At 37.9% G+C, this 41,774-nt stretch carries 29 protein-coding genes, 2 tRNA genes and 4 pseudogenes; 11 read left to right on the forward strand and 24 right to left on the reverse strand.

Annotated features, from left to right (window positions below; translation table 11 throughout):
• Positions 1-95: 95 nt before the first annotated feature.
• Positions 96-2,663, forward strand: coding sequence for a glycoside hydrolase family 2 (locus tag XM47_RS11525; protein WP_077066549.1), 2,568 nt, complete (start codon positions 96-98; stop codon positions 2,661-2,663).
• A 105-nt stretch (positions 2,664-2,768) separates the two neighbouring features.
• Here the strand turns inward: XM47_RS11525 and XM47_RS11530 are convergent, their stop codons facing one another.
• Entirely contained in the window at positions 2,769-3,188 is a 420-nt protein-coding gene (locus XM47_RS11530) for a thioredoxin domain-containing protein (RefSeq protein WP_048692644.1), read from the reverse strand.
• 311 nt (positions 3,189-3,499) lie between these two features.
• On the opposite strand from XM47_RS11530, the gene XM47_RS11535 reads away from it, so the two are divergent.
• Positions 3,500-5,959 carry an alpha-amylase family protein gene (locus XM47_RS11535; protein ID WP_053084553.1) on the forward strand — a complete coding sequence of 820 codons (2,460 nt, stop codon included), beginning with the start codon at positions 3,500-3,502 and terminating at the stop codon, positions 5,957-5,959.
• A gap of 290 nt (positions 5,960-6,249) precedes the next feature.
• On the opposite strand, the gene XM47_RS11540 is transcribed toward XM47_RS11535, so the two are convergent.
• The gene (locus tag XM47_RS11540; protein ID WP_048692646.1) at positions 6,250-6,924 is read right to left on the reverse strand and encodes a type 1 glutamine amidotransferase domain-containing protein; all 675 of its coding nucleotides are present in this window, start codon (positions 6,922-6,924) and stop codon (positions 6,250-6,252) included.
• 127 nt (positions 6,925-7,051) lie between these two features.
• Between XM47_RS11540 and XM47_RS11545 the strand changes: the two genes are divergently transcribed.
• A complete protein-coding gene (locus XM47_RS11545) occupies positions 7,052-7,939 on the forward strand; it encodes a LysR family transcriptional regulator (RefSeq protein WP_048692647.1) in 888 nt (295 codons plus the stop codon).
• A 286-nt stretch (positions 7,940-8,225) separates the two neighbouring features.
• On the opposite strand, the pseudogene XM47_RS11550 reads toward XM47_RS11545, so the two are convergent.
• From XM47_RS11550 to XM47_RS11615, 16 genes and pseudogenes are all read right to left on the reverse strand, one after another.
• Positions 8,226-8,604: pseudogene (locus XM47_RS11550) on the reverse strand (transposase); the annotation flags it as partial.
• A gap of 865 nt (positions 8,605-9,469) precedes the next feature.
• Positions 9,470-9,595: pseudogene (locus tag XM47_RS18875) on the reverse strand (endonuclease III); the annotation flags it as partial.
• Positions 9,592-9,708, reverse strand: a pseudogene (locus tag XM47_RS19370) (transposase); the annotation flags it as partial. The pseudogenes XM47_RS18875 and XM47_RS19370, both read right to left, overlap by 4 nt.
• A gap of 191 nt (positions 9,709-9,899) precedes the next feature.
• Positions 9,900-10,250 (reverse strand): hypothetical protein, encoded by a 351-nt coding sequence (locus XM47_RS11560; protein WP_048692653.1) that lies wholly within the window; start codon positions 10,248-10,250, stop codon positions 9,900-9,902.
• A complete protein-coding gene (locus XM47_RS18730; protein WP_053084554.1) occupies positions 10,250-10,819 on the reverse strand; it encodes a Panacea domain-containing protein in 570 nt (189 codons plus the stop codon). Before XM47_RS18730 ends, XM47_RS11560 begins: the two co-directional genes overlap by 1 nt.
• Positions 10,820-11,092: 273 nt before the next feature.
• Positions 11,093-11,337 (reverse strand): annotated as a pseudogene (locus XM47_RS18880) (transposase); the annotation flags it as partial.
• A gap of 872 nt (positions 11,338-12,209) precedes the next feature.
• A complete protein-coding gene (nth, locus tag XM47_RS11570) occupies positions 12,210-12,842 on the reverse strand; it encodes an endonuclease III (RefSeq protein WP_048692654.1) in 633 nt (210 codons plus the stop codon).
• Positions 12,843-12,862: 20 nt separating this feature from the next.
• Positions 12,863-13,570 carry an electron transport complex subunit E gene (locus XM47_RS11575; RefSeq protein WP_048692655.1) on the reverse strand — a complete coding sequence of 236 codons (708 nt, stop codon included), beginning with the start codon at positions 13,568-13,570 and terminating at the stop codon, positions 12,863-12,865.
• Entirely contained in the window at positions 13,557-14,186 is a 630-nt protein-coding gene (rsxG, locus tag XM47_RS11580; protein WP_048692656.1) for an electron transport complex subunit RsxG, read from the reverse strand. The genes XM47_RS11575 and rsxG overlap by 14 nt, the downstream gene beginning before the upstream one ends.
• Before the next feature lie 3 nt (positions 14,187-14,189).
• On the reverse strand, positions 14,190-15,242 hold the full coding sequence (rsxD, locus tag XM47_RS11585; protein WP_048692658.1) for an electron transport complex subunit RsxD: 1,053 nt from the start codon (positions 15,240-15,242) through the stop codon (positions 14,190-14,192).
• Positions 15,243-17,660, reverse strand: a complete 2,418-nt coding sequence (gene rsxC, locus XM47_RS11590; protein WP_077066550.1) for an electron transport complex subunit RsxC — start codon at positions 17,658-17,660, stop codon at positions 15,243-15,245. It abuts the gene before it with no gap.
• A gap of 21 nt (positions 17,661-17,681) precedes the next feature.
• Positions 17,682-18,242 (reverse strand): electron transport complex subunit RsxB, encoded by a 561-nt coding sequence (gene rsxB / locus XM47_RS11595; protein WP_048692659.1) that lies wholly within the window; start codon positions 18,240-18,242, stop codon positions 17,682-17,684.
• Positions 18,239-18,823, reverse strand: a complete 585-nt coding sequence (gene rsxA / locus XM47_RS11600; RefSeq protein ID WP_048692660.1) for an electron transport complex subunit RsxA — start codon at positions 18,821-18,823, stop codon at positions 18,239-18,241. Before rsxA ends, rsxB begins: the two co-directional genes overlap by 4 nt.
• Positions 18,824-18,939: 116 nt before the next feature.
• Entirely contained in the window at positions 18,940-20,865 is a 1,926-nt protein-coding gene (locus XM47_RS11605; protein ID WP_048692662.1) for an EAL domain-containing protein, read from the reverse strand.
• Positions 20,866-21,021: 156 nt separating this feature from the next.
• A tRNA-Asn gene (locus XM47_RS11610) sits at positions 21,022-21,098 on the reverse strand.
• A 28-nt stretch (positions 21,099-21,126) separates the two neighbouring features.
• Positions 21,127-21,203: transfer RNA gene (locus XM47_RS11615), tRNA-Asn, on the reverse strand.
• Between the two features lie 933 nt (positions 21,204-22,136).
• Here XM47_RS11615 and XM47_RS11620 point away from each other — a divergent pair.
• From XM47_RS11620 to XM47_RS11630, 3 genes are read left to right on the forward strand one after another with little or no spacing between them, the layout of a single operon-like run.
• Positions 22,137-23,429: an MATE family efflux transporter gene (locus XM47_RS11620; RefSeq protein WP_245623465.1), complete on the forward strand. Its 1,293-nt coding sequence runs from the start codon at positions 22,137-22,139 to the stop codon at positions 23,427-23,429.
• A gap of 5 nt (positions 23,430-23,434) precedes the next feature.
• On the forward strand, positions 23,435-25,453 hold the full coding sequence (gene uvrB / locus XM47_RS11625) for an excinuclease ABC subunit UvrB (protein WP_048692666.1): 2,019 nt from the start codon (positions 23,435-23,437) through the stop codon (positions 25,451-25,453).
• Between the two features lie 31 nt (positions 25,454-25,484).
• Positions 25,485-26,558 (forward strand): AI-2E family transporter, encoded by a 1,074-nt coding sequence (locus XM47_RS11630; protein ID WP_048692668.1) that lies wholly within the window; start codon positions 25,485-25,487, stop codon positions 26,556-26,558.
• A gap of 131 nt (positions 26,559-26,689) precedes the next feature.
• Here the strand turns inward: XM47_RS11630 and XM47_RS11635 are convergent, their stop codons facing one another.
• The 5 genes from XM47_RS11635 to pheA form a co-directional block, all read right to left on the reverse strand.
• Positions 26,690-27,382 carry a hypothetical protein gene (locus XM47_RS11635; RefSeq protein ID WP_048692670.1) on the reverse strand — a complete coding sequence of 231 codons (693 nt, stop codon included), beginning with the start codon at positions 27,380-27,382 and terminating at the stop codon, positions 26,690-26,692.
• The gene (locus tag XM47_RS11640; RefSeq protein ID WP_048692672.1) at positions 27,379-27,969 is read right to left on the reverse strand and encodes an RNA polymerase sigma factor; all 591 of its coding nucleotides are present in this window, start codon (positions 27,967-27,969) and stop codon (positions 27,379-27,381) included. The genes XM47_RS11635 and XM47_RS11640 overlap by 4 nt, the downstream gene beginning before the upstream one ends.
• Before the next feature lie 58 nt (positions 27,970-28,027).
• On the reverse strand, positions 28,028-28,711 hold the full coding sequence (locus tag XM47_RS18735) for an energy transducer TonB (RefSeq protein WP_053084555.1): 684 nt from the start codon (positions 28,709-28,711) through the stop codon (positions 28,028-28,030).
• 95 nt (positions 28,712-28,806) lie between these two features.
• Positions 28,807-29,889: an HDOD domain-containing protein gene (locus tag XM47_RS11650; RefSeq protein WP_048692674.1), complete on the reverse strand. Its 1,083-nt coding sequence runs from the start codon at positions 29,887-29,889 to the stop codon at positions 28,807-28,809.
• A gap of 504 nt (positions 29,890-30,393) precedes the next feature.
• Positions 30,394-31,572, reverse strand: a complete 1,179-nt coding sequence (gene pheA / locus XM47_RS11655; RefSeq protein WP_048692677.1) for a prephenate dehydratase — start codon at positions 31,570-31,572, stop codon at positions 30,394-30,396.
• 466 nt (positions 31,573-32,038) lie between these two features.
• Between pheA and XM47_RS11660 the strand changes: the two genes are divergently transcribed.
• Positions 32,039-34,621 (forward strand): EAL domain-containing protein, encoded by a 2,583-nt coding sequence (locus XM47_RS11660; RefSeq protein WP_048692679.1) that lies wholly within the window; start codon positions 32,039-32,041, stop codon positions 34,619-34,621.
• 23 nt (positions 34,622-34,644) lie between these two features.
• On the opposite strand, the gene XM47_RS11665 is transcribed toward XM47_RS11660, so the two are convergent.
• Positions 34,645-36,267: a GGDEF domain-containing protein gene (locus XM47_RS11665; protein ID WP_048692681.1), complete on the reverse strand. Its 1,623-nt coding sequence runs from the start codon at positions 36,265-36,267 to the stop codon at positions 34,645-34,647.
• 218 nt (positions 36,268-36,485) lie between these two features.
• On the opposite strand from XM47_RS11665, the gene XM47_RS11670 reads away from it, so the two are divergent.
• The 4 genes from XM47_RS11670 to XM47_RS11685 are packed head-to-tail and all read left to right on the forward strand — an operon-like array spanning position 36,486 to position 41,550.
• On the forward strand, positions 36,486-38,162 hold the full coding sequence (locus tag XM47_RS11670) for an alanine/glycine:cation symporter family protein (protein ID WP_048692683.1): 1,677 nt from the start codon (positions 36,486-36,488) through the stop codon (positions 38,160-38,162).
• Positions 38,163-38,164: 2 nt separating this feature from the next.
• A complete protein-coding gene (locus tag XM47_RS11675; protein WP_048692684.1) occupies positions 38,165-38,488 on the forward strand; it encodes a hypothetical protein in 324 nt (107 codons plus the stop codon).
• A 1-nt stretch (position 38,489) separates the two neighbouring features.
• Positions 38,490-38,768 carry a YeaC family protein gene (locus XM47_RS11680; RefSeq protein WP_048692686.1) on the forward strand — a complete coding sequence of 93 codons (279 nt, stop codon included), beginning with the start codon at positions 38,490-38,492 and terminating at the stop codon, positions 38,766-38,768.
• On the forward strand, positions 38,758-41,550 hold the full coding sequence (locus XM47_RS11685; protein WP_048692687.1) for a DUF349 domain-containing protein: 2,793 nt from the start codon (positions 38,758-38,760) through the stop codon (positions 41,548-41,550). The genes XM47_RS11680 and XM47_RS11685 overlap by 11 nt, the downstream gene beginning before the upstream one ends.
• Positions 41,551-41,774 lie beyond the last annotated feature (224 nt).

The raw sequence follows: 41,774 nt of genomic DNA on the forward strand, positions 1-41,774 counted from the left end.
TTTAGCTCTACATTGATTGTTAGGTTGTTTATAAGTATTGCACACACCAAACAATAAATAAGACAAAGTAAAAGATGAAATAATAGGGTAGCAGAATGAAAAAACAGTTATATGCATGTTTAATGATTTGCATTAGTTTTATGTTAATGGCTTGCGAACAATCTAATATTGGAATAGATAAACTTAAAACGAGCGTTAAAGCCAAACCTAGGGTGTCTGCAAATTTTAACCATAACTGGTTATTCCAGTTAAAAGATGACACAAATTACAAAGCGGTTGATTTTGATGACAGTACCTGGCGCGAGTTGAGTGTGCCACATGACTGGAGCGTTGAGTTTGCATTTACCCAAGAAAATACAGATGGTGCGACAGGATATTTACCTGCAGGCATTGGCTGGTACCGCAAACATTTTCAAACGCCGAATAATCAATTAAATAATCACTTTATGTTATTTGATGGAATATATAATCACGCCACTATTTGGTTAAATGGTACTGAACTACATAAGCAATATTATGGTTATTCACCATTTTATTTGGATATTACAAAGCACTTAAACCCTGTTGGGCAAGATAATGTGATTGCGATTCGAGTTGATCGTTCCAGATATATCGACAGTCGTTGGTATACGGGCTCGGGTATATATCGAGACGTTAATCTCATTTCAACTAATCAACTTCATATTCCTATATGGGGAAGTTATGTAACTACGCCGAAAATCACACAAGAAAGTGCCGATGTTGAAATCGAAATAACTGTCTCGAATCAGCACGACACATCGCAGACATTTGATATTAAAAATGAAATTTTTGATGCTCAAGGCAAAATGGTGAGCCAACACACAGCGACCCATATTATTGCATCAGCAAAAAACACCAAAATAACTCACAACTTAGCAGTTAAAAAGCCAAAATTGTGGGATTTAGATTCGGCAGTGCTTTATCAGGTTAAAACGAGCATTAGCCAAGCAGGCACTGTACTTGACGAATACCACACGCCTTTTGGTTTTCGCACAATACGTTTTGATAAAGATAAAGGCTTCTTCTTAAATGGTCGAAATATCAAAATTAAAGGGGTTAATTTACATCACGATGCTGGCTTAGTTGGGGCAGCAGTACCTGATGATGTTTGGAAGCGTCGCTTAATAAAATTAAAACAAGCAGGAGTAAATGCAGTAAGAACTGCTCATAATCCAGCTTCTGATCGTTTTATGGCTTTATGTGATGAGTTAGGCTTGTTAGTTCAAGCTGAGATCTTTGACGAATATGATAACCCGAAAGATAAGCGTCTAAACCAACAAGAACGCCACTCTGATTATATTAGCCGAGGCTATACAGAATACTTCCAAGCGCATGGCGAAAGAGACTTAAAAAATGCTGTGCTGAGAGATCGCAACCATCCATCTGTTATTATGTGGAGTATCGGTAATGAAATAGAGTGGACTTACCCAAGATACGCCAAAGCGACTGGCTATTTTGATATGAATGCCAATGGTAATTATTTCTTCAATCCACCTTTTATTTCACCGGAAGAAATTAAAATGCGCTTTCACACGAGTAAAGAAGAGGGTTACGTTTTAGCCAAAACAGCTAAAAAATTGTCTGCTTGGGTCAAAGAGCTTGATACTAGCCGTCCTGTTACTGCTAATTTGATCTTACCTTCGGTGAGCCATATTTCTGGTTACACAGATGCACTCGATGTTATTGGTTACAGCTATCGACGTGTTATTTACGATTATGGCCATGAATTATTCCCTGACAAGATGATAATGGGAACAGAAAACGTAGCCCAGTGGCATGAATGGAAAGCGATTGAAGAAAGAGATTTTATTGCAGGCACATTCTTATGGACAGGCATTGATTACATGGGCGAAACACACAACAAATGGCCAACTAAATCGCTGGCAAGTGGCTTAATGGATCTTGCTGGGTTTGAAAAACCTTCTTTCCATATGATGAAAACCTTATGGGATGAGACACCTCATGTTTATTTAGCGACTCAAACTTTAGAAAAATCACTTTACACTCTAGATGACCAGCAACAAGTCGTTGAGAAAAAGCCAGGCGCTTGGCAACAATATGTTTGGATATGGCACGATGTAAATCGATATTGGCAATATCAAGATAAGCAGTTAGTCGCCATTGAGGCTTATACTAACTGTGATGCGGTTGAGTTATTCTTAAATGATAAATCTCAAGGTGTGCAAAAGTTAGCAGATGCACCGGATCATATTTTGAAATGGGCGGTGCCATATCAAGCAGGTCAATTAACCGCAAAAGGCTTAGGTAATTGTGATGCCATAGATGAAATTAAAACCGCGGGTGGGTTTAGCCAAATCTTAGTCAACACGGATAAAGCGGAATTAAAATTGGATCAAAACAGTGTTGCCCACATCGAAGTTCAACTAGCAGATCAAAATGGTAATCCAATTTCGTTTGAAGAACAGAGTATTGTTTTTTCTGTCACAGGACCGGCTAAAATATTAGGCGTGGATAACGGCGCACCGGATAGCGTGCAAACTTTTCAGTCAAATAAGATAACCACTGATAAAGGTAAAGCTTTATTGATTATCCAAGCAACAGGGACTGGCGAGATTAAAGTAGAGGCCAAAGCTGGGGAAGTGAGCAGCAGTTTATTAAAGTTATCGGCTGCTGATAGTTAACACTACTTTTGATATGTTACTGAACTAAACCATATATATATATGGTTTAGTTCATATGCTTTGATGGTAAATTGATTATTTTGTCTTTAACCTTTCTCTTTTACCTTAACCTTTCGCTTGAATTAAAGCTTGATTAATTGCTTTTGAAATATCAGCAGTATCCAAATTTTTAGTTAAGCGAGCGATAACCTGCTTTGAATCTGCATCGAGTAAAAGCATAAAACCCGTTTTACCACCGTATTTAGCGTAAGACGACTCAAGTGAAAGTGAGTTAACCAGTAATTCAGATTGATACCTAGTTTGTTCATTTGTTAGATCTAATTGAACAAATAAAATTGGAGCATGAGTTGCGGCTAACCCTTTTTTAGCTTGCTCTATCTTGGGATCTAACACTTTACAACTGCCACACCAGTCAGCGTAATACAACACCCCAATCACTTCTGTTTTAGGTACATCTTCAGCATAAACAGAAGACGTGTAAAGAGCGGCACAGATATAAAAAGCTTTAAATAAATGTTTAAACATTTTGATTCCATAATTTAATTTTGACTGCTAATGAGACCAATTGTTTAGGTGTTTTATTTCAGCTAGTTTGAGTTTTGACTTGGGATTGTCGACATAGATCTGATTTTAAAGGTAAAAAATTCCAGCTTAAGGCGTTTTATAATATAAATCGCAGTGTTTCCAATTTAATATGCTCAAATGTTTTAATAAATATAAACATCATATCTATATATTGGTGGTATTTTGAATTTTATTGTTAGATAATCTAGAAATATGTATACGTAAACTGATTTCAGTTGTTAACTTATTGTTTGATTATAAAGAGTAAAGCTATGTCGAAAATACAGACCACTAACTCATACAAGTCAATTGTTTTACCTTGTGTGTTAAGTTTAGCTGCAGCATTGTCTGGCTGTGGTGATAGAACTGCTACTTCTCAAAGTGTTAGTAAACCAGAAACGCAAAGTGCAACTATGGCTGTCAGTGAGCTAGAAAAAACAGCGCTTGGAAAAATAAAGCAGCTTGAATCTTTAATGGCTGACGCACAAGCTAAGTCTTTAGACGTTACTCGTGAAGAGACTGTCATTTGGTTTGCTAAAGAGTTTTTAAAATATGCAAATTGGGACGAGCAAAATCGCGATGCAGTTGCTTATATGTTTGAAGCGTATGGTCCTTACAGAAATCAAAAAGATGAATTAGCAGATCAAATCCCTGATTTTCAACGAACTAAAGTCATTGAAATTTTGGATGCAGGTATTGAAGAGCTATCACAAGTGATTAGCGGTGAAATTACGCGTCGGCCAGTTCGCAAAGTGGATTGGCAAAATACCGTCGCTGGCGACAATATGTTTGTCAGTGAAGGTAAACCTATTTTCCTGTATGACTATTTCTCTAAATCTGTTGGTCGTCCATTATCTGACGAGCGTGTCTATAATGATCACTTAGGGGCGATTTACCACGGTGGTGAAAACCTATATCCCGTAGACCATGACAGAGCGATTAACTCATTCCTACTAAATGAAGATGGCAGTTGGAACGAAGAGTTAATGAAAGAAGTTACGGGTATTTCAGATGAAAATATTGGTTTCTTAATTTATTGGAATATGGGTTTACCAGAGTGGATTGAACAACAAGAGCCAGAAGCGCGCAAAGGTCGTTCACTATTTACTGGTTACGACATAGATAACCCGCTGGTACGTGAAACTTGGGGTAAAATCGCCAAGAAAACAGGTGAATTAACCAAAGATAAAAAAGTCTCTCGTATGGGGTACATTTTATCTAACGAACCACATTGGTACTCTGAAAAAAATCATTGGAGCCACCAATTTAAAGAAATGAATTCAATTTCTTCATACACTTTAAATAAATTCCGCACTTGGCTAAACAAAAAGTACGCAGGTGAAATTAGCCAATTAAACGATAACTGGGGCAGTAATTTTGCTGATTTCGACTCTGTTGAAATAGAGATCCCAATTGACCGTGCTACACGTGGTACACCAATTTGGTACGATTGGAATCGTTACCATATGGATCGTAGTATTGACTGGTTTACCTACTTACAAGGTGAATTACGCAAAGGTAATCCAGAAGCTCACACGTCATTAAAAATTATGCCAAACATGTTTAGCGAAAATACGCGCTCGCATGGTATAGATGTTGAAGCATTAACCGAATTAACTTCTATGATAGGTGATGATGCGCAGACACGTGAGAAACGTAAACTTAACTTCAAAAAAGACGAAGAGTGGCAGTCACACTATGGCTGGTATTGGGAAGAGTTAGCAACTTCATACGACTTTATGGAGTCGGTTTCACCAAATAAAATCCACTTTAACTCTGAATCTCATTTCTTATCTGCTTCTTGGTGGCGTGAACTAGATACATCGGTTGACTATGTAAACAGTGTATATTGGTTAGCGACTATGCAAGGTATGGATGCGAACTTAGCTTGGTTCTGGGCACGTGATCCAGATGGTTCTCCAGAAGATAGACTAGAAGGGACAATGGACTTTTTTGATCCAGCTTTAGCAGGATCATTTGCGGGTTCAAATAATCAACAGCCTCATATTGCGAATGCTTATACCCAGGTAATGTATGACCTCAATAGCTTCTCAGAAGAAATTGTCGCAATGCGTGAGCAACGTCGTCCAATTCGTTTATTCCATTCTGAGACTTCGGCGATTAACAAACCTAACCATATGACTCAGCAGTTTAAACTGTACGAAAAAATCTTCTTTGATGGTTTCCCTGTTGGTTACGCAACAGAAAAAATCATCAAAAAACAAGACAACAGTTTATGGGATAGCATCTTAGTTTATAAAACTGAGTTTGTGACTAAAGCTGAATTAGCGGCATTACAAGCTTACCTAAACCAAGGTGGTACTGTAATTCTGGATTCGTCTGAAAGCTTGAGCAAAGATGAATATGGCCAAAAGCACAAACAAGGCTTAACTAAAGGTAAAGGCAAGCTAATTAACTTAAATGGTAAAGCTGACTTAGACGAAATTCGTCAGTTAGCGCTAAAAGAGTCAGCAGCTGGTTTACCTGAATTATCGTTAACTGAAGAAAATGGCACTGCCCATAAAGGTTGTAACTGGCGTGTTGTGAAGCAAGCTGATGGCAGTTATTTAGTTAATATTAATAACTTGGGTAAACATGCCGCTAAGTTAAACTTAGGATTAAAAGCGGGTGGTAAAGTTTCAGCCACTGACTTAATGACAGGCCGCACGCTAGGTGATAGCTTCGAGTTAAAATCTAAAGGTGTATTACTGTTAAAAGTGAACGCAATTTAATCTTGTTTTAAGCCAAGTCGCTTAATCATATTGATACCGGTCTTTAAAGCTAAGCTTAGTTGACAGCTTGGTTTTGATGGCCGGTATTTTACTTTCTGATTCCTTCATTACCCATTTATCTATTAGGTATATCTATTAAGCGCTAAAGCATATTTGACCAAATGAGTTTATTAACAGATCCTCGTTGTTCGATCCGAGTTCTAAGTTAAAGAAATGAAAATCATAAAATTTGGCTGGATATTGTGATTAAACAGCGCTCTATACAACTACATATAGAGCGTGAATTTATGCTAGCGGTTAAGATGGCGAACTAAGGCTTCGCCAACGGCATGAGCACTCGCAGGATTTTGACCTGTGATGACGCCTTCATCTTCAATGATGAATGATTGCCAAGGTTGAACTTTACTGAACTGTGCAGCTTTTCGAGTTAGTGCTTCTTCTAATAAAAATGGCACGTCTTTAATTGTTCCATAATCAATTTCTTCTTCGCGAGTAAACCCAGTAACAGATTTTGTCGCGAGTAAAGCCTCGCCATTATTTAATTGAATGGGTAATAATGCTGCAGGGCCATGGCATACAGCGGCAATGATCCCACCTTGCTGATAGTGCTCGGCACTGAGTTTTGCAAAGTCTTCGTTTTCAGCTAGATCAGATAATAAGCCGAAGCCGCCTGGATAAAATACGGCATCATAGTCGGCCACTTTTAATTGGCTAACTGCTTTGGTGTTGTTAATGCGACGCTGGAAATCTTCATTTGCCAACACTTCGGTATTTATCTCATCGCCTTCGATATCCGTACCATAAATAGGTGCTTTCCCACCTTTGATGGATGCAATTTCATAATCCAAACCAGCGGCTGTAATAACATGTACAACATGTGTTAGTTCTGGAGAGTAGGTGCCATTTACTTGATCAGTTTCACCAAGTGTCGCGTGATTGGTAACAGGGATAAGTACTTTTTTCATCATTTGTCTCTTTTTGCTGTTGGCCTAAGGGATTTGAAAAGCGAATCGCTACTTTAAATTATTACTGTTGTGATGATAATATCTGTTTTTGGTAAACACTGTTGCTATATGGGGATAATAAAAGCGTATGGATAGCTTTGATGGCATTATTGAATTTGTCGCAGTGGCCGAAACTCAAAGTTTCTCTGCAGCAGCTAAACAACTCGGTTGTAGCACTAGCCATGTAAGCCGACAAATTGTTCGACTTGAGGAAAGGTTAGGCTGCGTATTGCTTGCGAGAACTACCCGAGTTGTTACCTTGACTAAATCTGGCACTAGCTATTACAAACAAGCTAAAGATCTCGTGGTGGGTTTACAACAAGCTAACGAGCAAGTTAACCAGCAGCAACTGCGTTTATGTGGTACGTTAAAAGTGAGTGCAGCAGGTGGTTTCGCAGAGCATTATGTAGCACCTGCGTTAATGGATTTTCTGGCGCAACATCCAGATTTAAGCATTGAACTGGATCTAAACAGTCGTTTGGTGAACTTGTTGGAGGAAGGATTCGATTTTTCTATCCGCTACGGTAAGCTTGACGATTCAAGTTTAATTGCTCGAAAATTAGCGAGTCGCCCTATGATGGCTGTCGCACACCCTGACTATCTAAACCAGCGAGGTATCCCTAAACACCCGAATCAGCTGAAAGATCACAGCTGTATCGTGGCGAATAATGATAATTGGGAATTTAATATTGATGGGCAAAAGCAAATAGTGAAAGTAAAGGGCGCTTGGCGTAGCAATAATGCTAATCTGGTATTAGATGCCTGCACCAAAGCTTTAGGGATAGCTTACATGCCAAAAAGTACATTTAAAGATGCAATATCAAATCAAATATTAGTGCCTGTGCTTGAGCCGTTTTGGGGAGAAGGGACAAGTAGCTGGATTGTTTACCCAAATAAACGCTTTATGCCACAAAGAGTGAGATTAGCGATAGATTTTTTAATAGAGCACTTTTCGCAATGGGATGAAGCGGGCTAATTTAGATATGCTAAACACGCCCTAGCTTGAATCTTAACATTTGCTTCTCATCTACATACGCGTGAGCAAGCTTCACGCCTACAAAAAGGCGGTATTGACGATTGGCTTGGTTTCTAGCCTAAAATTGTTGTTGCACTTTAGTTAATTTAAGCTTAAGTTTATGAAATTATTAATTTAAAACTTATTGGAATGGCGTTGTTAGACTCAATATTGAAAAGTTCTATACGCACTTCTAATGATTACAAAACTATCTAAAACTATCTGGACAGGCACTTATAGAAAGCACACAAATCATTAAGACCTGAGTAAATAAAGGCTCAATGTAATCACTCATATTGGCGACAAAGCTGGCAATAGAAGTGAAGTTGTGCGTCACCAGATAAAGCCATAAAAGTGATATTGATTTGACAGGCTTGTTCAATCCGGCGGCTTGAAATGTAACCGCGAGAATAGGCGAACAATATTATTTTGAGCATGACGACAGGCGAGTATGCAGCCGCACCGCCTTTATCATTTTTATAGATGTTATCAAACGCGGTTAAATCTAAGTGATTATCGACAATGTGGCTTAATGCGAACTCGAATGTACCGGGAAGGATTTGCGCTGAAAAATCAACGGCAATAAATTGATTCTGGTGTGAGTAATCAGGCTTGTAATTGGCCATAATAAGCAGTGTAGGTGAATAATAGTTATTAGATCATATGAAATCTGGCAACTCAATGTTTCTTTTCAATAAGTTACAGATTAAACTGAATTTATTTATAAAGGCGAGATGAGAGTTTTTCTACAGTCTCGTTAGGTGTATTAAGGATGAACACTTCGAGACTTTTGAAAACTATTTTTAGTTTGGGTTGTGTTACCACTCTATTGGCTTTGGTGTTTACTCCAAAATCTGAAGGCTACGGTGAGTTTATAGCGACAGTTTTTTTCGTTTTCTTATGCTCTTTTTTGCTCGTTTATTGTCTACACGCTTTAAAAAATGGCGAAATAGAAGTGAAATCAATTACGGTCAAACGCACAGAGTCACCTGTTGTTTTTTGGTTTTGGGTTGTCATTTATGCAATCTTTTCAATTTTCACGTTGTGCACGCTAATATTGCAAGCATACACCTAACAAACGAATTAACGAGAACTATCTGGACAGGCACATATAGAAAACATTAACATTTGCTTCTCATCTACATACGCGTGAGCAAGCTTCACGCCTACAAAAAGGCGGTATAGTGAAAACAAGAAGATCAGATTTCAATGCAGGTAGCAGCCCAAAAGCTAGCGATTGACTAGACACTTACCCAGCTCAAATTCCTCATATCTGGTAGGTTGTGATAAGCGAAGCGCTCCCAGTGTTTAAAATGTTAAATCATAGGTTGAGGTTTACCAATTTAGATGGTTGAAGGAATTCTTAAGAGGTAGCGCTCTTGAGCGCTTATCGGAAGATAAACCCAAGTTTTATTTTGGGCTTGATTTCCTTCTTATCAAAAATTTGTTCAGAACATTTTATTCGTTAAGAGCTGTAATAATGACCGTTATTTAATCGGTTTTATCCTTGAACTCACACAAGTCTTCAATAATGCAAGAGCCGCATTTTGGCTTGCGTGCAATACATGTATATCTGCCATGTAGAATTAACCAGTGGTGAAGGTCTACTTTAAACTCTTTTTAGTGGTTTTATCATAGCCACACAAATAACTACGCCTGACACAACGTGCAATGCAATGATAATAAGGGGTATCAGATAATGATATTAAACTGCTTCTGGGTTTGGCCATAAGTTAACTGTATTTATAGTCATATGTGGTTATTTATACAGTTAAGTTTGGAGTGAATTGCTGATTTGTCAAATCAACAATTAAAAATAAATAGACATGAGTTGTAAGTAATTGTAATTTATTGTTTTTAACAATGCCTGTCATTCAGGTTTCTATTCACATTCGAGCTATAGGGCTAGTCACTCTGAAATCTAATCTTTACTACCGAATAATCCTTTCAGTATCCACACCATTAAACCTGTAATGGTTGCACCTAATGTTATTGTGGCGATTATTACTGACTCAGGTACGTGATCCTCTAATAAATGGTAATGATATATGTAATAATTTACTGTTGATTTCATAAAACAAAACCACATAAGTATCAGTACGGATACAAATACAGATAACCCTGCTTTTAACCAAATGACAACTTGTTTACCGTCATTATCTAATTTGACACCTCTTTTTAGTTCATCTGAATCAAGATTTTTATTTATACCTTCTATAGATTCATCTTCACTAACCTTAGAAATATCCTTCTTCTTTTGAGGGAAAGACATTATAAGCCACCAACACTTTCTGGGTCATTCATCACGCGCAAATAATGCTTTCTTATATAATCATTATCCATCTTGGCAAATAGTTTGTTTTTACCATTTTTCCTCTCCCAAGTATCGTACCAAGGTGAGTCTGCTTGGTGAGTAATAGCTATTAAAGATTCAGGTCTGTCCTTTCCATACATTTCCAAAATACCTTCAATACATTCCAAGGCATCTTTGTCTTCGTCCTCTAAATCCTCTAGCTTCAAATCTTCAATTGATTCTGTTGGTATTTTTGATGAACCATATGTCTTAAATGTCTGGTATATGCTACTAATTACTGGGCCATATTTCCAAGCTTCTACATCATCGGCTATTAGCGGTTTATCTTTCCATGCTAAAAAATAACCATGTGCAATATAAACAAGTTTTTGTAGTTGTAAGTTACTCAATTGAATACCTTTATCCTTTGCAACTTTCAACATTACCCAAGCAATTTCTACTGCATCATACATTCTAAAACCTTGCCCATAACAAACCCATAAATTACCTTCATTATCATACTTTACTGTTTTAATGTCCAGTGACATAATCCACCCAACTAATTAACTTTAACCTATTAACAAAATCCCTCAACCTCTAACGTAGAGGTATTGAACCACCTACGTAGGGTCGGGGTAACAATCGTATTAGCTGGACGTATTTACGGTGGCCGTTAGATCACATGGTTTCGTTGTCTTGTGCCAACTCACCTTCAGCCTACGCCTCATATGATGTTCTTGTTCATCAGCTCGCAGATTTGCTAGCGGCTTCCTCCCCACAAAACCTCACGAACTATCTGGACAGGCACTTATAGAAAGCACAATCCGGCGGCTTGAAATGTAACCGCGAGAATAGGCGAACAATATTATTTTGAGCATGACGACAGGCGAGTATGCAGCCGCCCCCCTTTATCATTTTTATAGAGGTTATCAAACGCGGTTAAATCTAAGTGATTATCGACAATGTGGCTTAATGCGAACTCGAATGTACCGGGAAGGATTTGCGCTGAAAAATCAACGGCAATAAATTGATTCTGGTTTGAGTAATCAGGCTTGTAATTTGCCATAATAAGCAGTGTAGGTGAATAATAGTTATTAGATCATATGAAATCTGGCAACTCAATGTTTCTTTTCAATAAGTTACAGATTAAACTGAATTTATTTATAAAGGCGAGATGAGAGTTTTTCTACAGTCTCGTTATGTTCACAGGTGAAATCAGTTGAAATGCCCTAAATGCAATTCAGATGTTGTTCCTAGAGAAGAGCGAGTTACACCTCAATATACAAAAAGACTCTGCCCAGTTTGTGGCTACGAGTTTTTCTTTAGGTTTAATAAATTGCAACTGATCTTGGTTTACTCTGTGGTAGCTTTAGTGCTAATTGGTTTTTTCTTTGGTTAAGTTTAAAAAATTTATAATTTTGAAAAATGCCTAAACAAATGCTTACTTTATAAGTTAAAAGTGAACATAACAAAGTCGTAAACGCGGACAAATAACAGTTGGCTTTGTTCGTGCCTCACAAATTTTAGCCAACTATTATTTGCCGGTTACAACGGCGTTGGTATGACTCCCCACGTCAAGTAGGCAGCCCGCGTAGGTTGGGTCGAGCGAAGCGAACCCCAACAAAATCGCCTAACAGATTAAAATTTATCTGCATCCCCAAGCATCTTTGAACCAGCCAAATTAACAGTGAAAAAGTAACAGCCGCCTTTGATAAAAGGCCTTCGATAATGTACCTTAAAATTCTCTTTTAACTAATCAGTGAAAGTCGTTAACAAATAAATATTGGCTCGTGCAATATTAAATTCGATTGTTGGGATTCGCTTCGCTCGACCCAACCTACAGTGATTGAAAAATAATGACGTTTAGACGGCTTAAACTCGTAAGCAGAGGCCGAATTGAAACATATTTAAGATCCGTTTTTCGCTCTAAGCTGTCGTTTATTCGGTTTTATCCTTGAACTCACACAAGTCTTCAATAATGCAAGAGCCGCATTTTGGCTTGCGCGCAACACATGTATATCTGCCATGTAGAATTAACCAGTGGTGAACGTCTACTTTAAACTCTTTCGGCACTACTTTAAGCAGCTTTTCTTCAACTTCTTTAACGTTTTTACCGGGCGCAAATTTAGTGCGGTTTGAAACTCTATCTATATGAGTATCTACCGCAATCGTCGGCCAGCCGAATGCTGTGTTTAAAACGACATTGGCGGTTTTTCTGCCAACCCCGGGTAGGGCTTCTAGTGCTGCTCTGTCTTCTGGGACTTCGCCATTATGTTTATCGACTAACATTTGGCATGTTTTGATTGTGTTGACTGCTTTGGTATTAAATAAGCCAATAGTCTTAATATAGTCTTTTAACTTATCTAGCCCTAAATCTAGGATTGCTTGTGGTGTATTGGCAACAGGGTAGAGTTTAGCTGTCGCTTTATTAACACTTACATCGGTTGCCTGCGCCGACAGTAAAACCGCAATGAGTAATTCAAATGGTGTCGAAAACTCTAACTCTGTGGTTGGATTTGGGTTGTTATCTCTTAACCGAGTTAATATTTGTAGTCGTTTTTCTTTATTCATAATGGGTTTATTTTATTGGTTTAGGCTTCGCTACTTTCACCAGTCACTCTGGCGCGAGAAATAGTAACTTTTTCATTATTACCTATGACTAAATTTTCTATTTTTTGGTTGTAATGATTTTTCGCCGCTATGATGAGTCCCATAATAATAAAGGCGCCAGGCGGTAAAATAGCAACAAGGAAGTTCTGTTCAAATTCAAAAGCTTGAATTGTTAAATCGCTCGCCCAATCACCAAATAATAATTCAGCACCGCTTAATAAGGTACCGTTACCAACTAGCTCTCTAATTGCGCCTAACAAAACGAGCACAACTAAAAAACCTAATCCCATCATTAAGCCATCGAGTGCCGATAAAGTCAGGTTGTTTTTAGATGCAAAGGCTTCTGCACGGCCAATAATAGCGCAGTTGGTTACGATCAGAGGAATGAAAATACCGAGTGTTTGATAGAGCTCGTAAGTATAAGCATTCATCAGCAATTGAACTATGGTGACGAGTGAGGCGATTATCATGACAAAGACAGGAATGCGAATTTCATTAGGGATCCAGTTTCTGACAATAGAGACTGTCATATTTGAGCCCATTAAGACGAATAAGGTTGCTATGCCTAAACCTAGGCCATTAATAACAGTATTTGTCACCGCAAGGAGTGGACACAAACCTAACATTTGGACAATGGCTGGGTTATTTTTCCAAATCCCTTGCCAGATAATATCTTTAGTTGGACTCATTTAGTTCTCCACACTGATTTTCAGCACTGAAAAGCTCAGTCTGACTTTGCTGCCAAGCTAGGGTGTTTTTAATACTTTTAACGACAGCTCTTGGGGTAATAGTGGCCCCAGTAAATTGATCAAAAGTACCGCCATCTTTACGTACCGCCCAATTTTTTTGATTGTCTTGGGTTAAGCTTAACCCTGAAAAATGGGTGATCCAACTGGAGCGTTTAATTTCAATTTTATCCCCTAAACCTGGCGTTTCATTGTGTGCTACGGTTCTGACACCTAATATTTTTCCTTCTGTATCAATCGCGGCAAGTAAGTCTATTCTGCCGTTGTAACCATCTGGCGCAATGCTTTCAACCACAATGGCGCTTGGCTGACCATTTAACCGTGCTCGAAAAAGTCGTATTGGTTTTTGATTTTGATCGAGCAAATTTAAGCAATCTTTGGTTATATCATTGTCGTACAAAGCTTTAGGCAAAATTTGGTTTATGCTTTTGAGCGTTGCATTCTCTCTTTCGATCGCTATTTGATCCTTGGTCAGGATATGGGTTAGGGTGACTAATCCGGTTGTGACAATTGCAAATGCAGTCAAGATTAAACTGGTTTTAGATATACTGTTCAGCATGATTTATCCCACGTGACCATAGGTTCTAGGTTTAGTGTAATAGTCGATTAAAGGCACGCACATATTCGCCAGTAAAACAGCAAAGGCGACTGCTTCTGGGTAACCACCAAAATTGCGGATTACAAAAACTAATAGAGCGATGAGTAACCCATAAATGACTCGGCCTTTATTTGTAGTGGAAGCTGAAACTGGATCAGTCAAAATAAAGAAAGCAGCGAACATGGTCGCACCCGAAAATAACGCCATGCTGGGTGTTATTGCGCTATCAGGTGAGGCTAAAAAGTAAATTAAACTTAAGCCGCCTAAGCCGAAAATAAAGCTGAGCGGGATATGCCAATTTATAATTTTTCTTTGTAGAAGCCAGATGCCACCCATTAAATAAGCTAGGTTAACTTGCATCCAACCCTGGCCTGTTGCACCACTAAAGATGGATAAATTAAGTAATTCAGAATAAGTTTGTTGATTACTTAGGCCTGTTTTTATCGTATCTAACGGCGTAGCCATGGTAAAACCATCTAGGTCAGTTCTAAATTGAGTAAGAGAGTAGCCTTGTTCACTATAGCCGGTAAATATCACCATAAAACAATCAATTAGGCTAATGTCATAACTGAGTATAGAGAGTGGCGGTAACCAGAGTGTCATAGAAACAGGGAAGGATATAAGCAACACAACATAGCCAGCCATAGCTGGATTAAATACATTTTGGCCTAAACCGCCATAAAGTTGCTTTACGATGACAATAGCAAAAATACTGCCTATGACTGCAATCCACCACGGGGCGAGTGGCGGTATGCTGATACCGAGTAGTAAACCAGTCAACAGTGCACTGTAATCTTTAATGACAGGTGTAACCGCTCTGTTACGTTTTCGAACACAGAGCGCTTCAGCGGCTAAACAGGTTAATACTGCAATTAAAATTTGAATTAATACGCCAAAGCCAAAATACCAAACTTGCGCCAAAATACCGGGTATACAGGCAAGCGCAACGGCTTGCATGACATTTGCGGTTTTTCGCTGAACTCGGTTATGTGGAGAACTGGATACTCGAAAACTCATTTATGGGTTCTCCATTTGTTTACGCTTGGCTTTTGCTTTAGCAATCGTTGCTTTGATTTTTGCATCTCTTTCTGCTTTTGCTTTTTGTTCTGGGGTCAGATTATCTGGGTTCTGCGGTTCTGAATTTTGCTCTGTTGCAGTCGCCACTGCAGGATCAGTGTCTGACTTGTCTTCAGAATTTACTTCTTCCGATTGTGCTTGCTGTTGGTTTTGCTCTGCAGCTAATTTCTTCGCTTTAGCGCGCGCCACAGCAGCCATAGCTTTCGCTTTGGCTGGGCTAATATCTGCTTCTTGATTTTGAGTTGGAGTATCTGGGTTTTCTGATAGCTCTTTGTTCTCTGTTTTTGCTTGTTCAGCGGCCAACTTTTTGGCTTTTGCACGCGCTACTGCAGCCATGGCTTTCGCTTTAGCTGGGCTGCTAGTGTTAGCAGTCGTGTTAGCTTCTTCCACACTTGGCGTTTGAGCTGATTCAGAAACCGTTTCCGCTGCGCTCGTTTCTGAATTTTCTTCCGCTTTGGCTTGCTCAGCGGCTAGCTTTTTGGCTTTTGCTCTCGCAATTGCAGCCATAGCCTTTGCTTTAGCTGGGCTAATTTCAGCTGCTTGGTCTTGAACCTGAACTTCTGACGCTTCCGGTCGTTCGTTGTTTTCTGTTTTTGCTTGTTCAGTCGCTAGTTTTTTCGCTTTAGCACGCGCAATTGCAGCTTGCGCTTTTGATTTGGCATCGTTTACTGGAGCCGCAGTTTCATTTGCAATTATCTCATTTACACTTGTTTCTGCGCCTTGTTGCTGCGCTTTTTTCGCCTTAGCTCTTTCTATCGCGGCTTGCGCTTTAGATTTTGTGGTGTCGGCTGTTTGAACAGGGCTGTTATTTTCTGTGGATTGCTTGGCTTTTAAAGCTTGAACTCTAGCAAGCGCTGCGGCAACTTTGTCTTTGTCGCCAGTGTTCTTTTCCATTGCTTGTCGGCGTTGTTCTGCCGCTTCTTTGTGTTTGTCTAATCTCGCTTGTTTTTCTTGTTCTAGTCTTAGATTTCGAGCATCAAACCTTTCTTTGGCTTTCTCTGCTTTTTTGTGCTCTGCTATTTCAGCTTTAATATCTGATTTTGCGACTCTATAGTATTGAACTAAAGGAATTTCGCTAGGGCAAACATACGCACAAGCGCCACATTCTATACAATCAAATAGGCTATAGCTTTGTGCTTTGTCGTATTCTTTCGCTTTTGAATGCCAATATAATTGCTGTGGTAGTAATGAAGCAGGGCAGGCATCTGCACACGCGCTACATCGAATACAAGCTTGTTCATTGTTATATTCAGGCAGTGCTTCATCGCTTGGGGCCAAAATACAGTTACTTATTTTGGTAATTGGTACTTCATCGCTCGCTAAGGTAAAGCCCATCATAGGACCACCCATAATGACTCTAGGTTTTGCTAGGGCTTGATAACCTTGCTGCGCAAGTAAATGGCTAACTGGTGTACCAATTTTGACCCATAAATTGGTTGGGCTTGTTACTTGCTCGCCGGTAATGGTTACTACTCTTTCAATAAGTGGCTGACCTAAGGTCACTGCTTTATAAGCCGCATGTGCGGTTGCAACATTTTGACAAATAACACCAATATCAGCCGTAATGCCACCACTTGGAACTTCTTTGCCTGTGATCACTTGAATTAATTGCTTTTCACCACCGGCAGGGTATTTGGTTGGAATCGCTCTAACTAGGTAATTTTTTAAACCTGAAATAGCTTGTTCCATTATCTCAATTGCTTCAGGTTTATTTTTCTCGATGGCGATGACAACTAACTCAGGTTTTAAAAGGTGTTCGAATATTTGAATACCTTTGACGATTTCTTCTGAGTGCTCACGCATAAGTGAATCATCAGCTGTAATATAAGGCTCGCACTCAACCGCGTTTATAATTAATACATCAATTGGCTGAGAATTAGCTTGTTTTACATATGTCGGAAATGCAGCGCCACCGAGTCCAGCTATACCTGCTTGTTGCAATTTATCCAATAGCTCAGGCTTAGTGAGTTGGCTGTAATCATCACACGGACTTAAATTAATACTAGCGTCTAAGCCATCAGGTTTGATGATAATGCAGAGCTCGGATAACCCAGAAGGGTGCGCGACTGTATGAGGCTCAATCGCTTCTACCGTGCCAGATGTTGGTGAGTGAACTGGCAAAGTCATATGGTTTAGACTTTGGCTTAATGCTTGACCCTTTAATACGGTATCACCAGGTTTGACTAAAATTTTGTCTGTTTTGCCAATGTGCTGTTTAATCGGGATATAAAAAAGATCAGGCAAGGTACTCACTTGAATACCCGTTTGTAAAGACATTGACTTGCGCTCAGGTGGGAATACGCCACCTGGGAAATCCCATAAATAACCTGATTTTATTTTATCTATCAGAGAATCCACTTCGACTCCAAAAATGTTCAGTTACTGAACTTGTTTAACAGGGATTGAATTAAGCTGCCAGCGCCATGTATCGGGTTTTTCCGCGACAGGGAGCATGTCGATACAATCGACAGGACAAGGTTCAACACAAAGGTCACAACCTGTACATTCATCTTCTATTACTGTGTGCATGTGTTTGGCTGCGCCTAAAATCGCATCAACAGGACATGCCTGAATGCATTTAGTGCAGCCAATACATTCATCTTCGCGTATATAAGCTATTTTTTTGACTGGTTCAGATGCTTCGCCTTCAGTGCCTGCGAGTGGTTTTACTTCTAAACCGGTCAAGTCGGCTAGTTTTTTTATTGTGGCGTCACCACCTGGTGGGCACTTATTGATGTCATCGCCATTGACTATGGCTTCAGCATAAGGTTTACAGCCCGGGTAACCACATTGGCCGCATTGAGTTTGCGGTAAAACTTCGTCTATTTGATCAACTAAAGGATCGCTTTCAACTTTGAATTTTATTTGGGCATAACCTAAAACAGCGCCAAAAATGAGCGCGATTATGCCAAGTGCAAGTAATGAGTAAAATAAAATCATGATAATTTAATTAACCCTGTAAATCCTAAGAAGGCTAATGACATTAATCCGGCTGTTACCATAGCGATGGCTGAGCCTTTAAACGGTTTTGGTATGTCGGCAGCTGCTAAGCGTTCTCGCATCGCAGAAAATAACACCAACACTAATGAAAACCCTATCGCCGCAGAAAAACCGTATACAGCAGATTCAAGTAAGTTATGTGATTCGTTTATGTTTAATAACGCGACACCTAAAACGGCACAGTTAGTGGTAATAAGGGGTAAGAAAATACCGAGCAAGCGATATAAGCTTGGGCTGGTTTTATGCACGACCATTTCTGTAAATTGAACCACAACAGCGATAACTAGAATAAAGGCTAGGGTACGCAGAAACTCGATATCGAGTGGTAAGAGTATATATTGATTAATTAGGTAACTGGCTACAGAGGCTAAAGTTAAAACAAATGTCGTCGCAAGTGACATACCAATTGCGGTTTCAACTTTGCCTGATACCCCCATAAATGGGCATAATCCAAGAAATTTTACTAATACAAAGTTGTTTACTAGCACAGTTGCAATAAACAGTAGTAGGTAATCTGTCATATTCGTTTCGCAATTAATTAGCAGAGCAGGGCGTTATGAGCCGGATAATCGCCAATCTGTATCAGATCAGCTTAAAATGGAGGGCTATTATCCAGTTTTACGGGCCAATTAACAACTTAAGAAACACAAGGTTTTAGACTATTTTCGATAGATTTCGGTTTTGCGATTAAATAACCTTGGCAGCCATCAATAAACATTTGTTGTAATACTTGCTTTTCATCTAAGGTTTCAACACTTTCTGCTAACACACTGACACCTAATCTATGTGCGATATCAATTAGAATGCGTACATAGTATTGATTATTTAAGTCTTCATTTATATGTCGACATAAACTGGCATCTAGTTTGATATAGTCTGGTTTAAATGACTGGAAAAATTTTAAAGACATAAAGCTCACACCGAAATGTTCCACGGTTAATTTAGCACCGCATCTGTGGAGCATATTGATTAAGCGTTGTGCCTTATCCAAATTTTTACTGATAGTGCCTTCAGAAACTTCAAAAATGAAACTGGTACTTAGGTTTTCTGATCTGAGTAGTCTGCGTTCTAGCCAGATAAAAAAAGCTTCGTCTTGAATCGCTGAAGAGCTGAGGTTAATGGCTATTTTGCTCTCTGAATTAGCCGTGATAAATTCGATTGCTTGTTCGATAATTAGTTTATCAATTTCGATTATTTTTCCCATTCGAGTCGCCATAGAAACAAAGGTTTCAGTCGGCAATATATGCCCAGTATGACTCGTGAATCTCGCGAGTAGCTCGTTATAAATAAGACTCGATTTATTGGTAGGCTCTATCACTTGGTTATAAAGCTGAATTCGTTGATTGTCGATCACATCGGCGATAACGGCTTTCCAATTTTGATTGCCATATTTAGCACTAATATTATCTAAAACAGATTTATCTTTTTGGATATGCCAAGCGCTTTCTTGCTTGGTTTGGGCAATACTAATTCCAGTATCAGCGAGTGCCATTAACTCACCCATAGAGTTACCCGATTGGTAAAGCACCATACCTACATATACATAGATTTCTTCACTGTTTTGATTAATCGATTTTAGCTGGGAAGATAATTTTTCGCCAAACTTGACCGCATCGCTATGGGATAAATTCGGCAGCAGCAAACCAAAATCTGTGCCGTTTAAGCGAAAGCATTTTCCATTCGTGTAGTTTTTTGTTTGCTGATTGAGTACTTGTGCGGTTTGAATTAAATAGTCATTGCCGTCTAAGAAACCCAAATTTTGATTTATTTCGGCTAAATTTGTCACCCGAGCTATGGCGAGTAAACCAAAGTTATTTTCTTCTTTTACGGTAAGTTGCTGCTCAAAGTGTTTTACAAACTCAATTCGGTTACTTAATCCTGTGAGGTCGTCGGTTAAAATTGCCTGCTGGTAGGTTTTTGCCGAATCTTTCCAACGTTTAATTTGGACTAATAAATTTTCATGACTTATTTTTAGCGTTTTGGCTAAGCTGAGTACTGATTTGGGGAGTTGATTAAAGTGGGCTTCATTCGCTTCTTCATTTTGCAGTTCAATAATGCTTTGGGCTTTTAATACAATACGATTAAAGAAAAATTGAGCGATGGCGGCAAGCAAAAATGATAAAACACAAAAAATTAAGCCTAGTGTTTTAATCATTTGATCTGTTTCAATATATAAGTGATTAGGTTTTAGCTTATATATAAGCTGTAAATCTGTTGTCTCAAAACGAGTGTGAACAGCTTGATACTTTAAAGATAATAATTCAAATAAGGTGAGAGATACGCTGGGAGTGGTTTTATCATCTTGGTAAAAGTAGATTTGATGATTATTTTGATCTTTAAATTCTAAACTGGAATAGTCAAAACTTGATTTGATGTTTTTGATCAGTTGCTTGTGAGTTGCACTAGGGTTAAGTGAAACTAAGTTGATTAGCTGTGCTTGGTGCTTAATTTGCTCACTAGCAAGCTTTTGCTCTAATTGCTGAACTAAAAAAACAGAGAGTAGGGCGAATACTATAAACAAACAAGTAAATATAGGTACCCAAAAACGCCTGTATATCCCCATTGATAATATCCTTTCGATCAAATGAATTCTTTTTGATTGAATCTTATCAGGTTTTTAGCAGGACTCAATTGATAACTGATTTAATATTGAGATTAGATTTATTAAGAAAAAGTAGTTTGGAATAAATAGAGATTTGAGCTAACTTGAAGAATAAGTTGGCTCCCCCTCCCCGACTTGAACGGGGGACCTGCGGATTAACAGTCCGTCGCTCTAACCAACTGAGCTAAGGGGGAATAACCTATTTTTGTCTAGATGAGAAGTTGGCTCCCCTTCCCCGACTTGAACGGGGGACCTGCGGATTAACAGTCCGTCGCTCTAACCAACTGAGCTAAAGGGGAATCTCATCGTGCTGACGGGTGCGAATATTAATGATGCCCCCATGATCTGTCAACCATGTTTTTATAAAATATTGAATTATTTTTCACTTGATGGATAATTGTTCGAATATCTACTATTTGTTGACCAATTTTAAGCTTTTTACGCCTCAGTTGGTTTTTCCTCCGCTTGATTTAACTTTGTGGCTTTATTCAATTTCGGTCTAAATCTTCTTAAATTACCTTTTTTTGACAGTTTGATTAAAATTTAGACATGACTTTTCGTCATTAAGATGAGCAAAGCTTTCGTTACAAATGTTATAAATAAATGACACCTAATTTCTATACGCTAGGCAAAATAAGGGCTGGCGTTGGTTATCCACTAAAACTGTGGATAACTATGTTAATAAACTAGAATATCTCAGCCAAAGCCGCGTCGTTACTGTGTCAATAGTAAAATATTCAAAAAAATGATTTTTTTATAAAATCAATTTAAATCAGTGATTTAGGTTTTATCTTTCACGATTTGACTGATTGTGGTGTTTTTTTGTGCGCCGCTTATATATACGCACAAGCTTTGTGCATAATATGAAAATGGATGCATTTTTTTGGTTGTTTTTTTACTATATTACTTGACACGGAGTAGTTTAAAAATTTTGAAAAGCAAGTGAGTTGTTTTTTATGTAAAAATTATGTGAATTTTAGTGAGTGTCTTGGTTTTACTTAAATTCAGTTAATATTTGGCTTCTCTAGTATATAAAGGTACTTTTTATAGCAAAATAGACAGTTGAGAGCTTAATTTATTAATTTAGCTAACTTTTATTATTAGCCCTTCTATACCATATCTATTAAACTAGCTTGCCTGAAAGCATTTTATTTAACTTTGGATTTTGAGTGTCTAGCGCTAACAAGAAAAATGACTTATTAAGCCAACCTATTGCGCCTACTTTAAAACGCATGACTGTCCCTATGGTAATGGGCATGATTGCGCTCATGTCTTTTAATTTAATAGATACCTTTTTTATCGGTTTAATTGGGACAGATGAGTTAGCCGCAATCAGTTTTACTTTCCCAATCACCTTTACAGTGATTAGTTTAACTATTGGTTTGAGTATTGGCACATCAGCCGTTATTGCTAAATCTTTAGGTGGAGGCAATCAGGAAATTGCTAAAACCCAAGGCATTAGTGCCATTCTCTTATCTATTATTTTAGTTATCTCTTTAGCTTTAATTGGCTACGCAACGATTGAACCTTTATTTAGCTTATTAGGCAGTGAAGCCAATACCATGCCTTTTATTAAGCAATACATGCAGATTTGGTATTTAGGTGCAGTGTTTTTAGTATTACCCATGATAGGTAATGCAATATTGAGAGCTTCTGGTGACACTAAAACGCCTGGCTCTATTATGGCTTTAGGTGGTTTGATTAACGCGATTTTAGATCCGATTTTAATTTTTGGCTTCGGTCCAATAGAAGCAATGGGCATTGAAGGTGCTGCAATTGCGAGTCTTATCTCATGGATTATTACCTCTTCAACTATATTATATTTACTCGCGGTTAAGCGGGGCTTAATTTCATTTAAAGTAAAATCTTGGTCAGACATCAAAATTTCGAGTTTGAGTATTGTTAAAATTGGTTTACCAGCCGCTGGAGCGAATATGCTGACGCCTATTGCCATGGCTATTTTAACTGCAATTATCGCTCAATATGGCCACGAAGCTGTTGCGGCTTTTGGAGTTGGCCAAAGATTAGAGTCGATTGCCTGTATTGTAATATTAGCTTTGTCTATGACTTTGCCTCCGTTTATTAGCCAAAATTACGGTGCTGAGCAAGTTGATAGGGTTGTCCAGGCCTATGAAATATCGATTAAGTTCGTTCTAGTTTGGCAGTTTGGGATTTATCTATTACTTGCAGTATTAGCACCTTATATTGCAATTTTGTTTTCGTCTGAAACAGAAGTGCAAAGTTTAATTAAGCTATTTATTTGGACATTACCTTTATCCTATGGATGCCAAGGCATTATTATTTTAACTAACTCGGCCTTTAATGCTTTGCATAAACCTTTAACTGCATTGCATTTAAGTATCGCTAGATTGTTTATTTTTTATGTGCCTTTTGCTTATATAGGGGGGGAGATTTATGGGGTTACAGGCTTATTTATAGGCTGCGTAATTGCAAATTTTTGTATGGCGACTGCCTCATTTTATCGATTTAGAAAACAAGTCCAACAGTGTGGAGCTGCTTCGTAAATACTATGTCTGATATCGTCTTTGATTTAAATTCTGAATACCAACCAGCAGGCGACCAACCCACTGCTATCGCACAATTGATTGATGGTATAGATGCTGGTTTAGCCCAGCAAACCTTATTAGGTGTGACGGGATCGGGTAAAACTTTTACTATCGCCAATGTGATTGCTAAGTTAGGTCGTCCTGCTATCTTGATGGCACCGAATAAAACACTTGCGGCTCAGTTATATGGAGAAATGAAAGAGTTTTTCCCAAATAATGCGGTCGAGTACTTTGTTTCTTATTATGATTATTATCAGCCTGAAGCGTATGTGCCTTCAACTGATACTTTTATCGAGAAAGATGCTTCAATTAATGATCATATAGAGCAAATGAGGCTTTCAGCAACTAAAGCGTTACTTGAAAGACGTGATGTTATTATTGTTGCTTCGGTATCTGCGATTTATGGTTTGGGTGATCCTCAGTCATATATGGCAATGTTATTACATTTGCGTCAAGGCGATATCCATGATCAGCGCGCGATTTTACGCCGATTAGCTGAAATGCAATACACCCGTAATGACATTGATTTTCAGCGCGGGACATATAGGGTAAGAGGAGATGTGATTGACATATTTCCTGCTGACTCTGAAAGAGATGCGGTCCGAGTTGAGTTATTTGATGAAGAAATTGAGCGTATTAGTATCTTTGATCCGTTAACGGGGGAAATTGATCGTCATTTAACCCGAGCGACTGTTTATCCAAAAACTCACTATGTGACACCAAGAGAAAAAATTGTCGAAGCTTGTGAACAGATCAAAGCAGAACTAAAAGTGAGGCAAGCTCAATTAAAAGATAATAATCGCTTGATTGAAGAGCAAAGAATTGTTCAACGTACTCAATATGATTTAGAAATGATGTTGGAGTTAGGTTATTGCTCGGGGATTGAAAACTATTCTCGCTATTTATCCGGACGAGCGAATGGCGAGCCACCACCAACGCTAATCGATTATTTACCTGCGGATGGCATTATGGTGCTAGATGAGTCGCATGTGACTGTACCTCAAATTGGCGCTATGTATAAAGGTGATAGGGCACGTAAGGAGAATTTAGTTGAGTATGGATTTCGCTTACCTTCAGCACTAGATAACCGACCGCTTAAGTTTGATGAGTTTGAACAAATTTGTCCGCAAACCATTTATGTTTCTGCAACGCCTGGCCCTTATGAATTAGAAAAATCAAATGGTGAAGTGGCAGAGCAGGTCGTAAGACCGACTGGATTACTTGATCCTGTGATTGAAGTTAGGCCTGTTGCCACACAAGTCGATGATTTGATGTCTGAGGCGAATAAAAGAATTGCCGTAGGCGAGCGCGTATTAGTAACAACATTAACCAAACGCATGGCAGAAGATTTAACCGATTATTTAATGGAACATGGTTTAAAAGTTCGTTATCTGCATTCTGATATAGATACGGTTGAACGGATGGAAATTATTCGAGATTTACGCTTGGGTGTATTTGATATCTTAATTGGGATTAACTTGTTAAGAGAAGGATTAGATATGCCGGAAGTTTCTTTAGTCGCTATACTCGATGCGGATAAAGAAGGCTTTTTACGCTCTGAACGTTCGTTAATTCAAACGATAGGTAGAGCGGCAAGAAACTTAAATGGTAAAGCGATTCTTTATGGCGATAAAGTAACCAAATCGATGCGAAAAGCCATTGATGAAACTGAGCGCCGTAGAGAAAAACAAGTCCAATTTAACTTGGATAATGGCATTACACCAAAAGGTTTGAATAAAAAAATTACTGATGTCATGGACACAGGCTTTAGTGAATCGGATGCACCAAGTGGTAAAATTAAACTGCGTAAAGTCGCGGATAATAAAACAAACTATAAAGTTAAAACCGCCAACGAAATTGCTAAACAAATTAAAGAATTTGAGGCTAAAATGTTTGAACACGCACGCAATTTAGAGTTTGAACAAGCAGCGCAAATGCGAGATCAAATACAATCACTACAGCAAGCGTTATTAGAAGCATAAGCTTCCAATTAAAGGGATATGATAAGCAATTATGTTTAAGATAATTACAAACTGGTTTCAAAATCGATTTTCAGATCCAGATGCAATAACACTCACTTTTATCATTTTATTTAGCTTTTTATTTTTGTGGCTAGTCGGCGATATTTTAGCGCCAGTATTAGTTGCGATTGTGATTGCTTATTTGCTGGAATGGCCGATTCATCGAATGACTAAAATGGGGGCAAGGCGTAGTTTTGCGGTCGCTTCTGTTATGTTTGTATTTATTTGGTTGTGTGTCATCTCTTTTCTGGGTTTAACGCCACTCATTTGGCATCAGCTGGGTAATTTAATTAGTGAAATTCCACATATTTTAGAGCAAGGCCAAAATTATCTACTGAATATGCCGAGCGATTACCCAAGTGTAATTAATGCTGAACAAATTAAATATATAACTAATGAGCTCAATAACCAGCTAGTCGGTTCAGGTAAAGCAATTGTTTCGGCTTCGGTAAACTCATTATTCACGGCCATGGCTCTATTGATTTATTTAGTCTTAGTGCCTTTGCTCGTGTTTTTTATGTTGGCTGACAAGGATAAGTTAATACGCCATTGGATGCGCTTAATGCCAACTAAAAGACGTTTGGCGATTAAAGTTTGGTCTGAAATGAATCAACAAATTGGCAAGTATATACAAGGTAAAGTTATTGAAATTTTAATTGTTGGTACGGCTTCAGTTATCGCTTTTTGGTTGCTTGATTTACGCTATGCAGTGCTACTTGGTGTCGCAGTTGGGTTGTCTGTGTTAATCCCTTATATAGGCGCTGCTGTCGTGACTATTCCGGTTGCTGTGGTAGCTTTGTTCCAGTTTGGTGGTACAAGCGAATTTTGGTATGTGATGATAGTGTATGGCATTATCCAAGCCATTGACGGTAATGTGATTGTGCCTATTTTATTTTCACAAGCCGTTAATTTACACCCTGTTTATATTATTATTGCGGTATTGTTCTTCGGCGGTATTTGGGGGTTTTGGGGCGTCTTCTTCGCTATCCCACTTGCGACTTTAGTTAAAGCTATTATTAATGCTTGGCCGGTTGCCAATGAAGAAGCAGAGACATCACAGAGCTAGTGGGGCAGAGAGTAAATTTTATTCTCGCTTAGAGTCCTTGGCTAGCTCAATTTTTAACTTTGGATTACAAGGCCGCTCGTCTTAGCTCAGTCAACTAGCTTTAGCTGTTAAATATGAACTATTTCCAGATCTTAACAGCTGCTTGTGTTGTCTTTCTCGACAAATAGCAGCTTACCAGATTCATCCATAAATACTCTTACACTCTTGTTAGTAACGAGTTCTTCCCAGTTTACTTTTTTCGGCTGTAATGCGGCTATGTTTTGATATATTTTGGCCTGTGTTTGATGACAGTAAGTTAATTGCCAGCCATTTTGCGTTTTAGATAAACTTGCCACGACACTATAGATAGATTGACTAGCCTGATCTTGAACTGAATAAGTCTCTAAATTGGCTTTCAGTTGGTGATTGATTGCAATACTGAGCCGCTGATTATGGTTTAACTCTGCCTCTAATTGCTTGAGGAAATCGGGTTTATCAAGATTGGTAACAGGGCTGCCGAGCGAAACTATAATATTGCTCGCTTGAATTTGTTGCTCTGGCCTATTTGGCGTTGACAGCTGAATTAAATCAAAAGAAATAATCGCGACTAGTAAAGCACAAGTGAGCGCTGCCCAAGGCTGCCACTTTAATAGTTGAGTTTGGTTTTGATGCTTTTGCTTTAATTGAGCTATGATATCTTGGGTCAATTCTGGTTTGCTTGCCGTACTTTGGATGTGCTGCTGGTGCAATTGGGCAAGTGTTTGATCAAACTTTTCACACTTTGTCGATTCATTCGAGCCATTCAGTTGTTTTTTGTGGTTTAGCTCATCTTGTGTACTTGTCATTTCAATTGCTCACTAATGGTTTGTTTCAAGTTTTGCTTGGCGTAGCGTATTCTTGTTTTTATAGTTTCTTCCGCCGCGCCGCAAATATCACTGATTTGTTTTAAACTAAAGCCTTCTAGTTGTAGCATGAGTGCTTCTTTTTGCTGAAAATTCAGTTTATTTAATGCAGCTGTATATAAAATGATGTCTACATCTTTAAACACACGCTCATTGTTCGATGTATCTTGCTCTAGAGTGACAGTGACAGTGGCTAGGCTTTCTATCTCAGAGCTATTTTCTGTATATTTTCGCTTTCTTCTAAATTCATCTAATAAGATGTTTCTAGCAATGGTAAAAAGCCAAGCTTTAAATTGATATTGCTGGCGATACAAATGCTTTTTATCCATGACTTTCAGCCAAGTTTGTTGGCAAACATCTGCGGCTAAATCGCTTGACGATTGGGCTGCAATAAACCCAAAGAGCTGATCTTGATGTTGCCTAACCAGCTGCTCCAGCCATTTAATATCGTTCGTCTCAACATATTTTTGCATTTTGTCATGGCTAGATAATTTGTTAGCTAGCCATGTATGCGACAGTATTTTTAGCATTTATTCTCCAAGTGAAAACGCGTGTACTAATTTTTCAGTTGGTTGTTAGATTAGTTGTTTAGTCTTTGTTTAGATTAAAGTCGAGTTGAACGGTTTGATTCTCTTGTCTTACCGCTTTACCTTGGTTTAACTCAGGTCGGTATTGCCATTTACTTAAAGCTTTGATGGCGGATCTATCAAAAATTCGTTTAGGGTTTGAATCTAATACTTTAATATTTTCTACTCCGCCTGTTTCATTGATGCTAAAACTTAATTTTACCCAGCCTTCAATACCATCTCTGGATGCTATGGCTGGATATCTGGGTTCCATTCTGACAACAGGCATAGCTTGACTGCTGTTACCCGTTGAATGTCCTGAACTTGTCATTATCTGTGTATTGATTGTAGTGGCGATTTCAACTCCTGTCAGCCCGGTTAAACTGATTGTTGGAACGGGCGGTTTAATCGTGACAGGTTGATTGGTAACAGGTTTAGATAATTTAGGTGCTTTCATTATCTCTTCTGGCTCAGGTGGTAAACGGGTTGGCGGTTTAATATTGACGTTAATAGGCGGTTCTTGCATAACAAAATCTGTTATTGTTGGTGTCGATACTGGTAATAGTCTGGTATTTGGCGCCTTAGTTAACTGGTGCATCAAGACAAATAGTGCTGTGCAAATCATGATGCCAGTTGGTGTAACAACAAATAATTTTGCAATGCTTTGGAATGGAGTCGTTGGGTTATTTGGGATTGTATTTATCATATGTATCTGCCTTAATATTTTGAGTCCGCTCAAATAGCTAAGTCTTTTAAAGTGTCTTAGCTATATAACGGACTAGGGCAGAGAACAGGGTTAAATTATTTAGATATTTTTTCGACTGTTTGTTTGTCTTCTAACGCTTCGTCTTCTAACAAGGCGTAAAGCAGGCTAGCTGCATCTGCCGATATTAGCTTTTTATCAGCATATTCGATACATAATTCTTTTGAGCGTAATCCTGCTTCTCGGACATATTTAATCTGGCTGATCGTTGAGCCTTGACTTACAAAAGCAGCGATTGAATCAAAGCTCATATAAACCCGGTTTGGATTCTCTAAAGCATTACAAATTTCAGCTGGTAGTTGCCAGTAATCAGCAATTGCGAGAGTCAAGCTAGTTGAACGTTCTCGCATTAGCCTTTTGATTAAACTTGAGTTAGGTAATTGCTCTGCATCGACAACATGATAAGCATCTATAATCAATTGGAAAATAATCATTTTACCTAATTGATTTATTAGGCCAGCAATAAAGGCTAAATTGGCTGCTTTTTTATCTTTTTCAGCTAGAGCAATTTGCTTGGCATAAATAGCAGATTGCTGGGCATGTAACCAAATTTTCTCGCCAAACTCCTGATAATGAATTGCACTATCTGGGTTGAAATTTCGAATGAAACTCATTAGAACAGTTTCTTTAATTCCCTCACTCCCTAATTGAACAAAAGCGGTTTTTAAGTTACCAACTGGTTTATTCGAGCGTTTGTACATAGGCGTATTCGCCATACCTATTATGGAGGCGATAACCGCAGGTTCTTGCTTAATCAGGTTCAGTAATTGTTGAATATCAAAATCATCAGATTCCATCATAGACATCATAGCGGAAACAGATTGCGGCATGACAGGTAACTCATTGATGATTAAACTTGGCTCGGATAGCAATTTTTCAACCTGTTCAATGATAAATTGTTCCATTGGGACAATTTTTTGAATTTCAGGGCTTGTCCCCAGCAGCTCGTCATAAAAGCTATCATCAAATTGATTTTGCAGTTGTCTATCGGCCTGAGGCTGTTGCGTCATTTGCGCTTGTTCAGCAAAAGCAGCCTCATAGTTTGAGTTAGTTGTCACTAAAGCGACAGGTTTAGGTTTTTTTAAATCTGAAAATATTTTTTTTACTAATCGAATAAACATATTTATCTACAATTAAATGTGATTGGAGAATTTGAATTATTCCAAACCAAATGAACAGCAGGATTAGATTAACTCTAGCTAAATTATGTGTAAGCAAGATTACTGCCTATCTCTTACCTAAAGCATTTATTATTAGTTTGATACAAGAATAAGCGTAAATAAAGTATTTAACGCTAAACTATAAGTTATTGCTCATATCTTTTTATAAAATAAGGAAATATGTGTAAATTTTAAACAATCTGTTTAATTGATTTTGAAATGGGTAAAGGTATTTAAAGTTAAAAAGGGCTAAGAGCTAAATCAATTTATATTGATTTAGCTCTATCGCACCAATATGTATCAAAGTGGTTAAACTTAGTAAACTTGAATCTATTCGCTTAATCACATGGTAAGCCGTTTCAATTAAGCATTTGATGTGGAGCCAAATTGGCTAAAATTTAGTTCCGCTAATTTATTGTTCAATAAAATAACCTGTTGTGTGAAATTCACACAACAGCTTATAGATTATAAATTACCCTGCGGTTGCGAATCTGACAAATTAGCTCGGTTCAAATAACAGCCGATTTCAGTAAAGTCTGTCGTGAAGGCTTTTATTTCACTCAGTGCATTTTGTAGGGCTTCGCTTTTTACGTTTGCTGTTACATCTATGTAAAACATTTCTTCCCAAGGACGACCCTTGATTGGTCTAGATTCTAGCTTACACATATTGATTTCGTATTTTTTGAAAATCATTAATGCATCAACTAAAGCGCCGGGTCTATGTCCAATCGATAAAACAAGCGAGGTTTTAGCTGAACACTGAAATGGTATACTGACGGCTTCTTTTGCAACAACAATAAAACGAGTTTGATTATCTTTTTGATTTGCGACATCCGCTTTAATGGAGGTTAAGCCATAGTGTGCACCCGCTTCAGCGCTGCCTAAAACAGCTACGCTAGAGTCATTTAATGCTTGTACTTGCGATAAGGCTGTTGAAGTACTATCTAAAACTTTAATTTCTACATCAGTTAGTTCTTGTAAAAAATCGCTACATTGGGCTATTGGTTGGTGATGTCCATAGATGGTTTTTATTTGAGTGATATCAGTGTCAGTTGAGACAAGTAAGTTATGTCTGACTGGAATATAGAGCTCGTCTATGATTTTTAATCGTGTCGTTTGGAGTAAATCATACACTTCATTAATACTACCTGATGAGGTGTTTTCAATTGGGATAACACCTATATCAGCTTGGTTTGACTCAACCGCAGCAAAAATATCATCAAAATTAGTACAGCTATATTCGGTTAACCCGCCATTTACAGTTGCTAAGTATTTTTCTACAGCGGCAAAACTATAAGAGCCTTTTTTGCCTAGGTAGGCGACTCTATATTCGGCACTTTTAAGGCTAGGGTTATCTAACTGTAATAAATATTCTTGTTGGAGTTCAACCGAATCTTCAATAACTAATCTAAACAGCCGATTAATGTAATCTGGGGATAAACCTTTTGCTTCACCTTTCTCGCATAAATTTTGTAGCAATAAGGTTTCTCTATAGCTATCTCGTACAGGTTTTTTAGTTTGTACTTTGCTTTTTACTACTTGAATTGAGCAGGCACGACGTTGAGCCATCAAATTAAGAAGTTGTTCGTCAATTGAAGTGATTTCTTCGCGAACTAGGTTTAAATCAATTTTTTCGGTCGTCATTTGGTTTTCCATTCGAACACAAATGAGAGTTTAGCTTAGCAAAGCTATGTAATACTCTAATTTGTCATGTTTGTCAGGCTGAATAAAATTACTTCTGGGCAATAAGCTTGGCAAACATGTAATCGTTATTTAAATAGGTGTTGTTGTATTATCGGATACTATAGCAAATTATCTTCTGCAATATTAAGTCATAACTGCACTTTATCGCTTCTTTTTATGTATATGCGGTATTTTACTAAAATTTGTCTAGGTCAGATAAAAATAATTTGATTTGTGAGACTTTTCCTTACCTTGTGAGAAATTACTGTTAATTCAAACACTTTAATTCAAATAACATAATTTTAACCATTCAATACACTTTGTTATCATATAGAGATTAAAAAAAGCGCTTGACTATTGATCAGTAAAAAGCGGTAATTAGGTTAATATAAATTTATAAAAACAATTCTATCTTGGTCGTAACTTTATGAAGCTAACGCAAAAGCTAACAATTTTTGCTTCATCTTTGGTTTTAATATTACTAGTTGTGCTGGCTATCTATGCAAGTAAAACTTTTGATACGCTTGAATCAGAGCACAAGTTACAATTGAGTAATAATCAGTTTCAAGCCATAGAGAGTTTATTTAACTCATATCAAAAACAAACTTCGGCAAAAACAAATCAATACCTAGCCTCGGCTGATAAGCTAGATTTATTGTCAAATGACCCATCTTTTGCAAGCTATATCAATACAAACAATCAAGTTGAGTTTGCGATATTTCGTACAGCAGATAATGTCGTAGCCAATCAATTACCTAATCAATTTGAGCTTGAATTAACCAAGCTAGTCGAAGCGAAGCTCGATGTTAGCTGTTGCCAGTTTGCCCAGATGTCACCGAATCGTTGGGTTATGTTAAGTGTTGTTCCTACAAATAATGGAATCTTTGTTTTTGGTGAGATGGCGACGAATTACCCCATTTTAGCTAGCATCAAGCCAGCGACTGCAGAAAATACTGGGCAGGTCACTGCCTACTTACTGCGAGACGCTTTTACCGCTCAGGCGCTTAATATTGAATTAACTTCAGCTAATCAGTTTTCTTATACTAATTTATCTGTGTTTATTATTGCAGTTGCTTGTATAACGGCTATTTTATTTGGTTTAGTGATACTCGGTTTACGCCAAAAACCAGACGAAACCATTAATAGATTAAAGCAGGAAGTAAATCAAATAGGGACTAAGCAAGGGGCTGCCCAAAGGGTTAACCTTGAAGGCACAGATTCTAACGTTGGTGAATTAGCCGGTTCAATTAACGATATGCTTGGTGAGCTTTTTGCCGCGAAAGAATTTAATAAAGTGACTTTGAATTCTATCGGTGATGCGGTAATAACCACAGATTTAGAAGGTAATATCACGTTTTGTAATGCGGCAACTTATAAAATAATCAAGCGTAATGAAGATGACCTGATTGGTTTTCATGTTGCTGAAGTTTTACCTTTTAGTGAAGCTGAAGATGCCGAAAAATTAAAGCGGACGCTTAATGATGTCATAGTGAATGGTCATGAAACATCGCATGGCCGTTGTATGCATAAATTGAATCGTGAGTTAGAAGTTTTATATGTTGAAAAGCATATTACTTTACTAAAAAATCAAGCTCAGCAAAGTGTTGGTACTGTCATGGTACTAAGGGATATGACCCAATCAGAGCGTTTGAGAAAGAAACTCGATTTTCAAGCGAGTTACGACATAGTCACTAAGTTGTTAAATCGACATAAGTATGAAGAGCTGCTTAACGATGCGGTACATAGCGCAAAAATGGAGCGCAGAGAGCATGTTTTATGTCAAATTGATTTAGACAGATTTAAGTTAATTAATGATAGTGCTGGCCACGCAGCAGGTGACCAACTTTTATATGAAGTAGGCACTTTATTTAGATCTTTCTTACGCAAGACTGACGTTTGTGCTCGAATCGGTGGTGATGAATACGGCATTATTTTATTTGATGCGCATTTAGAGCACGGCTTGTTGATCTTTGAAAAGATTATTAAGCAGGTTAAAGATTACAGATTTATTTGGGGTGGAAAAGTCTATTCTGTAGGTGCAAGTATTGGGGTTACGGTTGTTAATGCGAATACGCTAAATGCCGCAGAAGCAAGAAGAGAAGCCGATGCCGCTTGTTATATGGCGAAAGGCATAGGCCAGAACAATATACGTGTGTTTGATAGTAACAACGAAAGCTTAAACTCTCATCATCAAGCGCCAAGATGGGCCGCTCGCATTAATGAAGCACTAGTTAACGATAGGTTCGAACTTTTCTTTCAACGCATTAACCCGACAGTTGGAAAAAGCGAGCGCGAACACGTAGAGATTCTGTTACGGATGAAGGACGATGATGGTAGCTTGTTGTTACCGGGTATGTTTTTACCTGCAGCGGAAAGGTTTCGTTTAACCCCTAAAATTGATCGCTGGGTTATCAAAAATGTATTCGCTTGGATTTCGTCAAGACCTAGCTTGTGGGATACAGTGACTTTATCAATAAACCTTTCAGGTGAATCTTTAAATGATGAGAATTTATTCCCGTATATTATAGGCTTACACGAAAAGATAGGTTTCCCTGCTAAAACGATTTGTTTTGAAGTAACGGAGACAGCAGCAGTTGCTAATCTTGTTGTAGGCCGCGAACTTATTACGAAACTTCAATCACAAGGCTTCACCTTTGCGCTAGATGATTTCGGTAAAGGTTTCTCATCATACAGTTACCTACAAAATTTACCGGCTGAGTATGTGAAAATTGATGGTGGTTTTGTCAAAGAAATGACGGCTAATAGCCGAGATAAAGAAATTGTACGCTCAATTCATCAGATTAGTAATGTGATGGGAATGAAGACAATTGCTGAGTATGTAGAGGACGATTCAATTATTAGTGCGCTTAAAGAAATAGGTGTCGACTATGTTCAAGGTTTTGGTGTACAAAGACCTGCTGAATTGGGCGAGTTCAAGCCGTTAAGCGAAGTGATTAACTCAACTTCAGCCGCAAAAAAATCAGTCGATCCTAGTACTGAGCCTGCTTAAATATTTGTACCAATAAGTTTGAGCTAGTTATAAATATTAACTCTATTTCTACCTTCTTCCTTAGCTATATATAAAGCTTTATCTGCATTAATTAAGTTCTGCTCGATACTAGAAGAATTGACTTCAGAAACCCCTATGCTAGCCGTAATGCTTATATTAACTTTATCTTTTGTGGTTAAAGGCGTTGTTTCTATACTTTTTAATATTCTTTTGGCTATATTGACCGCCATTTCTAAATCACAGTCAATTAATAACAGTGCAAATTCTTCACCGCCAAGTCTGCCTAATAGGTCGTATTTACGTACGATATTTTGATTGAGTAGTTGAGTTGTATGAATCAATACTTGGTCACCTACCGAGTGGCCATAGTTGTCATTTACCAGTTTAAAGTGGTCTAGATCGAGCATAAAAATACAGGATTTAAAGTTTTTTCGATAGGCAAGTTCTAGCAGCTCATCCCCTTTTTCAAAAAAAGCTCTGCGATTATAAATTTGAGTGAGTGGATCATGTGTTGCTTTGATCTTTAATTCTTCTATGGACTTTTTGAGCCTATTTTCAGCATATTGCCTGCGGTGTATTTCTCTTTTTAGGGATGACGATAAATACGCAAATCGCCACGCAATAATAATGAGAACTAAAATACTCGCAAGCGCAATAAAAACAATATTGATAAGCCATCTGAAGTTTTCATCAGAGTGGTTTAAAAATAAGCCAGAAATATCATGCTGGCCATCTGTCATTCCTAGCTCTCGATAGTTTTGCGCAATAACTCGCCACCTACCTGGGTTCATATGCCCAATTTGAACTATGTTAGGCATCACCAATTCGTAAATTTTTTCTGCCTCGTATCTTAAATGAGGTAAGGACTTATTAGGTGCATATTTGTGATGAATGATTTCGATACTTTCTTCTATATTGGCTAACGCATATTCCCAGCCTTTAAGTGAGGCTTGAGTGAAGGCCTTGACTACGGCAGGGTTTTGCATAGCCATTTTTTCAGTCGTTACTAGAATATCGCTATAAAAATTAACACCATAATCTTTTGGTGATATTAGGTTATATTCATAACCTAGCTCTTTTAGTAAAAATGGCTCGTTGGATATGTAACCATCAAATGCATCTACTTTGTCTTCAATTAAATCTTCAATTTTATGACTGGTCGCTTTTTTTATGAGTGAGTTTGTATCTAATCCCTCTCTTTTAAAAAGAGTGAGTAACTCAGCGCTTGAAGGAGGCGGGAGCACATAGACTCTTTTATCAATTAAATCTTGTGGTCTAGTTAGGTTTTTGTCTTTAAGTGTAATCCAAACTAGGGGAGAGGTTTGCATAATGGCAGCTAAAGCTAACACTGGCTTGCCTTCCATTCTATGTATGGCTACACCAGAATTAGTCACGGCAAAATCAACTTCTTCATTTAGTAACTTGCTGACAGGATTTAATGAGCCGGCTTTGCCTTCTAATATATTTACCTTAATGCCAGCATCCTGATAAAAGCCTTTTTCAAGTGCCATGTAATAGCCAGCAAATTGGAATTGGTGGTACCATCTCAATTGTAAGCTTATTTCTTGTTGGGCAAAGCTGAAAGGCAAATACAGCATGTTTAAAAATGTAGAGCCAATAAGCATACGCATAGCGTAAGACAGCATTTAGTAAGCGCCTTTATTTTAATCATTATATTACTAGTAAAGGTAGTCGATATCTGGAGTTACTTCCTATTTTTTGTTAGCTATTTTATAAATAAAATGAAATATTGGACTTGTTCCAAGTATACTATGCCACGTTTTTGGGTTATTTGGTCGTATCACTTGAGCGGCTTAGTTTTAATGACAATGAAGATAATAAGAATTAAAAAAGAGAGATTGGTGTGAGTGAAATTAATCAAATATTACTGGGATTAGATCAATGGCTGGGTAGTGCCTTTTATTTTCCTTATTTACTTTTAGGTGTTGGTTTGTTTTTCACCTTGTATTTAGGTTTTCCGCAAATACGTTTCTTTAAACAAGCTGTTAATATTTTACTAGGTCGGCACACAACACATACCTCTCAAGGCGATACAACACACTTTCAAGCTTTAACGACCGCGCTCTCAGGCACGGTTGGGACAGGAAATATTGGCGGCGTTGGTTTAGCTATTTATCTGGGCGGCCCCGCTGCATTGTTTTGGATGTGGATGACAGCTTTTTTAGGCATGACGACCAAGTATGTTGAGGTAACACTGTCTCACAAGTATAGGGTGACTGATAGCCAAGGGTTTATCGCTGGCGGCCCAATGTACTTTATGCACAGAAAGCTGAATGCACCTTGGCTGGCGGTTATTTTTGCCGTAGCAACAGTGATTAGTGCCTTTGGCACTGGATCTATGCCGCAAATTAACAATATTGCTTCGGCAATGGAGTCTAGCTTTTCGTTTGAACCTATGTGGACTGGTGGAATCTTAGCTATTTTACTCGCTTTTGTGATTATTGGTGGAATCAAACGCATTGCATCTGTTACTAGCAAGATTGTCCCTTTTATGGTGTTAGCTTATGTCATCGGGGCAATTAGTGTTATTAGCTTCAATTATCAAAATATTCTACCTTCGCTAGGGTCTATTATCGGTGATGTATTTACCGGTACGGCAGCTACAGGTGGATTTTTAGGCGCAGGCTTTGCCTATGCGTTTAATCGTGGTGTGAATCGTGGATTGTTTTCAAATGAAGCAGGGCAAGGTTCAGCACCTATAGCGCATGCCAGTGCAAAAACAGACCAACCGGTTAAAGAAGGTATGGTTGCTATTTTGGAGCCATTTATTGATACCTTGATTTTGTGTACCTTGACCGGGTTAGTTATTTTATCCTCTGGGGTATGGACACAAAAACATACCAATCAATTTGATTATTCCGATATGGTTTTTATTCAAGGCCAGTATTCAGAATCGAATAAAAAACAAGTGAATGAACTCTATAATTGGCTGGGCGGTAGCGAGCATTCCGTTAAATTTTACAATGGTGAAATATCGATTGAAAAAGGCAAAATGTTAACGCCAGATGTCACTCTAATTAACGCACGTTCTATTGCGGAAAATGTGGTATTTAAAGTTTCTAACCAGAAAGCATTTACTGGAGAGTTAACTTTAGTTGATGGCAAGTTAATGGATTCAAATGTTATTGTGGTAGGTGACTCTATGTTGCATTCGACTAAATTGACAGCTGAAGCTTTTAATAAAGGTTGGTTCCAAGGATATGGTGAATATATAGTAACCATAGGGATTTTATTGTTTGCGTTCTCTACTGCAATCTCATGGAGTTACTATGGTGACAGAGCTATGACTTATCTTTTTGGTAGCCAATCTGTCATTTATTTCAGAATACTTTATGTTGCTGGATTTTTTGTTGCTTCATTTGTTGATACTATGATTATTTGGAATTTGGCTGCTGTTACTGTTGTATTAATGACTTTGCCTAATTTATTGGCTTTAGTCTTATTGCGTAAAGATGTTAAAGCAACTCAGCAAGCTTATATTGAATCGTCCCAACCAGAATTAACTAACAAAAAAGAATAATTATGGCTTTAATATCTTGCCCTCAATGTAGACAAAAAATTTCGGACAAAGCTGAGCAATGCAGTAAATGTGATTATGTACTGTTAGGCGATCCTGAAAAATTAGATTCACAACGTAGAATTTTAAGAATTAAGCAGTCATCAAAATTGATGACGCATTCTTTTTTATTTTTATTACTATTTATAGGCAGCATTGCATATAGTAGCTGGTATGCTGAATCAGGTGATAGCTGGGATAAAATGGTATCGCTAGGTTTAACTGCGGTAGGCCTAATTGGCTATCTAGTTTCACGAATTAGAATAATGATGTTTAAACGAGAAAATTAACATGAATTTTTTAGAAATGATTGATTCGATGCCTGAGTCGGTTTATCTAAATTTAAAGCAAGCCGTCGAACTGGGAAAATGGGGCAACGGTGAGGTTTTAACTGAAGAACAAAAACAAAATGCGATCCAAGCTGTACTTGCTTGGCAAGCTAAAAATAATATAACAGATGAACAATTCACTATAGGCGCAGATGGCCAATTGATTGAAAAATCACGTCAGCAACTTAAAGATGAATTTCAACAAGGTCAAATTGTTAGGTTTAAACACGATGATATTTAGTAAATTTTTCAAACCCAAGTGGCAACATCAAGATGCTGCTATTCGCCTAGCAGCATTAGATAAGCTCCAAGACGAAAGTATTATTTCGCAATTGGCTAGTCATGATCCAGAAGCCCATGTTCGCAAAAAAGCGCTAGAGAAACTTGCTAAGTTTTCGCTTTGGGTTGAAGCACTGAATACAGAAAAAAATGATCATTTAAAAAAGTTAGCTTTTGAACAAATTAAGCTGACGCTATTAAATCCAGCAGAAGCAAAAATAGAAGCAAGTTTTGAAGAAAAGCAAGCGTATATTAATAGCTGTAATAATTCAGCGCTGTTAGAAGAAGTTATTCGACTGGGTCAAAATAACGAAACCCGTTTAAAGCTACTTAACAAGGTTAATAAAGAACAATTAAACCTAGATTTAGCGATTAGAGATGAAAATGAAGAAATAGCTAAATTGTGTTTAAGCCGTATCACAAATGAAAAACAGTTGGATAAAATAGCACATAAAGCTAAGCTCGCTGTGATTAGGCAAGAAGCCGAGTCTATCTTGTCTCAACGAAAACTTGCAGCTGAAAAACCGGCTGAAATTCGAGCCAAAACAAGTTTGATTTTGAGCAAATTACTCGCGTTAAAAGATAAAACAGATTTTGAGCTAATTCAAAGTCAAACCGAGATATTGGTTAAGCAATGGCAAGAATGCCAAACTGAATTTCATTATTTAGTAGAGTCAGAACAGCTTGAACTAAATGACAAGTATCTTGTTATTTCGCAAAAATTAGAAAAAGCAACAGAGTTAGTGAAAGCTGAATATTTAGCAGAGCAAGAGAAGCAAGCTGAAATCCAAGCCAAGTCTGCGTTAATTTCAGAAATTGAACAAACAATTAAAGATGTAGATTCCTTAGTTGCTGAGGCTATAAATCAAGATGGTGAAGCTCATTTAGAAGCGATATTAAATAAAATAACTTCAGCTAAAGACAAGTTGCAACAAAGTCATTTTGCAGGCTCAGATATTGAAAAACTATTTGGCCAATTAAATACATTTGAAGCAAATGCGCAAAATTTACCTGAATTCTTTGAGCAGGTTTCTACTGCAACTAGAGCTATTACTCAGCTTGCACAGTACGATTTACCTGAGAATGAGCAAGCATTCGAAGAAAAAAATGAGTTCTTCCAAACTTGGTTTAAACAATGGAAAAGCTTAAACAAGCAAATGATTTTCACACTGCCAATTAGTTTAACTGAAACGGCAACGCCATTGATTAAATCTTGGAAGCAGACACTAGGAGAGCTTGAGAAAAGCCAAGGTCAAAAGCTAGCTAAGATTCGAGGTAAACTCAGAGAATTAGAGAATTTAATCCGCGCGGGTAAATTTAATGCTGCATTTGGCTTATTCCGTCGATTAAATGAATGGCATGATGGTTTAATCGAATCAAATCAGAAAAGAGTGGAGCGAGAGTTTCAAAAACTGAATGAGAAAATCGCTGAGCTAGAAGACTGGAAAGCTTATGTTGGGATACCACGTAAACAAGAATTAGTTGCCGAAATACAAGCATTAGCTGATTCACCTTTAGCTGACATTACTGAACAAGCTAATAAAGTTAAACAGGCTAGACATACCTGGTTCTTACTTGGTAACACAGACTCAGAAGAAAATACCCAATTGAATGAAGCATTTAACCAAGCTTCAGAAAAAGCGTTTGAGCCTTGTCGTGCTTACTACGCTGAGCAGGAAAAAGTGAGAGCTGAAAATTTAGAGCTTAAACATCAAGTGCAGGCTGAGTTGGAATCATTGTCAGCAAGCTTTAATCTAGATAATGATTTTGTTGTTTTACGTAAATCATTAAGCCAAATCTTGAAAAAGTGGGAAAGCATTGGCCAGATTGATCGCGGTGTTTATAAATCTGTTAATGATACATTTTATCAAGTTTATCGCCCGTTAAAAGAGAGCTTGAATCAATATTACTCTGACAACGAGAAACAAAAACAAGCCTTAATTAAACAAGCTGAAAAAATAGCAGAACAAGAAGATATTAATCATGTATCAAATGAGTTAAAAGGTTTACAGCAAGCATGGAAAGCGATTGGTCATGCAGGCTTAAGGCAAGAAAATAAACTTTGGAGCCGATTTAGAGCGATTAATGATGCTGTCTTTAGTAAAAAGCAAGAGATTTACCAATCAGATAAACAAGCTCAGGCTGCTGAATTTGACAAGCTTGATGCTCAATTAGATGCGGTTTCTGAATCTTTAACAGGTGCACTTAGCACCGCCGAACTTCACCAAATTCAGGCTGAAATCGATGAGGTTGATGCGAGTCAGCTAAATCCGAATCAGGCGCAAAAATTGGCTAAAAAATCTCAGTTTTTATCTAAGCAAGTTTCACAAAAGTTGAGCCAATTTAGCAATGACAAAAAACAAAAATCGTATGAGCAGTTATTAGCACAAATTGAAATGACCTTAGCTGGTGGTGAAGCTGAAGAGGTTGATAGTCAATGGACTGCTGCATTAGTGAGTTTAGCGAAACAAGAGACTGCGGATGCGGAGCTTGCTGAAGAGCAAGTGATTAAAATGGAAATTTTAACTGGTATTGAAAGCCCTAGCGATTGTCTTGATAAGCGTATGACATTACAAGTTCAAATGTTGTCGAATAAGTTAAATGAAGGTGAAGAGCTTACGCTTGATAGCTTACTTAAGCAGTGGCTTAATGCGACTCAGCTAGATAACTCAACTCTGGCGAAGGCACAATTTGATAGAGTAAAAGCTGCAACATTGGCGAGCTTATCGGCAGAAAGTAAGTAGCATCGCAATTAGAAGTTTAAATACTTACCTGAGAAATAGACTTGGGTAGGTTGCTTAATTCGTTTAATCGTTAGAGCTAAATCAATATAAATAGCGATAGTCAGCTGGAGATAAAAGCCATTTAGGCAAGGCAAGTTGGCACAGGCATAGTGGTTCTATGCCAAGCCGACTTAACGCAGAATAAATGGCTTTTAGCCCAGCCTTTCAGGAACCTCACAGACAGC

Origin of the sequence: Catenovulum maritimum, assembly GCF_001050375.1 — a bacterium.
Classification (GTDB): Bacteria; Pseudomonadota; Gammaproteobacteria; order Enterobacterales; family Alteromonadaceae; genus Catenovulum; species Catenovulum maritimum.

Excerpts from the sequence above, each read along its gene's own strand:
- XM47_RS11650 (WP_048692674.1), bottom strand. The coding sequence starts at position 29,889 with ATGTTTATTCGATTAGTAAAAAAAATATTTTCAGATTTAAAAAAACCT.
- XM47_RS11665 (WP_048692681.1), bottom strand. The coding sequence starts at position 36,267 with ATGCTGTCTTACGCTATGCGTATGCTTATTGGCTCTACATTTTTAAAC.
- XM47_RS11685 (WP_048692687.1), top strand. The coding sequence starts at position 38,758 with ATGATATTTAGTAAATTTTTCAAACCCAAGTGGCAACATCAAGATGCT.
- XM47_RS11545 (WP_048692647.1), top strand. The coding sequence starts at position 7,052 with ATGGATAGCTTTGATGGCATTATTGAATTTGTCGCAGTGGCCGAAACT.
- XM47_RS11525 (WP_077066549.1), top strand. The coding sequence starts at position 96 with ATGAAAAAACAGTTATATGCATGTTTAATGATTTGCATTAGTTTTATG.
- XM47_RS11605 (WP_048692662.1), bottom strand. The coding sequence starts at position 20,865 with ATGGGGATATACAGGCGTTTTTGGGTACCTATATTTACTTGTTTGTTT.
- XM47_RS11660 (WP_048692679.1), top strand. The coding sequence starts at position 32,039 with ATGAAGCTAACGCAAAAGCTAACAATTTTTGCTTCATCTTTGGTTTTA.
- uvrB (WP_048692666.1), top strand. The coding sequence starts at position 23,435 with ATGTCTGATATCGTCTTTGATTTAAATTCTGAATACCAACCAGCAGGC.
- XM47_RS18730 (WP_053084554.1), bottom strand. The coding sequence starts at position 10,819 with ATGTCACTGGACATTAAAACAGTAAAGTATGATAATGAAGGTAATTTA.
- rsxD (WP_048692658.1), bottom strand. The coding sequence starts at position 15,242 with ATGAGTTTTCGAGTATCCAGTTCTCCACATAACCGAGTTCAGCGAAAA.
- rsxA (WP_048692660.1), bottom strand. The coding sequence starts at position 18,823 with ATGACAGATTACCTACTACTGTTTATTGCAACTGTGCTAGTAAACAAC.
- XM47_RS11620 (WP_245623465.1), top strand. The coding sequence starts at position 22,137 with ATGACTGTCCCTATGGTAATGGGCATGATTGCGCTCATGTCTTTTAAT.
- rsxG (WP_048692656.1), bottom strand. The coding sequence starts at position 14,186 with ATGCTGAACAGTATATCTAAAACCAGTTTAATCTTGACTGCATTTGCA.
- rsxB (WP_048692659.1), bottom strand. The coding sequence starts at position 18,242 with ATGATTTTATTTTACTCATTACTTGCACTTGGCATAATCGCGCTCATT.
- XM47_RS11535 (WP_053084553.1), top strand. The coding sequence starts at position 3,500 with ATGTCGAAAATACAGACCACTAACTCATACAAGTCAATTGTTTTACCT.
- XM47_RS11575 (WP_048692655.1), bottom strand. The coding sequence starts at position 13,570 with ATGAGTCCAACTAAAGATATTATCTGGCAAGGGATTTGGAAAAATAAC.
- XM47_RS11540 (WP_048692646.1), bottom strand. The coding sequence starts at position 6,924 with ATGAAAAAAGTACTTATCCCTGTTACCAATCACGCGACACTTGGTGAA.
- nth (WP_048692654.1), bottom strand. The coding sequence starts at position 12,842 with ATGAATAAAGAAAAACGACTACAAATATTAACTCGGTTAAGAGATAAC.
- XM47_RS11675 (WP_048692684.1), top strand. The coding sequence starts at position 38,165 with ATGGCTTTAATATCTTGCCCTCAATGTAGACAAAAAATTTCGGACAAA.
- XM47_RS11640 (WP_048692672.1), bottom strand. The coding sequence starts at position 27,969 with ATGCTAAAAATACTGTCGCATACATGGCTAGCTAACAAATTATCTAGC.
- pheA (WP_048692677.1), bottom strand. The coding sequence starts at position 31,572 with ATGACGACCGAAAAAATTGATTTAAACCTAGTTCGCGAAGAAATCACT.
- XM47_RS18735 (WP_053084555.1), bottom strand. The coding sequence starts at position 28,711 with ATGATAAATACAATCCCAAATAACCCAACGACTCCATTCCAAAGCATT.
- XM47_RS11680 (WP_048692686.1), top strand. The coding sequence starts at position 38,490 with ATGAATTTTTTAGAAATGATTGATTCGATGCCTGAGTCGGTTTATCTA.
- XM47_RS11635 (WP_048692670.1), bottom strand. The coding sequence starts at position 27,382 with ATGACAAGTACACAAGATGAGCTAAACCACAAAAAACAACTGAATGGC.
- XM47_RS11630 (WP_048692668.1), top strand. The coding sequence starts at position 25,485 with ATGTTTAAGATAATTACAAACTGGTTTCAAAATCGATTTTCAGATCCA.
- XM47_RS11560 (WP_048692653.1), bottom strand. The coding sequence starts at position 10,250 with ATGTCTTTCCCTCAAAAGAAGAAGGATATTTCTAAGGTTAGTGAAGAT.
- XM47_RS11530 (WP_048692644.1), bottom strand. The coding sequence starts at position 3,188 with ATGTTTAAACATTTATTTAAAGCTTTTTATATCTGTGCCGCTCTTTAC.